The organism is Bacillus sp. TCT6 (assembly GCF_056033845.1).
This window is the reverse complement of sequence record NZ_JBVYHX010000001.1, coordinates 3,649,430-3,706,234: the sequence shown is the minus strand read 5'-3', so window position 1 is coordinate 3,706,234 and position 56,805 is coordinate 3,649,430. Positions and strand designations below refer to the sequence as shown.

General features: G+C 34.8%; 64 protein-coding genes and 1 riboswitch (2 of these 65 only partly in view). Of the genes, 42 read left to right on the top strand and 22 right to left on the bottom strand.

What is annotated here, in order from left to right:
* A protein-coding gene (locus tag AC0ONG_RS18745; protein WP_000434586.1) for an aminotransferase A crosses the window boundary here: on the bottom strand, positions 1-275 show its beginning. Its footprint begins 889 nt before the window's first position; the window shows 275 of its 1,164 coding nt (coding positions 1-275); the start codon lies at positions 273-275; its stop codon lies beyond the left edge, outside the window.
* 121 nt (positions 276-396) lie between these two features.
* Entirely contained in the window at positions 397-597 is a 201-nt protein-coding gene (locus tag AC0ONG_RS18740; RefSeq protein WP_000929277.1) for a hypothetical protein, read from the bottom strand.
* 310 nt (positions 598-907) lie between these two features.
* Here AC0ONG_RS18740 and kinB point away from each other — a divergent pair, with 310 nt between their 5' ends.
* A complete protein-coding gene (kinB, locus tag AC0ONG_RS18735) occupies positions 908-2,182 on the top strand; it encodes a sporulation sensor histidine kinase KinB (protein WP_000420371.1) in 1,275 nt (424 codons plus the stop codon).
* Positions 2,183-2,220: 38 nt separating this feature from the next.
* Here kinB and AC0ONG_RS18730 read toward each other — a convergent pair whose 3' ends face one another.
* Positions 2,221-2,970 carry a DUF3967 domain-containing protein gene (locus tag AC0ONG_RS18730; protein WP_000388468.1) on the bottom strand — a complete coding sequence of 250 codons (750 nt, stop codon included), beginning with the start codon at positions 2,968-2,970 and terminating at the stop codon, positions 2,221-2,223.
* A 228-nt stretch (positions 2,971-3,198) separates the two neighbouring features.
* Here AC0ONG_RS18730 and nucA point away from each other — a divergent pair, with 228 nt between their 5' ends.
* A complete protein-coding gene (nucA, locus tag AC0ONG_RS18725) occupies positions 3,199-3,633 on the top strand; it encodes a DNA-entry nuclease (protein ID WP_000811494.1) in 435 nt (144 codons plus the stop codon).
* A 36-nt stretch (positions 3,634-3,669) separates the two neighbouring features.
* Positions 3,670-4,059 (top strand): competence protein ComJ, encoded by a 390-nt coding sequence (locus AC0ONG_RS18720; RefSeq protein WP_000424022.1) that lies wholly within the window; start codon positions 3,670-3,672, stop codon positions 4,057-4,059.
* A gap of 37 nt (positions 4,060-4,096) precedes the next feature.
* On the opposite strand, the gene metE is transcribed toward AC0ONG_RS18720, so the two are convergent.
* The 3 genes from metE to AC0ONG_RS18705 form a co-directional block, all read right to left on the bottom strand.
* A complete protein-coding gene (gene metE, locus AC0ONG_RS18715; RefSeq protein WP_001007602.1) occupies positions 4,097-6,385 on the bottom strand; it encodes a 5-methyltetrahydropteroyltriglutamate--homocysteine S-methyltransferase in 2,289 nt (762 codons plus the stop codon).
* 128 nt (positions 6,386-6,513) lie between these two features.
* A riboswitch (cobalamin riboswitch) is annotated at positions 6,514-6,701 on the bottom strand.
* Between the two features lie 196 nt (positions 6,702-6,897).
* Complete coding sequence (locus tag AC0ONG_RS18710) at positions 6,898-7,455, bottom strand: PadR family transcriptional regulator (protein WP_000062064.1); 558 nt, start codon at positions 7,453-7,455, stop codon at positions 6,898-6,900.
* 240 nt (positions 7,456-7,695) lie between these two features.
* Positions 7,696-9,237, bottom strand: a complete 1,542-nt coding sequence (locus AC0ONG_RS18705; RefSeq protein WP_000449901.1) for an MDR family MFS transporter — start codon at positions 9,235-9,237, stop codon at positions 7,696-7,698.
* A gap of 403 nt (positions 9,238-9,640) precedes the next feature.
* Here AC0ONG_RS18705 and AC0ONG_RS18700 point away from each other — a divergent pair, with 403 nt between their 5' ends.
* Positions 9,641-10,141, top strand: coding sequence for a hypothetical protein (locus AC0ONG_RS18700; protein ID WP_000708116.1), 501 nt, complete (start codon positions 9,641-9,643; stop codon positions 10,139-10,141).
* Positions 10,142-10,173: 32 nt separating this feature from the next.
* Here the strand turns inward: AC0ONG_RS18700 and AC0ONG_RS18695 are convergent, their stop codons facing one another.
* Positions 10,174-10,407, bottom strand: a complete 234-nt coding sequence (locus tag AC0ONG_RS18695; protein WP_000939448.1) for an SPP1 phage holin family protein — start codon at positions 10,405-10,407, stop codon at positions 10,174-10,176.
* Positions 10,408-10,570: 163 nt separating this feature from the next.
* Between AC0ONG_RS18695 and AC0ONG_RS18690 the strand changes: the two genes are divergently transcribed.
* Both AC0ONG_RS18690 and AC0ONG_RS18685 read left to right on the top strand, forming a co-directional pair.
* A complete protein-coding gene (locus AC0ONG_RS18690) occupies positions 10,571-11,224 on the top strand; it encodes a diguanylate cyclase domain-containing protein (RefSeq protein ID WP_000680815.1) in 654 nt (217 codons plus the stop codon).
* Positions 11,225-11,838: 614 nt separating this feature from the next.
* Complete coding sequence (locus tag AC0ONG_RS18685) at positions 11,839-12,501, top strand: YkyA family protein (RefSeq protein ID WP_000922472.1); 663 nt, start codon at positions 11,839-11,841, stop codon at positions 12,499-12,501.
* Between the two features lie 31 nt (positions 12,502-12,532).
* Here AC0ONG_RS18685 and AC0ONG_RS18680 read toward each other — a convergent pair whose 3' ends face one another.
* A complete protein-coding gene (locus AC0ONG_RS18680; RefSeq protein ID WP_000804864.1) occupies positions 12,533-12,991 on the bottom strand; it encodes a YkyB family protein in 459 nt (152 codons plus the stop codon).
* 141 nt (positions 12,992-13,132) lie between these two features.
* Between AC0ONG_RS18680 and AC0ONG_RS18675 the strand changes: the two genes are divergently transcribed.
* Together AC0ONG_RS18675 and AC0ONG_RS18670 are read left to right on the top strand one after the other, a co-directional pair.
* The gene (locus tag AC0ONG_RS18675; protein ID WP_003279790.1) at positions 13,133-14,707 is read left to right on the top strand and encodes a Ppx/GppA family phosphatase; all 1,575 of its coding nucleotides are present in this window, start codon (positions 13,133-13,135) and stop codon (positions 14,705-14,707) included.
* A 108-nt stretch (positions 14,708-14,815) separates the two neighbouring features.
* Positions 14,816-16,924 (top strand): polyphosphate kinase, encoded by a 2,109-nt coding sequence (locus tag AC0ONG_RS18670; RefSeq protein WP_000423553.1) that lies wholly within the window; start codon positions 14,816-14,818, stop codon positions 16,922-16,924.
* Positions 16,925-17,084: 160 nt separating this feature from the next.
* On the opposite strand, the gene AC0ONG_RS18665 is transcribed toward AC0ONG_RS18670, so the two are convergent.
* Both AC0ONG_RS18665 and AC0ONG_RS18660 read right to left on the bottom strand, forming a co-directional pair.
* Positions 17,085-17,321 (bottom strand): hypothetical protein, encoded by a 237-nt coding sequence (locus tag AC0ONG_RS18665; RefSeq protein WP_000283738.1) that lies wholly within the window; start codon positions 17,319-17,321, stop codon positions 17,085-17,087.
* Positions 17,322-17,418: 97 nt separating this feature from the next.
* Positions 17,419-18,276, bottom strand: coding sequence for a metallophosphoesterase (locus AC0ONG_RS18660; RefSeq protein ID WP_000680639.1), 858 nt, complete (start codon positions 18,274-18,276; stop codon positions 17,419-17,421).
* 229 nt (positions 18,277-18,505) lie between these two features.
* Between AC0ONG_RS18660 and fadH the strand changes: the two genes are divergently transcribed.
* The 3 genes from fadH to AC0ONG_RS18645 all read left to right on the top strand — a co-directional run bounded on the left by fadH (position 18,506) and on the right by AC0ONG_RS18645 (position 21,414).
* Positions 18,506-19,270 (top strand): 2,4-dienoyl-CoA reductase, encoded by a 765-nt coding sequence (fadH, locus tag AC0ONG_RS18655; protein WP_000660913.1) that lies wholly within the window; start codon positions 18,506-18,508, stop codon positions 19,268-19,270.
* Between the two features lie 255 nt (positions 19,271-19,525).
* Entirely contained in the window at positions 19,526-20,743 is a 1,218-nt protein-coding gene (locus tag AC0ONG_RS18650; RefSeq protein ID WP_000564306.1) for an EAL domain-containing protein, read from the top strand.
* Between the two features lie 182 nt (positions 20,744-20,925).
* The gene (locus AC0ONG_RS18645; protein ID WP_001233816.1) at positions 20,926-21,414 is read left to right on the top strand and encodes a DUF3993 domain-containing protein; all 489 of its coding nucleotides are present in this window, start codon (positions 20,926-20,928) and stop codon (positions 21,412-21,414) included.
* 124 nt (positions 21,415-21,538) lie between these two features.
* On the opposite strand, the gene AC0ONG_RS18640 is transcribed toward AC0ONG_RS18645, so the two are convergent.
* The gene (locus AC0ONG_RS18640) at positions 21,539-21,775 is read right to left on the bottom strand and encodes a glutaredoxin family protein (RefSeq protein ID WP_000717872.1); all 237 of its coding nucleotides are present in this window, start codon (positions 21,773-21,775) and stop codon (positions 21,539-21,541) included.
* Between the two features lie 233 nt (positions 21,776-22,008).
* Between AC0ONG_RS18640 and AC0ONG_RS18635 the strand changes: the two genes are divergently transcribed.
* From AC0ONG_RS18635 to AC0ONG_RS18590, 10 genes are all read left to right on the top strand, one after another.
* The gene (locus AC0ONG_RS18635; protein ID WP_000055151.1) at positions 22,009-22,245 is read left to right on the top strand and encodes a YkuJ family protein; all 237 of its coding nucleotides are present in this window, start codon (positions 22,009-22,011) and stop codon (positions 22,243-22,245) included.
* 241 nt (positions 22,246-22,486) lie between these two features.
* On the top strand, positions 22,487-22,636 hold the full coding sequence (locus AC0ONG_RS18630; protein WP_000400650.1) for a hypothetical protein: 150 nt from the start codon (positions 22,487-22,489) through the stop codon (positions 22,634-22,636).
* Between the two features lie 74 nt (positions 22,637-22,710).
* Positions 22,711-23,229: a ribonuclease H-like YkuK family protein gene (locus tag AC0ONG_RS18625; protein ID WP_000348492.1), complete on the top strand. Its 519-nt coding sequence runs from the start codon at positions 22,711-22,713 to the stop codon at positions 23,227-23,229.
* Between the two features lie 119 nt (positions 23,230-23,348).
* Positions 23,349-23,540 (top strand): antirepressor AbbA, encoded by a 192-nt coding sequence (abbA, locus tag AC0ONG_RS18620; protein WP_001188692.1) that lies wholly within the window; start codon positions 23,349-23,351, stop codon positions 23,538-23,540.
* A 168-nt stretch (positions 23,541-23,708) separates the two neighbouring features.
* Entirely contained in the window at positions 23,709-24,152 is a 444-nt protein-coding gene (gene cbpB, locus AC0ONG_RS18615; protein ID WP_000623573.1) for a cyclic-di-AMP-binding protein CbpB, read from the top strand.
* 152 nt (positions 24,153-24,304) lie between these two features.
* Positions 24,305-25,189 (top strand): LysR family transcriptional regulator, encoded by an 885-nt coding sequence (locus AC0ONG_RS18610; protein WP_003261853.1) that lies wholly within the window; start codon positions 24,305-24,307, stop codon positions 25,187-25,189.
* Positions 25,190-25,260: 71 nt separating this feature from the next.
* The gene (gene dapD / locus AC0ONG_RS18605; RefSeq protein ID WP_000783240.1) at positions 25,261-25,983 is read left to right on the top strand and encodes a 2,3,4,5-tetrahydropyridine-2,6-dicarboxylate N-acetyltransferase; all 723 of its coding nucleotides are present in this window, start codon (positions 25,261-25,263) and stop codon (positions 25,981-25,983) included.
* A 63-nt stretch (positions 25,984-26,046) separates the two neighbouring features.
* Positions 26,047-27,177 (top strand): N-acetyldiaminopimelate deacetylase, encoded by a 1,131-nt coding sequence (locus tag AC0ONG_RS18600; RefSeq protein ID WP_000218671.1) that lies wholly within the window; start codon positions 26,047-26,049, stop codon positions 27,175-27,177.
* Between the two features lie 247 nt (positions 27,178-27,424).
* On the top strand, positions 27,425-28,291 hold the full coding sequence (locus AC0ONG_RS18595) for a hypothetical protein (protein ID WP_001167320.1): 867 nt from the start codon (positions 27,425-27,427) through the stop codon (positions 28,289-28,291).
* 82 nt (positions 28,292-28,373) lie between these two features.
* The gene (locus AC0ONG_RS18590; RefSeq protein ID WP_000504032.1) at positions 28,374-29,039 is read left to right on the top strand and encodes a potassium channel family protein; all 666 of its coding nucleotides are present in this window, start codon (positions 28,374-28,376) and stop codon (positions 29,037-29,039) included.
* A gap of 38 nt (positions 29,040-29,077) precedes the next feature.
* Here the strand turns inward: AC0ONG_RS18590 and rnjA are convergent, their stop codons facing one another.
* Both rnjA and AC0ONG_RS18580 read right to left on the bottom strand, forming a co-directional pair.
* A complete protein-coding gene (gene rnjA, locus AC0ONG_RS18585; RefSeq protein ID WP_000670375.1) occupies positions 29,078-30,745 on the bottom strand; it encodes a ribonuclease J1 in 1,668 nt (555 codons plus the stop codon).
* 4 nt (positions 30,746-30,749) lie between these two features.
* A complete protein-coding gene (locus AC0ONG_RS18580; protein ID WP_000576435.1) occupies positions 30,750-30,962 on the bottom strand; it encodes a DNA-dependent RNA polymerase subunit epsilon in 213 nt (70 codons plus the stop codon).
* 547 nt (positions 30,963-31,509) lie between these two features.
* Here AC0ONG_RS18580 and AC0ONG_RS18575 point away from each other — a divergent pair.
* Positions 31,510-32,283 (top strand): Cof-type HAD-IIB family hydrolase, encoded by a 774-nt coding sequence (locus tag AC0ONG_RS18575; RefSeq protein WP_000998269.1) that lies wholly within the window; start codon positions 31,510-31,512, stop codon positions 32,281-32,283.
* Positions 32,284-32,487: 204 nt separating this feature from the next.
* Here the strand turns inward: AC0ONG_RS18575 and def are convergent, their stop codons facing one another.
* Complete coding sequence (def, locus tag AC0ONG_RS18570; RefSeq protein ID WP_000957043.1) at positions 32,488-33,042, bottom strand: peptide deformylase; 555 nt, start codon at positions 33,040-33,042, stop codon at positions 32,488-32,490.
* A gap of 168 nt (positions 33,043-33,210) precedes the next feature.
* Positions 33,211-33,357 (bottom strand): YjcZ family sporulation protein, encoded by a 147-nt coding sequence (locus AC0ONG_RS18565; protein ID WP_000274562.1) that lies wholly within the window; start codon positions 33,355-33,357, stop codon positions 33,211-33,213.
* Between the two features lie 514 nt (positions 33,358-33,871).
* Between AC0ONG_RS18565 and pdhA the strand changes: the two genes are divergently transcribed.
* The 5 genes from pdhA to AC0ONG_RS18540 all read left to right on the top strand — a co-directional run bounded on the left by pdhA (position 33,872) and on the right by AC0ONG_RS18540 (position 39,229).
* The gene (pdhA, locus tag AC0ONG_RS18560; RefSeq protein WP_000536895.1) at positions 33,872-34,987 is read left to right on the top strand and encodes a pyruvate dehydrogenase E1 component subunit alpha; all 1,116 of its coding nucleotides are present in this window, start codon (positions 33,872-33,874) and stop codon (positions 34,985-34,987) included.
* Between the two features lie 3 nt (positions 34,988-34,990).
* Positions 34,991-35,968: a pyruvate dehydrogenase complex E1 component subunit beta gene (gene pdhB, locus AC0ONG_RS18555; protein ID WP_000068163.1), complete on the top strand. Its 978-nt coding sequence runs from the start codon at positions 34,991-34,993 to the stop codon at positions 35,966-35,968.
* Positions 35,969-36,061: 93 nt separating this feature from the next.
* Positions 36,062-37,351 (top strand): pyruvate dehydrogenase complex dihydrolipoyllysine-residue acetyltransferase, encoded by a 1,290-nt coding sequence (gene pdhC, locus AC0ONG_RS18550; protein WP_000863420.1) that lies wholly within the window; start codon positions 36,062-36,064, stop codon positions 37,349-37,351.
* Positions 37,352-37,356: 5 nt separating this feature from the next.
* Entirely contained in the window at positions 37,357-38,769 is a 1,413-nt protein-coding gene (lpdA, locus tag AC0ONG_RS18545) for a dihydrolipoyl dehydrogenase (RefSeq protein ID WP_000260104.1), read from the top strand.
* A 232-nt stretch (positions 38,770-39,001) separates the two neighbouring features.
* Positions 39,002-39,229 (top strand): hypothetical protein, encoded by a 228-nt coding sequence (locus AC0ONG_RS18540; protein WP_000697472.1) that lies wholly within the window; start codon positions 39,002-39,004, stop codon positions 39,227-39,229.
* Between the two features lies 1 nt (position 39,230).
* On the opposite strand, the gene AC0ONG_RS18535 is transcribed toward AC0ONG_RS18540, so the two are convergent.
* Positions 39,231-39,623, bottom strand: coding sequence for a DUF1885 family protein (locus AC0ONG_RS18535; protein WP_001163296.1), 393 nt, complete (start codon positions 39,621-39,623; stop codon positions 39,231-39,233).
* A gap of 130 nt (positions 39,624-39,753) precedes the next feature.
* On the opposite strand from AC0ONG_RS18535, the gene AC0ONG_RS18530 reads away from it, so the two are divergent.
* From AC0ONG_RS18530 to AC0ONG_RS18515, 4 genes are all read left to right on the top strand, one after another.
* On the top strand, positions 39,754-40,050 hold the full coding sequence (locus AC0ONG_RS18530; RefSeq protein ID WP_000462038.1) for a DUF3055 domain-containing protein: 297 nt from the start codon (positions 39,754-39,756) through the stop codon (positions 40,048-40,050).
* A 195-nt stretch (positions 40,051-40,245) separates the two neighbouring features.
* The gene (locus tag AC0ONG_RS18525; protein WP_000536778.1) at positions 40,246-40,374 is read left to right on the top strand and encodes a GapA-binding peptide SR1P; all 129 of its coding nucleotides are present in this window, start codon (positions 40,246-40,248) and stop codon (positions 40,372-40,374) included.
* A gap of 59 nt (positions 40,375-40,433) precedes the next feature.
* Positions 40,434-40,562, top strand: coding sequence for a GapA-binding peptide SR1P (locus AC0ONG_RS18520; protein ID WP_000536807.1), 129 nt, complete (start codon positions 40,434-40,436; stop codon positions 40,560-40,562).
* Positions 40,563-40,606: 44 nt separating this feature from the next.
* The gene (locus tag AC0ONG_RS18515; RefSeq protein WP_000536796.1) at positions 40,607-40,735 is read left to right on the top strand and encodes a GapA-binding peptide SR1P; all 129 of its coding nucleotides are present in this window, start codon (positions 40,607-40,609) and stop codon (positions 40,733-40,735) included.
* Between the two features lie 36 nt (positions 40,736-40,771).
* On the opposite strand, the gene AC0ONG_RS18510 is transcribed toward AC0ONG_RS18515, so the two are convergent.
* The gene (locus tag AC0ONG_RS18510; RefSeq protein ID WP_000635353.1) at positions 40,772-41,602 is read right to left on the bottom strand and encodes a protein-glutamine gamma-glutamyltransferase; all 831 of its coding nucleotides are present in this window, start codon (positions 41,600-41,602) and stop codon (positions 40,772-40,774) included.
* Positions 41,603-41,677: 75 nt separating this feature from the next.
* The gene (speA, locus tag AC0ONG_RS18505; protein ID WP_000084895.1) at positions 41,678-43,150 is read right to left on the bottom strand and encodes an arginine decarboxylase; all 1,473 of its coding nucleotides are present in this window, start codon (positions 43,148-43,150) and stop codon (positions 41,678-41,680) included.
* Between the two features lie 368 nt (positions 43,151-43,518).
* Here speA and AC0ONG_RS18500 point away from each other — a divergent pair, with 368 nt between their 5' ends.
* A complete protein-coding gene (locus tag AC0ONG_RS18500; protein WP_000456553.1) occupies positions 43,519-43,788 on the top strand; it encodes a UPF0223 family protein in 270 nt (89 codons plus the stop codon).
* An 80-nt stretch (positions 43,789-43,868) separates the two neighbouring features.
* On the opposite strand, the gene AC0ONG_RS18495 is transcribed toward AC0ONG_RS18500, so the two are convergent.
* Positions 43,869-44,495 (bottom strand): YktB family protein, encoded by a 627-nt coding sequence (locus AC0ONG_RS18495; RefSeq protein ID WP_000155315.1) that lies wholly within the window; start codon positions 44,493-44,495, stop codon positions 43,869-43,871.
* A 205-nt stretch (positions 44,496-44,700) separates the two neighbouring features.
* Between AC0ONG_RS18495 and AC0ONG_RS18490 the strand changes: the two genes are divergently transcribed.
* Positions 44,701-44,889 carry a hypothetical protein gene (locus tag AC0ONG_RS18490; protein WP_001250164.1) on the top strand — a complete coding sequence of 63 codons (189 nt, stop codon included), beginning with the start codon at positions 44,701-44,703 and terminating at the stop codon, positions 44,887-44,889.
* 88 nt (positions 44,890-44,977) lie between these two features.
* Positions 44,978-45,781 (top strand): inositol monophosphatase family protein, encoded by an 804-nt coding sequence (locus AC0ONG_RS18485; RefSeq protein ID WP_001158709.1) that lies wholly within the window; start codon positions 44,978-44,980, stop codon positions 45,779-45,781.
* A 32-nt stretch (positions 45,782-45,813) separates the two neighbouring features.
* Here AC0ONG_RS18485 and AC0ONG_RS18480 read toward each other — a convergent pair whose 3' ends face one another.
* Complete coding sequence (locus tag AC0ONG_RS18480; protein WP_000400123.1) at positions 45,814-45,993, bottom strand: DUF5325 family protein; 180 nt, start codon at positions 45,991-45,993, stop codon at positions 45,814-45,816.
* 140 nt (positions 45,994-46,133) lie between these two features.
* Here AC0ONG_RS18480 and typA point away from each other — a divergent pair, with 140 nt between their 5' ends.
* From typA to AC0ONG_RS18465, 3 genes are all read left to right on the top strand, one after another.
* Complete coding sequence (gene typA, locus AC0ONG_RS18475) at positions 46,134-47,978, top strand: translational GTPase TypA (protein WP_000914761.1); 1,845 nt, start codon at positions 46,134-46,136, stop codon at positions 47,976-47,978.
* A gap of 158 nt (positions 47,979-48,136) precedes the next feature.
* Positions 48,137-48,439, top strand: a complete 303-nt coding sequence (locus AC0ONG_RS18470; RefSeq protein WP_000893662.1) for a YlaH-like family protein — start codon at positions 48,137-48,139, stop codon at positions 48,437-48,439.
* A gap of 17 nt (positions 48,440-48,456) precedes the next feature.
* Entirely contained in the window at positions 48,457-48,732 is a 276-nt protein-coding gene (locus tag AC0ONG_RS18465; RefSeq protein ID WP_001258140.1) for a hypothetical protein, read from the top strand.
* A gap of 35 nt (positions 48,733-48,767) precedes the next feature.
* Here the strand turns inward: AC0ONG_RS18465 and AC0ONG_RS18460 are convergent, their stop codons facing one another.
* Positions 48,768-48,968, bottom strand: a complete 201-nt coding sequence (locus tag AC0ONG_RS18460; protein ID WP_002082250.1) for a YlaI family protein — start codon at positions 48,966-48,968, stop codon at positions 48,768-48,770.
* Between the two features lie 145 nt (positions 48,969-49,113).
* Here AC0ONG_RS18460 and AC0ONG_RS18455 point away from each other — a divergent pair, with 145 nt between their 5' ends.
* Positions 49,114-49,569, top strand: a complete 456-nt coding sequence (locus tag AC0ONG_RS18455; RefSeq protein ID WP_000024600.1) for a pyridoxamine 5'-phosphate oxidase family protein — start codon at positions 49,114-49,116, stop codon at positions 49,567-49,569.
* Between the two features lie 246 nt (positions 49,570-49,815).
* Positions 49,816-51,144 carry a PhoH family protein gene (locus AC0ONG_RS18450; protein WP_000358083.1) on the top strand — a complete coding sequence of 443 codons (1,329 nt, stop codon included), beginning with the start codon at positions 49,816-49,818 and terminating at the stop codon, positions 51,142-51,144.
* Positions 51,145-51,175: 31 nt separating this feature from the next.
* On the opposite strand, the gene AC0ONG_RS18445 is transcribed toward AC0ONG_RS18450, so the two are convergent.
* Positions 51,176-51,673: a hypothetical protein gene (locus AC0ONG_RS18445; RefSeq protein ID WP_001289805.1), complete on the bottom strand. Its 498-nt coding sequence runs from the start codon at positions 51,671-51,673 to the stop codon at positions 51,176-51,178.
* 155 nt (positions 51,674-51,828) lie between these two features.
* Here AC0ONG_RS18445 and AC0ONG_RS18440 point away from each other — a divergent pair, with 155 nt between their 5' ends.
* From AC0ONG_RS18440 to pyc, 3 genes are all read left to right on the top strand, one after another.
* Complete coding sequence (locus AC0ONG_RS18440) at positions 51,829-52,116, top strand: Fpa/YlaN family protein (RefSeq protein ID WP_000135694.1); 288 nt, start codon at positions 51,829-51,831, stop codon at positions 52,114-52,116.
* A gap of 125 nt (positions 52,117-52,241) precedes the next feature.
* Positions 52,242-53,420: an FtsW/RodA/SpoVE family cell cycle protein gene (locus AC0ONG_RS18435; RefSeq protein ID WP_000758416.1), complete on the top strand. Its 1,179-nt coding sequence runs from the start codon at positions 52,242-52,244 to the stop codon at positions 53,418-53,420.
* Positions 53,421-53,752: 332 nt separating this feature from the next.
* On the top strand, positions 53,753-56,805 hold the 5' portion of the coding sequence (gene pyc / locus AC0ONG_RS18430; protein ID WP_000164056.1) for a pyruvate carboxylase. Its footprint extends 394 nt past the window's final position; only the first 3,053 of its 3,447 coding nucleotides appear in the window; the start codon lies at positions 53,753-53,755; the stop codon falls past the right edge of the window.

Genomic DNA, 56,805 nt, shown 5'->3' with positions numbered 1-56,805 from the left:
GTTTCGTTTTCAGGTGAGTAGTGTAAATCGTAGTTATCTTTTACGAAGTTACAAGCTGCCTTGCGTAATTCTAGTAAACCAGCGTTATGTGTATAGCTTGTATAGTTTTCTGTAATAGCCCGTTTTGCAGCTTCTTTTACGAGAGAAGGTGTAGGGAAATCGGGTTGTCCGATTGTTAAAGAAATCAAATTATCATAGTTTTGAATCATGTTAGAGAATTGACGGATTCCAGAAATTTGGATGTCCTTCACTCTAGGGTTAATGAATTGTTCCATTGTATCTCCCTTTCTTCCGTTTGAAAATTAAGTTCATTTTATCATATTTTCTATGATCGCGCTTTGTATATGTAATTTAGAAAGAGAGAGAAAAGAGAAAAAAGCCGCTATAAGCGACTTTTTAATATCCGTATTCCCAATCTATTTCATCTTCATTCCAGAGTACAGAGGATACCTTGCCAAGGTGAACAACTGATTCGTTCACAGCACATGTGCAATTTTCATCTCCTGCTTTATGCTGTAATTCTTCATATACTGATTTTTCAACATTTTCTAGAACAACCAAATTTTCTTCTTTTAAAACAAGCGTAGTACCCGCCATATTTATCTTCCTCCTACTAAAGTAATGATCACTTATTTGTAAACATAGATAGTATGGATTATATGCTGTATTTTGCTATAGTTGTCCGTCTAAAAAAGTATTTTTATATTTTCTTTGTAATCCGTATTCATTGTATACTGCACGAAGGAAATTTGGTACAGGGTTTACAATCATTTCGAAAATCTGTAACAATTATGATGAGTTGTTAACAAAGAATTAACAAATATGTTAAGAAAAATCAAAATTTTAAAACAAATACACCTATAAAATGATATAATCATATCAAAATACATATAGGGGATGAGAGGTTATGGAGCTTATCCGTGATTTATTGATTCAAATTGCCATCATAATTTTGCCACTATTTTTATATGAAGCGATTCGTTTAAATCGCTATCAAGAAATGCCTCCGAAGCCAAATCGTTACTTTATTATGTTTTTATCTAGCGTTACGCTCGTTCTCTCCATGACATACTCTATTTGTTTTGGCAATGTGTGTGGGTATAACTTTCACCCCATTCCAATTGTCAGTGGTTTTTTATATGGTGGGATTGTTGGTTTAATCCCAGCGGTTATTTTTGTTGCATATGAATGGTTACTAAAGGGAATGAGCTTTCTTCCAGTTTTAGAAGTAATATTTCTATTGATAGTTCCGCTGTTTTTATCAAAGAAATGGTCTCTTTTTTCAAGGGATAAGAAATTAATTTTAGCATTTATGATTTCATCATTTTATGTGCTTGTTTCTTTAGTATTAGGCATGATTAATGTTCTTTTGGAAACAGGATTTACACCGTATATTTCGCAAATATATAGCGGATTTATATTTGCCTCGCTTATCATGGTCATGACAATGGTATTTCAGGTGTATTTAACTGAATATTTAAATGAAAATGCATTGCTACGTACAGAGATGCAAAAATCAGAAAAGCTTAATATTGTAAGTGAGTTAGCAGCAAGTGTGGCACATGAAGTTCGAAATCCACTTACTGTTGTTCGTGGATTTATCCAATTGTTAGAAAGTACGGAAGATGTGAAGAATAAGGATTATATGCGTCTCGTATTAGCTGAATTGGATCGGGCGGAACAAATTATTTCAGATTACTTGAATTTAGCAAGGCCGCAAATTGAGAAAAAAGAACACATTTGTTTATCAGCCCAATTAATAGAAATGACCACTCTCATGTCGTCATTTGCAGCGATGCAAGGTGTATATTTACAAGTTGAAATTTCAGAAAGTCTTTATACGATTGGTGATAAGACAAAGTTGAAGCAAGCTATTATGAATGTTGTTAAAAATGGTATTGAAGCAATTCAAGGAAATAAAGGATATTTAAAAGTAACAGCTATTCAAAAAGGCGAAACAATCATAATAAGAGTTAAAGATAGTGGTGTTGGTATGACGAAAGAACAGTTAGCAAGGCTGGGGCAACCATATTATTCTTTAAAAGAAAAAGGGACAGGATTAGGGCTTATGGTAACATTTAGTATTTTACAAGCGCATAATGGTACATTGGAATATAAGAGTGAAAGTGGAAAAGGCACTGAAGCAATTATTATATTACCAGCTGTACAAAATAAGGAATAAAAGTTACCGATGGAAGGTAACTTTTTATTTTATATTGCTTATTCATTTGTTTTTTCTTGTTTTGCTCGGCTAAATAAACTTTTAAATGTTTGAAAGAAACTTTGCTCTTTTGAGGCAGCAACCATTCTTTTTGTTTCTTGAATTTCTCGAATAACTTGCATAAGCTGTGCATCACGATTACTGTCCTTGTTATAAATTTGACTAACAAGTTTATTCATTTTTTCTTCCTGTTTGGATTCTCGTTTATACATATGATTCATTAATAAGTCCATCTTTTCTTTTTGTAATGCATCTGTTTGAGCGGCGTGCTCGACTAACTCTTGAAGCATTTTTTCTTGAGAGCCTTCTTTTACATAAACTTGTTGCATCAATTCATCTAGTTTCTCATCCTTTAAACGATTTTGTGTAATTAGAGTAGAATTTTGATGAATAATTGCTTCATTTAATTGAGCTAGCATTTCAAGTTTCAACATGAATTCCTCAAAGTTACGTCCATCTTCCTTTTCTTTCGGTTGTATCTCTTGCTTATCTTGTATAACTGGTACAGGTGGGGCCTCTTTTTCTTTTAAAATAATCGGTATCGTTTCTGAAATATCTTCTTGTAATGTAGCAGCTCTTTCATGTATAGATTTCAATAGTTTTAAATCATCAAGTTTATAAATACGAGCATCAGCTGTTTTAGAAATCATATAGCCATGTTCCTCTAACAGTTGACTATATTTGCGGACTATATGTTTTGGGATGCCTGTTTTATTCGTGACATCTTTCGTTTTATAGGTAGCTTCCATGATATTTCCTCCCCAAAAAGTATCGTATATATCATTTCAATCTTTTATGAGGACTTCCTTTGAAAAAGAATGTCGGAAGGCTATTAGTTTTCTACAGCATTAGTGAAAAAATGAAAGTTTTTGGCGGAATGGCAAGGAATAACTAAAATAATGTCTGAAAACATATACAGGAGAAGTTTGTTATAATAACGGAGGAAAAAAGAAACTGGTAGAAACATGGAGGTATACATGAAGCAATTAAAAGGTATTATCATTTCAATTATCGCAATTCTGTCTATTTTAGTAGCAGTTTATGAAGTACTTGTGCCAGAGGAAACAAGTGTAAAGAAAACGAATACGTATGATCAAGTGTTAGAATTTCCGAAAGAACGTTATCCAGAGACAGGAAAACATATTACGGATGCTATAAAAGAAGGGCATTCAGAAGTTTGTACAATCGATCGTGGTGGTGCTGCAGATAGAAGGAAATTGTCGTTAGCACCATATCCTTCAAAAAAAGGGTATGATCGTGATGAATGGCCAATGGCGATGTGCAAGGAAGGCGGAAAAGGAGCACATATTGAATATATAAGTCCGGCGGATAACCGCGGAGCAGGCTCTTGGGTAGGGAATAAGTTAGATAAATATCCAGATGGTACGCGTGTGAAATTTGAAGTGAAGTAGTAGTTGTACATTTCATAATGAAGGAGAACGGGAACTATGGAGTTAACAATTTCTTATTCGCAATTAATGTTGATGAACTATGACGGTGAGCAGCCTTATGTAGACTGGACGGATGAAGATTTTGAAAGAGGTTATGCTGAGGCAGAGGGAACTGTTATTTTTGAAGCACTTTCTGATTATACTTGTGAAGTGAAAGTGACCCCAGGGAAACATATTGAAAAAGAAGAAGTGATTAGAACGATTACGGTTCCTTTTACAGTTGAAAATGAAAGTATCGTTATAACGAGTATTCTTTCAAATAAATTTCAAATACCTATTCCAAATGGTGAGTATACAGTGGTCTTACAAGCAATTCCTCTTGAAGAGCCAACGGATGATGAATTATATAAAATACAATACGAATTCTTTTTTGAAAGTAAAGAATAAAAAATGGGTTATCCTCAATAAGGATAACCCATTTTCGTTATGCGTTTGTTTTTAGCAGGGAGCGAGCATCTTTTGCTGCTTGCACCATGTGCTCTAAAGCTGGAATAACTTCTTCTGTTCTTCTCGTTTTTAAACCACAATCAGGATTAATCCAGAAATATTTAGGATCGCATACTTCTAAAGATTGTTCTACGATTTTATACATTTCATCTTTACTCGGTACACGTGGGCTATGAATATCATATACACCTAGACCGATGCCTTTTTCATATGTTGTATGTTTTAATGTATCAATAAATTCACCGTGACTTCTTGATGTTTCGATAGAAATCACATCTGCATCTAATGCGCGAATCGCATCAACAATATCTTCGAAGTTACTGTAACACATATGAGTATGAATTTGTGTTTCATTTGCTACAGAAGAAGTTGCTAAAAGGAAGGATTGAACTGCCCATGTAATATAAGCGTCCCAATCTTTTTCTTTTAGTGGCATTCCTTCACGAAGTGCTGGCTCATCGACTTGGATTACTCGAATTCCGGAAGATTCAAGTAGTTCAATTTCGTGACGAAGAGCTAATGCAATTTGATACGAAACTTCTTTTCTTGGAATGTCATTTCGAACGAAGGACCAATTTAAAATTGTAACAGGTCCAGTTAACATTCCTTTTACAACTTTCTCTGTTAAGCTTTGTGCATAAACAGTTTCCTTAATAGTCATTCCGTTAATAAAGGCTACATCACCATAAATAACAGGTGGTTTTACGCAGCGGGAACCGTATGATTGTACCCAACCGTTTTTAGTGAATGAGAAACCAGCAAGACGCTCACCGAAATATTCGACCATGTCAGTTCTTTCAAACTCACCATGTACAAGGACATCAAGACCAATTTCTTCTTGGTAACGAATCCATTTTTCTGTCTCTTTTTCAATAAATTTTTCATATTGTTCATTTGAAATAACACCGTTACGCCATTCTTTTCGCGTTTGACGAACTTCAGTTGTTTGCGGGAAGCTACCGATAGTTGTTGTTGGTAACAATGGTAACTCTAGGGCAACTTGTTGTAATTCGTATCGCTTTTCAAATGGAAGAGGACGTGAAAAATCTTCTTCTTTTAGTGCTGTTCGTGCTGCTTTGACATCTTCACGGTTACGTACAGCAGATGAACGAATTGTATGATGTACATTTCGATATGTTTCCAGCTCATTACTAATACTTTCTGTACCTTTAGTGAGAGCAGAATGAATAAGAACTAACTCTTCTAATTTTTGATTTGCAAATGCTAACGCATCAAATAGCTCAGTCGATAAGTGAGTTTCTTCTGTTTTATCGATTGGTGTATGCAATAAGCTACAAGAAGGCTGAACAATGAAGTCTTTCGTTTGGACTTGTTTTTGTAGCGTTGTAAATAACGTAAGAACTTCATCAAGGTCAGCTCTCCAAATGTTACGGCCATCTATACAACCGACAGCTAAAGTTTTATCAGCTGGGAATCCATATTTTGAAATAGCATGTAGATTACCTTCTTTACCATGAACGAAATCTAATCCAATACCGGATACAGGGAATGTAATAATTTCTTCATAGTTTTCTTCTACACTATCAAAATATGTTTGTAAAAGAAGGTTCGCATTTGGAACTTCTTTACGAATAGCTTCATAAATTTCTTTTGCTTGTTGAACTTCTTCTTTCGTTAAAGAAGCGAAAATCGGTTCATCAACTTGAATGACTTGTGCACCAGCTGCATGTAGTTCTGAAAGCAGTTGTACGTATGGTGCAACTAATTGTTTTAAAATCGTAGCGAATTGTTCTTGTGTATAACCTTTAGCTAATTTTAAGAAAGTATATGGTCCTAAAATAACAGGTTTTCCATCTACTCCTAATTCTTGTTTTGCCTCTTCGTATAAGCGAAGTGGACGATTATCTTTTAAAGAGATTTGTAACCCCTCTTCATATTCAGGAACGATATAATGATAGTTTGTGTTAAACCATTTTGTCATTTCAGAAGCTACGTGATCTTTAGAGCCACGCGCCATTGCGAAATATACATCAAGGTAAGATGTAAACTCAGAAAAACGTGATGGGATAAATCCTAGCATATAAGCAGTATCCAAAACGTGATCATAATATGTAAAGTCGCCAATTGGAATGAGTTCAATCCCTTTTTCTTGCTGTACTTTTACGTGTTGAAGGCGAATTTCTTTCATTGTTGTTAAAAATTGTTCTTCATCGATTTTATTGGACCAAAAAGCTTCCAATGTTTTTTTCCACTCTCGTTGTAGTCCGATACGTGGATAACCTAAGTTACTTGTTTGAATTGCCATTTTAAATTCCTCCCTAATTGAAAGTAAGCATTTCCGTTTACTAGGAAATACCTATAACAAAAAGTACAAAGACATAGAAAATAAGCCTTCCTTTTTGTTTTAACACCTCATCATCATCCGTGAATCTATCAGTGTTGTTAAAACAGGCAGGTCTCCTGACTTATGCTTCATATAATTTCTTTCACCTTCCCGTTTTCACAGTGGCACTAAAAAGAAATCTCAGCATTTACAGTGGCGGGACCGTGTTGGAGTTTCACCAAGCTTCCCTTTTAAACACGAAACGAAACTTTCGTGTACCTATTTTCCTTTTGAAAGGAATTTAACAAGCGATATGATATTGAAACAAATTCTAACACAATTTTTGGAATTTTGTCTACTGTTTTAAAATAAGAAAATTCCAAAGTTTTTATTTCTTATTATTCTGACTTTTGTATTCTGAAGTAACTAATAATATTACATTATAAAAAGAGAAATTGAGCTATGAAAGAAGTAGGGATGTCTTCTTTCATAGCTCAATTTTCATCTATAGCAACTTCTGAAAGCCGGCCTGCTATAGCATCTTTAAGGAGGGTGTTTAGCCATTGTAGTTCAACTGTAATATGCTCAATTACACTTTGTAAAATATATAGTTGTGCACGTGGAACTTTTCCTTTATTACAATCATATATCGTTTGCATAGTATATAAATATTGAAGAGTATCGTTTTTCTTTTTTTCTAAAATAGGAACTAATTCGTGATCATTGCTAAAGTGAGCGAAAGATAAGGCTGAATAAATAGGTTTATATATTTGGTTTTTTGCTTCGAATTGTTTTAATAGTAAAGTGTGGAATAGTTTTTTGCCTTCTTCTGTTATATGAAAAATCGTTTTGTCAGGTCGATTTGTGTCTCTAATTACATTTGTAATATGAATTGCGCCTTGCTTTTCTAATTGCTCGAAGGCGTAATAAAGTGATCCTTTAGCATATTTAATGTAACAATCCATTTGTCGTTCTTTCATAATATGCTGCACTTCATATGGATGTTTATCTCCTTCGAGTAGCAAGCCGAGAATGACTAATTTCATGCTCATGCTGTCTCAACTCCTGTATATAAAAACTTTATCCGGCATTAACGGGCAGTAAGACACCCATCCAAAAATTCAGCGGAACCAAAGAAGTTAGGTGGGGGCGGGCTGTCCGTAAAAGCCCGATTGGTTCAATTAATAATCAGTGGGGGATGAACAAAACCGCCACTGATTAAAGATTAACTTTATACATATTATAAACGGCATATCCTTTTTCATAAAGGGATATGCCGCTTCTTTTTTATATTAACTGACTTGCTTTTGTTTTTCTTTCTTTTTAGGGCCTGTAAAGAGGCGTTCATTTCCCATAAGTAAAATACAAATAATACTTAGTACAGCCGGAATAAGTGCCCAGAAGAATGTGTTCGCAATAGATGTAGCGAGAGCTTCTTTAATACCCGCTAATATTTCAGCAGGAATTTTTGCGGTAGCGCCTGGCGATAATAAGAAACTTGTGTCTCCACCTTTTGGAGCTAATTTTGCTAGTTCAGGGGGGAACACAGAGTTTAGTTTATCTGTAAAAATATGATTTTGAATTGTACCGAAAATCGTTACACCAAGAGTCATACCGAGTGATCGGAAGAATGAGTTTGTTGATGTTGCCGAACCACGGTCTCGCATTTCTAATTTGTGAATAGAAGACATACTTAATACTGAGAATGAGAAGCCAACACCAAGCCCAGCGAGAATCATAAATAGTGTTACGAGTAAACGAGGTGTATCCATTGTTAAAGTACTTAATAAATAAATACCAAGAACGAAGAAGACGCCAGATACCATCATAATGTTACGATAGCTTGTTCGAGAAGCTAATTGTCCTCCTGTTTGACTTCCAATTACAGAACCAACCATCATTGGTGTTAAAATTAATCCGGCATTAGAGGCGGAACCTCCAAGAACGCCTTGAATGAAGATTGGAATATAAACTGTACAGATAATAAAAGCGGCACCATAGAAAAAGGCAACTCCTTGACTAGCTGCGAATAAAGGTTTTTTAAATAGATGGAACGAAATAATAGGCTCGGTTGCTTTTCGTTCTACAAAGAAGAAAATAATAAGCGTAATAACTACTGTTGTAAATAAGCCAATAATTACAGTGGAATTCCAGGCATATTCCTTACCACCAAGTTCTAATGCGAACATTAAGCAAACGATACTTATGACAAGTGTAATAGCACCAGCCCAATCAATTTTTTGTTTTCTAAATTCTAGAGACTCACTGTAGTATTTAGTAATGAAGAAAAAGGAGATAAGTCCTAATGGAATATTGATATAGAAGACCCAATGCCAACTTATATAGTCTGTAATATAAGCGCCTAATAAAGGACCGAATACACTAGAGGTCCCGAAAACAGCACCGAATAGTCCTGTCATCTTCCCACGTTTTTCTGGTGGGAAGATATCGTACATAATTGTGAAGGCGATAGGCATAAGGGCACCACCACCGATACCTTGAATAGCTCTATAAATACTTAATTGCTCAATACTTGAAGCTGTTCCGCAGAGCGCAGAACCGAATAAGAAAAGAATGAGGCCACCAATATAAAAACGTTTCCGCCCGTACATATCAGAAAGTTTCCCGAAGATAGGCATCCCTGCCATTGTTGCTACCATATAAGCTGATGTGACCCAAACAAACTTATCAAATCCTCCTAAGTCTCCAACAATTGTTGCCATTGCGGTTGCAACGATTGTATTGTCCATTGCGGCCATTAATATACCAAGCAGTAAACCAGCAACAACAAATTTTGTCTTGTTGGCGTCTTTTTTTAATGGTTGAGTTTCCAAATATAACCCTCCTTTAGAAATAAGTAAACTATATTAAGTTTTGAGTGCAGTGGATAAAAAATTTAAATGTATAGGTGATTTTAATTTCTTTTCCATAAGTGCACTGATATGCCATAAAGAATATTATAGTCAAATTTGACTATAAGGCAAACTTTTTCTTCCGTCAAAATATTCTTTCGTATGAGTAGAGAACGAGTGAGCCATATTGAATATTGCCATAAAGTAAATTGTAAAAAAATTTCATTAAGAACACCTTCTGTTAATAGATGAAAAATGGTTTTTTCTTCATATTGTCGAATAGGATAAAAGGAAGAGAAATATTAAACATTGCTTGTAGTAAGCTTTAGTAATTTGGGGAATTCATTGTGTGTATGATACATCTGAAATGAGGTGAATATATATTATGAAAATATGGGGACGAATTTCGGATACAGGAAAGTATTCAATACCGCTACAACCAGTATTGTGGATTGACGGATCGAAAAAGGAAAATGAATTTCCTCAAGTAGCCGTTACATTAAAAATTGGTAGTATGTATACAGAACAATTTTCGTATGAATTGACCTACGATGTAAACGACATACTTATTATGAGAATTGAAGTGGAAAATAAAGGGGTAGAAATGATTTCGAGAGTTGTTGTAAGTCATATGATTCGAGATTACTTTGCTTATATTCCTAATTCTTTAAAAGTTGATAAGGGGATAAGTGAGTTTTTATTCCAGCTTGTAAGGTGGCGAATTGATGATTTGTTACCGAATGAAAAGGTGGAACTACGTTGTAAAATAAAAGCTAATAAAGATAAAGCTCTTAAACAAGCATTCTTTCAGGCTACATATACATTTCAAGATAAAGAGATATCATATGGTCCACTGCAAACAAATGAAGTTGTTGTGCGTCAATAATAAAAAGGAACCTGTACAAAAGGTTCCTTTTTTTAGTGAAGGTTGTGTTTTTTGAGTATTTTCTTTTGCTCCATTCCTTTTTTTCCTACATAGTTATTTTTGTAGCCAAAGTATAGAATAAATAAAAATGAAACAACATTAACAATAGCGTCAATTTGATCGTTTGTAATAAAGTGTATGCCGAAAGAGGTAAATAATAATTTTAATGATAATAGAAAACCAGCTAGTAACCGCATAGCATCTGATAGATTCTCTTTTTGTAGCATATAGATTACTCCTTTCTATAAAAGTTATATATTATATATATGAAATAGAGTAGAAAAGGTATACAAGCTTAAGCAGAAATGTACATTGGATATGTACATTTTTTATTTGGTAGAAAAACATTATTGATATAGAAACATATATTGGTATAAAAGGGGGAGAAGTATGAAACATAAAGGGAAAATTAGTGGATTATTACTTGGAAATACAGTGGCAGTTACAGAATGGATTGCACTTCAGGATGTAATTGCAAAACTGGATTCACGATCATTTTATACCGTCTTTATTATTTATATATTGCAAATGATACTAAGTTATTATTTTGGACATTGGTACGATAAAAGAGCGAACAAGCGTATGAATGAAGAAGTAGGAGGAATGGCAAGCAACGATTTTGTTGTTGATTTTTTTGGGAAAGTAGCCGCTTTATCTGAAAGAGCTTCCCGTAATATTACAGTTTACATTCTTTCTGTAAAAGAATGGGAAGGATTAAAAGACACGTTGCAAGAAAAAAAATTGGGAGTGTTAGTACAAAAATTAGAGAGTACCATTGTAAAGTCAATTCGGAAGGGAGATGTTGTTACAAAGTGGGATGAAAATAAGTATGTTATTGTAGCAATTGATAATGGTCATGAAACATCAACAATAACAAACAGATTAATGAAAAATATTGAAAGTGAAATAGAAGGTGATTTACTCAGTGTCACTCTTTTATTTGGAGCAGCTAGCTATCCAGTAGAAGGAAAAACGTTTGAAGAACTGTTGAGAAAGTCGCAAAATCAATTGTACCAGTATAGAAATTTGCAAGAAAATGAGTGAAGCTTTGATTTGAAGATATTTGATAGGAAGAAGTTTTATTTGTAACATTTTTTTGACTTTTATTACAAAAAAACGCTGCGTTTGTAATAAAAGTCTTTAAAAATATATGAAATAAGCATATAATTATGATGGTAGTGTCAATGCAATTTGCACAATGTGTTTTATTTTAAAAGTGTAGAGGAAAGCAAGCTCTACACTTTTCCTTTTTAGGAAATGAAAAGAATATTTGTAAGTTGTTGCGAGATATCGATTGTACTGTGTAAAATGAACAAAGAGATTATTTGATAGAAAGCTGGAAAGGGAATGATAGACGTGAGAGCGGAACGATCACCTTTTATCAGGTGAACTATTATAGTCTTATTAAGACTGAGGTGAAATTCTGTGGCCATTAAGGTAATACATAGTGTGAACAGATTTTAAAGAACACGAAGTACTATACTTAAAGATGGATATGGAACTGCTAAATACTTCAAAAAGAATAATGTAATATTAAGTAATAATTTGTACAAACAATATTAATGATCTTCGTAAAAAAGATGCGAGTGTATAGAACAATTACATATTTTATAACTTTTTTATATTACACGATGGTCGTTTATAAGTAGGAGGAAGAGATGTTGAAATATAGTAAATTAGCAATTATAACTGCATTATCAATGACTTTATTAGCCGGTTGTTTTGGACCGAAACCAGAAGAAGAATTATATGTAGCGTTTGAAAACGCTGCTAAACAAGAAAAAACAATGTTTGAAGATGCAAAAAAACTTGAGACTTTAGAGAAAGAAGGACAAGAATTATATAACCAGATTGTGCAAGAAGGAAAAGATAATAATCAAACTGTTAAAGAAAAACTGAATCAAGCAGCAAAGAATACAACTGAACGAGAAAAAGTACTTACAAAAGAAAAAGAGGCCTTAAATAAAGCGCAAGAAGAAGTGAAGTCAGCTGATAAGTATGTGAAGAAAATTGAAGATAATAAGTTGAAAAATCAAGCTGATAAAGTGAAAAGCATGTATGAGAAACGACACGATTCATTTAATAAAATGTATGACAGCTATAATAAATCTTTAAAACAAGAAAAAGAGTTATATACAATGTTACAAGATAAAGGTACTAAATTAAAAGATATTAGTGAAAAAGTAAAAGTAGTAAATCAATCTTATAAGGATATTGAGTCAGAAAAAGATAAATTTAATGAATTCACAAAGTCTTATAATACAGAAAAAGTAGCTTTTTATAAACAAGCAAATATTAAAATTAAAGAAGAGAAAAAATAAAACAGTTTGGCCTACACTTGGCCAAACTGTTTTATTTTTTTGTATAAGTACGACTATACCATGGAACCGGTTCACTTAATTTTTTTTCTTGTTTCAATGCTTCAGGCCCAATATAATCTTGAAGTGTTTTTTTTGCTACTGTTAAAGATAAGGTTGTTTTCGGATTTCGATAGGAGGATTCAAGATGACCAAGATGCGGTAGAATTCGAAAATCTTCTTTCGTAGGAGGGATGTGGAAAAAATAATCGCCTAAACGTATAAGGACATCAGATTGTTGTTGGCTAAAACGTGGGTTTCTAGAAAAATGTAATCCTTCTTTAATTGCTTTTTTTTCAGCAATCAAACGCTCTAAAGCTGTCTTTTTTAACCAGTATAAATATTTAGGATTAGTAGCTGCTTTAGCATGACGATTCACAACGAAAATAGATTGAGCTAGTCGATTAATAGAATGTTGGTTTTGTAATTGAGATTGTGGTTGTGAAGGTTTCATATTGAATCTCCTTTCAATTTTTCATTATTATAGCATAAATAAAATAGGTTTTTATTATATGCAAAAAGTGATTGTATATATTTTCAATATTAAAGCAATATTGTTACAAAAAACAACTATTTTGTATAATAGTAATAGAATATGTTTTTGAAATTTGATAATGAAAGAGTGAGAAGTTTGAAAGAAATATTAAAACAACAGTATGCCATTATAGATATTGGATCTAATACAATGCGTTTAGTTATTTATGAAAAGCAAAATGGAGGTTTTTATAAAGAGATTGAAAATACGAAAGTGGTTGCTAGGTTAAGGAATTACTTAATTGATGGTGTGTTGAATGAAGAGGGAATAGAAGTATTATTACAGACATTATTTCAATTTCAAGAAAGTACAAGGTTCCATCAGTTGCATCATGTACTTTGTGTTGCAACAGCAACAATTAGACAGTCTGAGAATCAAGAGGAAATTAAAAAGCTTATTGAAGGACAAACGGACTTTACTCTTAGAGTATTATCAGAATATGAGGAAGCGCGTTACGGATACTTGGCGGTTATGAATTCTACATCGTTTTCAGAAGGAATAACGGTAGATATTGGTGGGGGAAGTACGGAAGTTACATACTTTAGAAATAGAGAGATTTTAGAGTACCATAGTTTTCCTTTTGGGGCACTTTCTTTAAAGCAACAATTTATTAAAGGTGACATTCCTACTAAAGATGAGTTAGAGGGAATGCAACATTATTTAGAATTTCAATTTCAAACGTTACCATGGTTCATCAATAAGAAATTGCCTCTTATTGCAATTGGTGGTAGTGCGAGGAACTTAGTAAAAATCCATCAAAATTTAATATGTTATCCTATAGCAGGATTACATTTATACAAGATGAAAGAAGAAGATATTGAAAATGTAAAAGATGAGTTGGAAAAATTGTCGTTCATAGAACTTCAGAAATTGGAAGGATTGGCAAAAGATCGAGCGGATACGATTATTCCAGCGGTTGAAGTATTTCATACACTTGTTAATGTTATAGAGGCACCGGCATTTGTATTAAGTAGAAAAGGATTAAGAGAAGGTGTTTTCTATGAAGAGTTGACAAAAGATTTGGGGATTTCATATTATCCGAACGTAGTTGAAGAAAGTTTGCATTTACTATCACATGAATACGAAATGGACATGGAATTTGTTATTCAACTTATTAAACATGGAAGACTAATTTGCAAACAACTTGAGGAAATAGGGCTTATTTCTATGTCAGTAAAAGACTGGGAAGTATTCCATCAAGCAGCGAAAGTATTTAATATAGGCAAATATATAGACGAAGAAGCGAGCCGTTTACATACGTTTTATTTATTGGCGAATAAGACAATTGATGGCATGATGCATAAAGATAGAGTGAGGTTAGCGCTTATTGCATCTTATAAATCAAAAATGCTATTTAAACAACATTTATCTCCATTTGAAGGTTGGTTTGATAAAAGTGAACAAAAAAAAATCCGTCTATTAGGAGCTGTTTTACAATTTTCAGCTGCTTTAAATGCAAGGCAACGATCGCTTGTTGAAACCATATCTATAACAGAAAGCAAAGAGGCATTAACGTTTAAAGTTTTATGTGAACAGTCTGCATTAGCAGAAAAAGTGCAAGCTGAAAAACAAAAAAAACAGTTAGAAAGAGTATTAAAAACGAATATTAACTTGTTATTTGAACTAAAACATTAGGTCGTACGGATGTCTTTACGAAAAATTTACACTTTGTAATATTGTAATTTGATAAAATAAAATTAACTAAATTATAGTAAAAAAGTTTCAAGGGGAAGTGTGAAGAGAATGGAATTATCGAAGGGGAATGCAGTAAATTTAAATGATACAGCTTATTACAATAATCGAGAGTTAAGCTGGCTAGCATTTAATGAACGTGTACTACAAGAAGCGCAAGATGGAAAAAATCCACTTTTGGAAAGATTGAAATTTATTAGTATTTTTAGTTCGAATTTAGATGAATTCTTTATGGTACGTGTAGCGGGATTAAAGGATCAAGTGAGTGCTGGATTTAATCAGCCAGAAAATAAAGCTGGCTTAACACCAAAAAAGCAACTAAATAAAATTGCGATAAAAGCCCATGAACTAATGACAGTACAATATGATACATTTAAAAATTATGTATTGCCAGCGCTTGAGTTAGAGGGAATTGAACGTTTAACATTCCATGATTTGACGAAAGAGCAGCGAGAATTTATAGAAGAGTATTTTGATGAGCAAATTTTTCCGGTGTTAACCCCTGTAGCTATTGATGCATATCGCCCATTTCCAATGTTATTAAATAAAAGTTTGAATTTAGCTACTCTTTTATATGATGAGAAGCAAGCGGAGGAAGAGAATCGGACGAAGCTAGGAATTGTACAAGTTCCTTCATTACTTGAGCGCTTCATATTTTTACCGAGCGAAGGGCAAAAGCATAAATTTATTTTATTAGAAGACGTAATTAGTAGCTTTACTCATAAATTATTTACGGGATATACAGTATCATCTGTTACTCGTTTCCGTATTACACGCAATGCAGATTTAACGATTCATGAAGAAGGTGCGAGAGATTTATTAAAGGTAATTGAAAAAGAATTAAAAAAACGTAAGTGGGGGGGGGCTGTACGTTTAGAAGTTGGGAAAGAACACATTGATGAAAGAGTATTAGCGTTATTATATGAGGTTCTGGAAGTAAAAGATGAAGATGTATATATAATGGATGGGCCATTAGATTTAACATGTTTGTTTTCTTTATATAAAAAACTAGCTCCTTTATATGAACATCTTGTATATCCGGCTCTTATTCCGCAACCGCCTCAAGATTTAGGTGATGAAGAAGATGTATTTGAAAAAGCAATTGAGCATGATATTTTATTACATCATCCTTTTGAATCATTTCAGCCGGTAGTTGATTTTGTCCGTGATGCGGCAGACGATCCAAATGTACTTGCGATTAAACAAACGTTATATCGAGTAAGTGGTGATTCACCAATTATTCAGGCGTTAAAGATAGCGGCTGAAAAGGGAAAACAAGTGACGGTATTAGTTGAATTAAAGGCAAGATTTGATGAAGAAAACAATGTTCATTGGGCTAAAGAATTGGAACAGGCAGGATGTCATGTTATTTACGGTGTAAGTCACTTGAAAACACATAGTAAAATTACGTTAGTTGTAAGAAGAAAAAACGGAAAAATCGAAAGGTTCGTACATCTTGGAACTGGAAACTATAATGATGCAACAGCGAAGTTATATACTGATTTTGGATATATTACATCAAGAAAAGACTTTGGGGTTGATGCAACCAATTTCTTTAATTATTTAAGTGGTTATACAACAAAGCCACATTTTCATCATTTATCTGTTGCTCCATTTGATATAAGAGAACAATTTATGGATTTAATAGATGAAGAAATCCGTTATCATAGGCAATATGGAAATGGATATATTATCGCTAAGATGAATTCATTAACAGATAAACCATTAATTAAAAAAATGTACGAAGCATCACAAGCTGGAGTAAAGGTAGAGCTCATTGTTCGAGGAACATGTTGCCTACGACCTGGTATTCCAAATGTAAGTGAAAATATTCGTGTAGTTAGTGTTGTTGGAAGATATTTAGAACATAGCCGTATTTATTATTTCCATCATAATGGGGAGGAGAAAATATATTTATCTTCAGCTGATTGGATGACGCGAAATATGGAGAAGCGAGTGGAAATATCTTTCCCGATATTAGATATTGAAATGAAGGCACGAATTAAGGCGATTTTACAGCTTACATTAGCTGATAATGTGAAAACACGTGAACAAAATAAAGATGGTGATTACTATTATGTTATTAATGGTAGTACAGAAGAAATTGATAGCCAAGTGAAGTTGTTTAAGATGGCGTATCAAAATACAGATGCTGAATAATGAAAAAAGTAAAAACCTCTTATGTCTATAAGAGGTTTTTACTTTTTTCTACTCATATGCTCCCAAAATGGGAGGATGAGTAGAAACAATAGTTTTATTATAAGCGTGTAATAAGGTGGCTCGTTGAGAGAATAACATTTGAAATAATCGTTATTTTAACTTAGTAATAGTATGGTTGTTGACATGGTCCACCGTAACAAGGATAAGGTGCTGGCGGCGGGAAAGGTGGTGGATAAGGTGGGTAAAATGGTCGAGGGCCGAAAGCTAATGCTCCGCCGAGTAATCCACCAGCAATTCCAGCTAGAAAGGGAACGCCAAAAAACGGGAAGAAGCGTGAGTCGCCTACTGGACCAATAGGTGCTGAACGGACTGGGATTGGTTGATAATATGGATACATGAACATACCTCCTTTATTGGACTCACTTTCATCATATGGTAAATGAAACGTGGATGAGCGCGTACAAGAAAGGATATGCAAGAAAATAGGCGAATTATTACGAATGTTGGAGTGTAAAAAGTGTAATTTCAGGTTTTGACATAAAACGGAATGGAACACGCGTTCTCCCTAGGCCTCGATTAACATAGAGAGTTAAATCTTGAATTGTATAGAAGCCTTCAATATAGTCTTTGGCGAGTGATGGTGTAATAATAGCTCCTAAAAAAGGAATTTGTACTTGTCCGCCGTGGCTATGACCAGAAAGTTGCAAGTTGATTGGATATCTGGAAACTTGGGGCGCGATATCTGGTTCGTGAACAAGAACAATGTTATAAGTATTTTGTCGTGCATGCTCTAATGTTTTCTCTATTTTGGGTTTGCCTAGTAGTATATCATCGAGACCGAAAATAGAAATCTCACTATTATCCATTAGACGAATTCTTTTTTCATTATTTAGCAATAGTTCAAATCCAGATTCACGCATGATGTGTTCATAGTATTTAGTTCCATATCCACCGTGATCATGGTTACCATAAATAGCGAATTTACCGAAGGGGGCTTGTATATTTTTTAAAATGGATGCAACGAAAGGAGTGTCAGTATACGTTTGGTAATTATCAATGAGATCTCCAGTAAAAAGGACAATATCTGGATTTACAGCATTAATTTTAGAAACAACTTGAGATAAATGTTGAAGCGAGAAATAGTATCCAAGATGTAAATCGCTGAATTGAAGAATTTTCATACCATGAAAACTTTTTGGGATGAGTTGTGATTTTAATGTGTGCTGTGTAAAAGAAATGAAATGGGGTTCTATATATTTAGCATAGTAGTATCCGATGCCACTGGTTATAAATGAATAGAGACAAGTGCGCATACCAATTTTTAAAAAATTTCTTCTTGTAATGTGCTTCATAAAAATATGAGTATCCTCAATGTTTTTATTCCATTTATAGGCTACTCTAATCTCCTTTCAGTTTATTTAAAATATACTTTACATAATAAAAAATTAGTATAGATTACGAAAAAAATGAATGAAAAGAAAATTCTTTACAATAAAATATCAGAAAAGTTTAAAAATATAAAGATTTCTATTAAATAAAGTGATAAAATGAATGTGTATTCATTTTTTGGAGGGGATGTATGTGAAAGAGAAGGTAGTTATTATAACAGGTGGATCGAGTGGAATGGGAAAAGGAATGGCGACTCGTTTTGCAAAAGAAGGGGCACGAGTTGTTATTACAGGACGTACAAAGGAAAAACTAGAGGAAACAAAGTTGGAAATTGAACAATTTCCGGGGCAAGTATTACCTGTACAAATGGATGTAAGAAATACGGATGACATTCAGAAAATGATTGAACAGATTGATGAGAAGTTTGGTCGAATTGATGTTTTAATAAATAATGCAGCTGGAAACTTTATTTGTCCAGCAGAAGATTTATCTGTGAATGGTTGGAATTCAGTCATTAATATTGTGTTAAACGGTACATTTTACTGTAGCCATGCTGTCGGAAAATATTGGATTGAAAAAGGTATAAAAGGGAATATCATTAACATGGTAGCAACATATGCATGGGATGCAGGTCCAGGAGTTATTCATTCGGCTGCAGCGAAGGCAGGGGTATTAGCGATGACGAAGACGCTCGCTGTTGAGTGGGGACGTAAATATGGAATACGAGTTAACGCTATCGCGCCAGGACCAATTGAACGTACGGGCGGTGCTGATAAATTATGGATTTCAGAAGAAATGGCTAAGCGTACGATACAAAGTGTTCCGCTTGGAAGGCTGGGTACGCCAGAAGAAATCGCTGGTCTAGCTTATTATTTATGCTCAGATGAAGCTGCGTACATAAATGGAACTTGCATGACAATGGATGGAGGACAACATTTACATCAATATCCATTTTAAAAGGGATAAAAAAATGAATGTTTGATTCATTTTTTTATGGTTAAATGTGACGGAATTGTGACATATGAAAGAAAAGTGTTTACAAGAGGTCATATATACGTTATATTTAAGACCTCTTTTTTCTTCATAGTAGAATTGCTAATTCCCCTTAGCATTTTACCCCTCTAATCCCTTCAGGAAAACTGAAGGGATTTTTTATTATTTTTCCGTAAATATCATGTTATAATTTTTGAAAAGTAAAGGGAGGGAAGCACGTTGATAGATGCATTAGATGTAATGAGTAACTTGGATAAAGTCCTTCCTTATTATCAAGCTATTTTTAGTGCTGATGAGCATACTGTAATTGGATATGAAGTAGTAGGACGTATTCAAACAGAAGAGGGCATACAAAGTTTAGCTTCTTTCTTTCACGATGATTCGATTCCAAGTGAATTTCAACTGGAAGCGGATAATATTATAGTAGAAAAAGCTTTAAATCGTTATTTAGAAAGCGATCAAAAATTATTATTATTTATACATCGGAATGCTAATGTATTAATGAATGATGATGATGAAAGCTTGCTTCAACTTTTATTGAGGTATGAAGAACAAGGTTTAAATTTAAAACAAATTGTTTTAGAGATTACAGAACATGAATGTAAAGAAGATATAGAGCAATTTAATCATTTGCTTATGTATTATCGTACATATGGTATTCAAATTTCGATTAATAAAGTCGGAACGGGCACAAGTAATTTAGAGCGTATTAGCGTGTTAGCACCTGATATTTTAAAAGTAGATTTAACGAATTTAAGGCAAACAGCACTTTTACAATCTTATCAAGATATTTTATATTCTTTATCATTACTTGCTAGAAGAATTGGTGCAACTTTGTTATATGAAGAAATAGATGCTTTTTATCAACTGCAATATGCTTGGAAGAACGGCGGAAGATATTATCAAGGTAATTATTTGAAAGAATGTTTACCTGATTTTATTGAAACGAATGTTTTGAAAGAGCGACTTGGTAATGAATGTCATCAGTTTATTCAGCATGAAAAGAAGAAGTTACAAAAAATTTATAATTTGACAGAGATGTTACGCGATCGCATTGGCGATGTTTTATCAAAACAAAAAAAGAATGAAGATATAAATGATTGGTTATTACAATTTAGTCAAAGTGTATCACAGTGTAGTTTTCGTATATTTATTTGTAATGAAGATGGTTTCCAACAATCAGGAAATGTTATGAAAAAAGATGGAGAATGGATTGTGATGCCGGATTATTATATGAAGAACTGGAGTTGGCGCCCGTATTTTCTCGAGAATATCATGAAAATGCGTTTTGAGAATAAGGCAAGGCTTTCAGATTTATATGCAGATATCGAAACGGGCGAAATGGTACGAACATTTTCTTTCCCAATAGATGATGACAACTTTTTATTTATAGATTTATCTTATGAATATTTATATGAAGAAGATGTTTTATTTTAATGCACGAAGAGATTCGTGCATTTTTTGTTTGTTTTTATCATAAATTGGTAATAGTGAAAATGGTGATGAAAATGCTGTCTATCGTTGTAAAGATTTTACGAACGAAATCTGTCCTTTCTTTGCATAATCATTGTTACAATGAATACTACAAAGACAAGTTCTTTTAAAAGGAAGGTGAAAAAATGAGGAAATATGGAATATGGCTTGTTCTATTTGTATGTGTTGCCTTTCTAGTTGGTTATAGTGTTACGACTGTTTTAGGGAAAGAGGAAGTGAAAGTTGATCGGAAAGAAGTATTTACAACGATACAAAAAGGCTATGAAACCCAGTTTTCAATTCGTGGGAAGCATTTGCCGATGAATAAGATGATAGAGACGTTATCACCGTATTTTACAGATAATTTCCTTCAAGTGTTTACAGATGAAAATAGCAGAAGTGATAAACAAAGTGGTGAATATTTACTTCCGGCAAAAGAAGCACCGTTTTCTTTTAATTCAGAAACGAAAATATCGTATGATGAAGAACATAAAAATTTATATGTATATGAGCGGACAAAAAGTGGACAATATCAAATTGTAACATTGAAAAGGGATCAAGATAAATGGAAGTTAGCAGGATATCATGAAAGTCAGGAACTCTTAACTGAAATAAAAAGGTTGCAACAATTATAAAGTGAAACTTTTAATCAGTGGGAGGGATTACTAGCCCATCTAACTCCTTTGCTTTAGCTAAATTTTTGGGGTTTTACTACCTACAAATAGCGGGATAAGAATAGGAATAGGTATTTACCTATTCCTATTCTATATTGAGTAGTTTTTGTAACTTTTCAATTTGAAAACCTGCAACTACTTCGCCATCAATTACGACTGTTGGAGTTGAATAAGAATCATAGTCGTTTAAAAGACGATTGCGAGCAGCAGCGTCTTTTTTTACGTCAAATTCTTCATATGCAACGTTATTATGCTTCAAAAATTCTTTAACAATAACACATGGCGGACAATCAGGTTGTGTATAAACCTCAATTTTTTTCATTGTAATTCCTCCTTTTTTCTGTTTTTTATTATATTCTTCCAGTATAAAAACCGCAATAAAGAAGGGGAAATATGTTCTTTCTGTTTTTTCCTTCGCATTTCGATAAATTTTTAGTTGAGTTTCTGGCCAATAACCTTTATCCTAGAGTGTGGAACATTTTTTCTGTTATGACGGATAGAATGAGTATAGCTGTAAAACCTATTGGTAGGAAGATCAGAGAAAGGAGAGATTTCATGTCTCTACTCCAAGGAATTTTAACTCGACTTGTTAGTCTACAAGAACAAGCTGAAAGCGGTGAAGTAGCACAACGCTATTTTGAAGTGAACGGTGAGCGCAAATGTAGCGTGAAATTTTTCGATAAAAGTGAAATGTATGAGTTAGAAGTGTATCAACAAGGTGAAAAACCTCAAGTGTACCAATTCGATAATATCGACATGGTTGCAATTGAGATTTACGATATCATTTCTTGATACATATAAAAAAGGTACTGCCATATGGCAGTACCTTTTTTAGTTCTATTACTTTCCAGCGTAATGTATAGAATTTTTTTATTTTTCCTACAATGGTATTAAAATGAAAATTTAATCTGTGTAAGTTTGCCTATCCATGTGGATAAGTAGTCCCGCCAACCAGATGAATATGTGAAGCTAAACTTCTCACAATTGCTGGGTTCTGCAAATAGTGGGAGAAATATAACTAGGAGGTTATCGTATGGAACATTTACCAGTTGTGATTTGTCCTAATTGTCAAAGCTCTGCTGAGATTACTCATGTATTAACGGCTCAATCTAATCAAAATGTAATTTATACGTGCCAAGTTTGTCACTTTGTAATTCGAAATATTGAAACGAATAAAGGATAGGAAGTTATAATTTTAGTTTTTGTCCCATACAATGAGAATACGAAAAGTCTGTCTAATTGAAAGGACGTGACTCTGTGGACGGTGCACATAAATTTTACAATGTTTCAGAGAGACATTTAAATTTTGATATGGTCTTTAGCCGTATTTGTAGTTTCATTGAAAAGGATCCACGAAATTTATATCGATTATCCATTGGGACAGACTCGCAAGCACATCAAAAGGATACGAGGTTTATTACAGCAATCCATATTCATCGTGTTGGAAAAGGTGCCTGGGGTTGTTTACACCATAGATCAGTAAAAGATAAGCCAGCAACCTTACGTGAGAAAATATATTTAGAAACGCAGTTTAGTCAAGAAATCGCATGTCTATTTACACCTACTCATATACAAACAATATGGGAGTTATTGCATCCTTATGCTCAAGATGGGGCTGGATTCATAATGGAAATTCATTTAGACATTGGGAATGATGGTTTAACAAAGGAATTTATTTTAGATATGACAGAAAAAATTCGAGCGATGGGATTAACTGCAAAAATTAAGCCGGATGCTTATGCGGCGTTTAGCTATGCAAATCGATATACGAAATGACTTTTTGTATGTTTACAATTGCTACATATCTTTTGGTAAAAACTGAATATTACATCTATTAAATAGGTTAAATTTTTTATATAATAAGAGTAACGATGCGATTGTAAGGAGAGGGGTATATGCAAAGGGAAGTTGTTTTAACGAAGGAAGAAGAAAGTTTACTACTAGATATTTTATTTCAGCAAAATTATGCAAGTGAAATTTTAGCTGTGGAACTTACAGATATTGAGAATGGTTTGAAACAGACGGATGTGATGCAATATAAAAAAATCACAAGGTTATTTTACAGATTAAAAAATAAAGGGTATTAAGCGCTACCGGAATGGTAGTCTTTTTTTTGTGCTGTATGCTAAAATAGCTGTGTGATTGTATTTTTATTGAAATAAATTTAGGACAAAATAATAATATGAAAACGCTGTCATAAAATGTGAATAGAGTTATGAACATAAGCAGGAAAAAGGGAAAATGGGGGATGTAATATGATTAGTATTCCGAAAGACGAATTTCAACAAATTCTTGTGAAGGATTTAATGATTTCATCGGAAAAAGTAGCTCATGTCCAAATTGGAAATGGTTTAGAACATGCTTTACTCGTTCTTGTGAAATCTGGATATTCGGCGATACCTGTCTTAGATCCAATGTATAAATTACATGGTTTGATTAGTACTGCCATGATATTAGATGGTATGTTAGGATTAGAGCGTATTGAGTTTGAAAGACTTGATGATATGAAAGTAGAGCAGGTGATGAAGGAAGATATACCTTTTCTTAAATTAGAAGATTCATTTGCAAAAGCTTTAGAAATGACAATTGATCATCCTTTTATTTGTGCTGTTAATGAAGAAGGCTATTTTGAGGGGATTTTAACACGTCGTGCTATTTTAAAATTGTTGAATAAGAAAGTAAGGCAACATAATCGATAACGTGAGAAAAGTGACTTCATAGAAACGAAGAAGTCACTTTTTTTCGTGCATATCACTTGTGTATGTATTATATTTAAAAAGACATAAAACATAAGGAAAGTTTGCGCTGGAAAATTGTATTTTCTGAATGAAAGCTTGTTGAAATAAGGTGTATGGAAGCTAAGGAAAGAGGGAGAAAGTTGCAAATTGATGATTTTCAAATGATGGTTGTGTTAGCTCAGGAATCAAATATGAGAAAAGCGGCGGAACGTTTATTTGTTTCCCAACCTGCGCTGAGTCAACGATTACAATCTATGGAGAAACAATGGGGAATGAAGTTTTTTATTCGCTCACAAAAAGGATTGACAATTACACCTGAAGGGGAAAAAGTTGCAAATTATGCCAAAGAAATGTTGCAAAAGGAAGAGGATATAAAAAGTGAGCTAGCTGTTTTTAGAACGGAAACTCATGGAACGTTAAAAATAGCTGTTGCATCAGTTATTGGTCAATATTGGCTTCCTCCTGTTTTGAAAAAGTTTGTGCATAAATATCCTTCTGTAAAGATATCGCTGTTTACTGGATGGAGTAGTGAAGTGCAAAAGCAGTTTTATGAAGGAGACGTTCATGTTGCTATACTGAGGGGAACACAAGAATATAAAGGTCAAAAGCAAAAATTATTTGAAGATGAACTGTATTTAGTTGATAAAGAAATAAAAGATATTTCGATGCTAAAAGAAACAAATAGGCCGTTCATTCAATTTAAAAGTGACTCGACTTATTATGGACAAATACAAAATTGGTGGTATGGTTTATTTTCTAATCCGCCTAAGCGAACGATTGTAGTTGACCAAATTGAAACATGCAAACAACTTGTTTTAAATGGTATAGGTTATGCCCTTTTACCTTCTACTGTTTTAAAGGAAGTACAGGAAAATATGTATAAAACACCTGTTCAATTGACGAGAGAAACATGGTTGTTAACAAGTGACTCAGCAAGGCAGTTGAAGCAAGTACAAGCATTTTTAGAAATTATAGAAGAAATTCAAAGGGAAAAATAAGATTATTATCTTGCTACTCGCTCTTTCGTTTGGTAGAGTAACATTATAAATGGATTTAGGAGGCAACAAGAATGAAAATGATGGACGCTAACGAAATTATTTCGTTTATTCAAAAAAGTGAAAAGAAAACTCCTGTAAAGGTATACATAAAAGGGGATTTAAAAGAAGTAACATTCCCTGAAACAGTACAAGCATTTGTGAATAAAAAATCAGGTGTATTATTCGGAGAATGGTCTGAAATTAAGATAATTCTTGATGAGAATAATAAGCACATCGTTGACTACGTTGTAGAAAACGATCGTCGTAATTCTGCAATCCCAATGCTTGATTTAAAAGGTATTAAAGCTCGCATCGAGCCCGGTGCTATTATTCGTGACCATGTTGAAATTGGTGACAACGCTGTAATTATGATGAATGCAACAATTAACATTGGTGCTGTAATTGGTGAAGGTTCTATGATCGACATGAACGCAGTACTTGGTGGACGTGCAACAGTCGGTAAAAACTGTCACGTAGGTGCAGGTGCTGTACTTGCAGGTGTTATTGAGCCACCTTCTGCAAAACCAGTTATCGTTGAAGATGATGTAGTAATCGGTGCAAACGTAGTTGTTTTAGAGGGTGTTACAGTAGGTAAAGGTGCAGTTGTAGCAGCGGGAGCTGTTGTAACAGAAGATGTGCCTCCATACACAGTTGTTGCAGGTACTCCAGCACGTGTAATTAAAGAAATTGATGAGAAGACAAAAGCAAAAACAGAAATTAAACAAGAGCTTCGTCAATTAAACCCAGAGAAATAAAAAGAAAAAAAAGCGTAAGAGCGTAAATGGGCTCTTACGCTTTTTATAGATAGAGGTGCAAAAATGACAGTAAGCAAATTTGTCCAAATTCGTAGAGATCTACATAGAATTCCAGAAATCGGATTTAAGGAATGGAAAACACAACAGTATATTTTAGATTATATAGGAACGCTTTCTCATGAATTTGTGGAAGTGAAGACATGGAAAACGGGTGTAATCGTTAAAGTAAATGGAAAAAATCCAGAAAAAATAATAGGTTATCGTGCAGATATAGACGGTTTACCAATTACAGAGGAAACTGGATATGAGTTTGCTTCTATTCATGAAGGAATGATGCATGCATGTGGCCATGATGTACATACAACAATCGGTTTAGGCCTTCTAACGAAAGCTGTGAGCGAAAGAATAGATGATGACCTTGTATTTCTATTCCAGCCAGCAGAAGAAGGACCAGGCGGTGCTCTTCCTATGTTAGAAAGTGAAGAGTTAAAAGAATGGAAACCAAATATAATTCTTGGTCTTCATATTGCACCAGAATACGCTGTAGGGACAATTGCAACGAAAGAAGGACTGTTATTTGCCAATACTTCAGAATTATATATCGATTTAAAAGGGAAAGGTGGCCATGCTGCCTATCCGCATACTGCAAATGATATGATTGTTGCAGCGAGTCATCTTGTTACACAGCTTCAATCCGTTATTAGTCGCAATGTAAATCCTCTTGATAGTGCAGTAATTACAATCGGAAAAATTACAGGTGGTACGGTTCAAAATATTATTGCAGAAAAATCTCGTTTAGAAGGAACGATTCGAACATTATCAGTAGAATCAATGAAGCGTGTGAAAAGCAGAATTGAGGCAATTGTTGCAGGTATCGAAGCTTCTTTCCAGTGTGAGGCGATTATAGATTACGGAGCAATGTATCATCAAGTATATAACCATGAAGAGTTAACGAGAGAGTTTATGCAATTTGTACATAAACAAACAGATATGAATGTTATTACATGTACTGAGGCAATGACAGGTGAAGATTTTGGTTATATGCTTCGAGAAATCCCTGGATTTATGTTTTGGCTTGGAGTAAATTCAGAATATGGTTTACATCATGCGAAATTAAAGCCAGACGAAGAAGTGATTGAAAAGGCAATTACATTTTTAAGCCAATATGTAAAGTGGAAAGGGAATAGAAAATAAAACTTCCGCTTTCTTGAAGTTTCCAAAAAAAATTTTGTTCTGAGGTGTAAGTAACGTTCGTATAGATTGGTTTTAGGCGTTTACATACAAATGAAAGAATAAAGTTAATTGGACTGTTTTAATAATGAGCAGGGGGTTTTTAGCCACTGCTCATTATTAATTATTTGACTAACTTATATATGTTTACTTTTAGTATGAAAAGTGTGTAAAATCAATGTGAAACATAGAAAAAAGGGTGGGGAATTACGTGCAAATTAGCAGTGCGATTTTATGTTTCGTCTTATATGCGTATGTTATTATTGCGGCGGTTTATTTTGGGATAAGTTTTTATGCCTATCGTCTAGTAGATAATAATGAATATGACGAAACATACAAATGGGTGAAGAGATATTTATCACCTGTACTAGAAATTATGAATGGGTTTGTGCTCTTTTTATTTATTGGATTAATTGCTTTCTCAACGAGTTTAGTAGGGAATAAAACTACGTTATTTGTATTGGGTATCATTATTTTTATGCTGTTAGGAATAAGGATTGGTAATACGGTCTTTTGGAATGAAAGAAAAGTAGATGGTTGGACGGGAATGTTAATTCCGTGTATGTTAGCTGCAATCGTGACAAATATAGAACATGAATATTATCAATTACATTTTTGGCTCATTATCGTTTTAACAATTCTTTCTGTTTTGTATATAAGCACAGTAGTACTAACATATATTGCACATGAAAAAGGAGATGTTAAAGGCACTCGTTTCTTTAGAGGACGGGCATTATTTTGGAGTGTGCCGACGATGGCAGTTATCGCGCTTATTGCGATATTAGTAAATGGATATCAATTTTCTAATTGGCAACTATTTTTAGAAAATTGGTGGATCTTTATCTTTTCGTTTATTGCTTTTTTAGGTGCAACGCATTATTTATTTCATCAACATCATTACATATGGGCGTTGTTATTTGCATTCATACAGCTGCTATTTGCCTTTTTTGGTCAAGAAACATTATTATTCGTTTTTGAAACATTTAGTTCGTTTGGAAATATATTTGTATTTGCTATGTTACTTGTTGGTATCGCTTTTTACTTGCAACAATATTTTTATATACAAAAACAAAAATAAGAGCTAATTACAGTTTTTGTGACGCATATAAAGTGTGTTACACTGAAAATAAATAGTACTTGAAGTTATTGGAGGAATTCCTGTGGGTGAGAAAGAAAAAGAGTTTGCTGTCATTGGACTTGGTCGCTTTGGTGGAAGTATTTGCCGAGAACTAGCTCAATTAGGTATGGAAGTAATGGCAATCGATTCAGATGAGGATAAAATTAATGAATTTGCAAATATAGCTTCGCATGCTGTAATTGCAGATTCAACAGATGAGATGGTATTAAAAAGCCTTGGTATTCGAAATTTTGATCACGTAGTCGTTGCTATTGGAGATAATTTAAATTCAAGTATTTTAACGACTTTGATTTTGAAAGAGTTGGGTGTAAAAAATATTACTGTAAAAGCTCAAAATGATTATCATGAAAAAGTGTTAAGTAAAATAGGTGCAGATCATATTGTGCATCCAGAACGTGATATGGGAAAAAGGATTGCTAATAATATTGCATCAAGCAATGTGTTAGATTACCTTGAGCTTTCAGATGAGCATAGTATTGTAGAGATTATTGCGAATAAAAAAATTGATGGGCACTCTTTAATTGAATTAGATATTCGTGCGAAGTTTGGATTGAATATTGTAGCAATTAAACGAGGTAAAGAAGTTATCGTATCCCCTCGGGCTACGGAGAATATTCAAGCAGGAGATATATTAATTGTCATTGGTCATGACGATGAAGTGGATCGATTTAAACACTTTTTAAGATAAGAGAAAAGGACAATGCCTTCATAGCATTGTCCTTTTTCTTATATTTCCATAATGATTGGTAAAATCATTGGACGGCGTTTCGTTTTCTCATATAGGAATGGAGCTAATGTGTCTGTAATTTCATTTTTAATTTCAGACCATTGTGTTGTTTTACGCTCCATTACTTTTTCTAAATGAGTTGTAATTAATGTTTGTGCATCATTGATTAAATCACTGCTTTCACGCATGTAAACGAAACCGCGTGAGATGATATCAGGTCCTGCTGCAACTTTAAATTCTTTCATATCAATGCTTACAACTACAATTACAAGTCCTTCTTCAGAAAGGATACGACGATCTCGTAATACGATATTGCCGATATCTCCAATACCGTTTCCATCAATGTAGACCGAACCAGATGGGATTTTTCCAGCTACGCTAGCTTCATCCGAACGTAAAGCAAGAACATCGCCATTATCCATAATGAAGCAATTTTCTTCAGGGATACCACAATCATTTGCTATGTTCATGTGCATACGCTGCATACGATATTCACCATGAATTGGCATGAAGTACTTCGGTTTAATTAGACGTAACATTAACTTTTGTTCTTCTTGCCCACCGTGTCCACTTGTATGGATATTTGAAAGTTTCCCGTGAATTACATCAGCGCCAGCGCGGTACAACATGTTAATTGTACGACTTACGCTAATTGTATTTCCTGGAATTGGTGAAGAAGAGAAAACAACTGTATCTCCAGGAATAATTTGAATTTGGCGGTGTGTACCGTTTGCAATACGTGAAAGTGCTGCCATCGGTTCACCTTGACTACCTGTACATAAAATAACAACTTTATTAGCTGGTAAGCGGTTTAGTTGAGATGCATCTATGAATGTATCTTTCGGGCAACGAATATAACCAAGGTTTTGTCCGATTTCAATCGCTGCTTCCATACTTCGACCAAACACAGCTACTTTACGGTTGTTTTCAACAGCAGCTTCAATAACTTGTTGTAAGCGGTGAATATTTGATGCAAAGGTTGCGAATATAATCCGTCCGTCTACTTTACGGAAAATGTCTTGAATGCTATCACCAACGCGACGCTCAGACATAGTAAAGTTTGGAACTTCACTGTTCGTACTATCAGATAATAGACATAGCACGCCATCTTTACCGATTTCAGCCATTTTTGTTAAATCAGCTGGTTCACCAACTGGTGTGAAATCAAATTTGAAATCACCTGTATGAACAACTTGACCTTGAGGTGTTTTCACAACAACGCCGTACGAATCTGGAATACTGTGAGTTGTACGGAAGAAGGATACAGACGTTTTTTTGAATTTAATAACGTCATCTTCTTGAATTTCGTAAAGTTTTGCTTTACGAAGTAAGCCGTGTTCTTCTAATTTATTTTTGATGAGTGCAATTGCTAATTTTCCGCCGTAAATCGGAATGTTCACTTGACGTAATAGATAAGGAATTCCGCCGATATGATCTTCGTGACCATGTGTAATGAATAACCCTTTAATTTTATCTTCGTTTCGCACAAAATAAGTGTAGTCTGGTATTACATAATCGATTCCGAGGAGTTCGTCCTCTGGAAATTTAATTCCAGCATCAATTATAATAATTTCATCTTGAAATTGAACAGCGTATGTATTTTTACCGATTTCACCAAGCCCACCGAGAGCAAATACAGCAACTTGGTCGTTTTTTAGAAATTTCATATCGCTATACGATTTCCGCTAATGTTAAATCAGCGTTTTCTTTTTCATATTCAAGATGAGCGCCAGTAACAGACTGAACAAACTCGATATTATATGCGAACTTATTTAATTTTGTACGAACATCTTTTTCAGACGTAGCCTCTAAATATAAAACTTTTGTATTTTCACGTACTGGAACCTCAGTTAATTTTTCTTGATAAAATACTTTAAAAATCATTTGGAAAACCTCTCCTTGTCTATGTTTTGCATTATCTGTTACTTATTATAAAGCAAACAGTCCCGATTTTCATGTTTTTTCGAATGAGAATGAAGAAAAAGCCCGAAATGGGCACAATTTAAGCGATTGTCTTTTTACGGACTAGACCGTTTAAATAACGCTTGAGCTTTTTCTTCAGCTTCTTCAGCATGATTACTCCTTCCTTTCCTTATTTTAAACATGCATATTAATAGTGAAAATTCTATCTCTGATATAAGAGATAGGACAAAAGTGAATGGTGAGTCTTGTCCTCTCCCATACAGTGAAAGTTATTCTATAGTAACGATTAGTAGCCGTTAGTTATAGGTATAGTATGAGGAAGAATGGAAAAGAAAATTCATCCGAACAAGTATCCACATGTTTTACTAATATATATATGCAAAGTTTGTAAATAAGGTCAGAAAGGGAACGCTTTCTTCACAGATGTTTAATATGTTATACTTTTTTTTAGAATTTGAAAAGTGATATTCAAAATAGGAATATAGAGTGCCAGAAAGGATTTTGACAAATGAATGATAAAATTGTTTTTTTTGATATTGATGGAACATTATTAGATCATGATAAAAAAATTCCGCAATCTACACGAGATGCAGTAAAACAGTTACAAGAAAAAGGTGTACATGTAGCAATTGCGACAGGGCGCGCGCCATTTATGTTCGAAGATATTCGCAAGGAACTTGATATACATAATTATGTTAGTTTTAATGGACAATATGTTGTCTTTGAAGATGAGGTAATATTTAATAATCCGTTACATCCAGATGCTTTACATAAGTTTACTCAGTTTGCAAAACAAGAAGGATATCCACTTGTATATCTTGACCATCAAGATATGAGAGCATCAGTGGAATATCATGATTATGTGAAAGAAGGCTTTGGAAGCTTAAACTTTGAGCATCCAGCATATGAGCCTAATTTTTATGAGGAACGTAATATTTATCAAACACTACTTTTTTGTGAAGTAAATGAAGAGGAAAAGTTTATTAATCATTATCCAGATTTTCATTTTATTCGTTGGCATGCATATTCAATGGATATCATTCCGAATGGTGGTTCTAAGGCAAAAGGAATTGAGAAATATATTGAAAAGTTAGGTTTTAATCGTGATCAAGTATATGCATTTGGAGATGGCTTAAATGATTTAGAAATGATCGAAGCCGTTGGCACAGGTATTGTGATGGGAAATGGCCATGAAGACTTGAAAAAACTTGCAAATCATGTGACAAAGGACGTTAGTGAAGACGGTATATATCATGGACTAAAGTGGGCTGGATTGCTGTAAGTGAATATGGAACCCATTTCATAATAAAAAGGCGGAAGATTAACTTCCGCCTTTTTATCACGCTATTTGCCGGGTAGTAAGACCCCCACCTCAAAATTCAGCAAAAGCAAAGAAGTTAGGTGGGGGCCTGCTGCCCGATTGGTGAGGGCTAATAATCAGTGGGGGATGAACAAAACCCCCACTGATTAAAGTTTCACTTTATTATTATCGCTCTAGAGGTTTGGAATCATCAGGAGCGGCAAATGGATTTTCTTTATTAATATGGTCATAGAACATAACGCCATTTAAATGGTCAATCTCGTGCTGGAATACGATTGCTGGTAAACCTTTTAAACGTAATTTTACTTCTTCCCCGTTAATAGAAGTTGCTTTTACTGTAATTCTTGTATAACGAGGAACATAACCAGGTACTTCGCGGTCTACAGATAGACAGCCTTCACCGCCCTGTAAATATGTACGTTCAACAGAATGGCTAATGATTTTTGGATTGAATAATGCATGGCTATATAATGTACCGTCCGCATCGGTTACATGAACTGCAATCATTTTTTTTGAAACACCGATTTGCGGAGCCGCTAATCCGATTCCAGGGCGTAAACTATATTTTTCAGCCATTTCAGGATCTTGGCTATTTATTACAAATTCAATCATTTCTTTTAGGGTAGTTGTATCTTTTTCGCTTGCCGGTAATGAAACATCTTCTGCAACGTTGCGCAAAATAGGATCTCCTTCGCGAATAACATCTTTCATTGTAAGCATATGTAATCTCTCCTTTCCTCTTTAGTCTACCAAAGGAGATGGAAAAAGTCATCGGCAAGAAAGGGAAGGTATTTTGGAAATCGTTCTATTATAGAGTGTTTATGTATGTGATAAACAGAAAAAGACGGCAAAGCCGTCTTTTTCTTTCCATAGTTGTTTCGTTTTACATTAGCGAATGCAAGCAGCACCAACGATAATTAAAAGAATAAACAACACAACGATTAAGGCGAAGCCGCGTCCAGACCCGCCACAAGAACCGCCATAACCGTAGGAAGGATATGAACAAGTTGGATAGCAATATGAGTATCCGTACATGAGATGACCTCCTTTATCATTTCCCGCTAATACTGCGGTTACTATAATGTATGGAAGAGAGGGTAGAAATGTATAGGTATTTACCTAAAAAAGGAAGGATAGTTTGTATATTTTTGTTACGAAGAGAGAAAAACTAAAGAGAATTAAATCGTTTACATATTATTCTAAGAGAAAAAATAAGTGAAAAAGGGAATAATATAACAGTAGGTCAATGCTTACTAATACAGATGTAAAAAATAAAAACACGTTTGTGTAGTAGAAACCTGCATATTATTTATAAAAAAACGTATTCAAAGTAATTGACATCGTAATTAGAATAGTTGTAAACTAAAAAACGTGATCAAGATTGTATTAATATGTTTCTGAAAAAACATTAGTACAGATTGTTAGGTACACAAAATTATTCTCAACCGACAGATAAACATGTTGGTTTACATCGTTGCGCTTTTTAAACTGGAAAATAGCCAGTGAAAGCGTTTCAGAATATGGTTCAAGAGAGGAAGAGGTGAACGGAATGGGTACTAAAACAAAAAAGACCCTATTTAATGTTGATGAGCAAATGAAAGCTATCGCAGCTCAATTTGAAACATTACAAATTTTAAATGAAAACGGTGAAGTTGTGAATGAAGCAGCTATGCCTGAATTATCTGATGATCAATTAAAAGAATTAATGCGTCGTATGGTGTATACTCGCGTATTAGATCAACGTTCTATTTCTTTAAACCGTCAAGGACGTTTAGGTTTCTACGCACCTACAGCTGGACAAGAAGCTTCTCAATTAGCGAGTCATTTCGCACTTGAAGCAGAAGACTTCATCTTACCAGGATACCGTGATGTACCACAATTAGTATGGCACGGACTTCCATTATATCAAGCATTCTTATTCTCTCGTGGACACTTCATGGGTAACCAAATGCCTGAGAATGTAAATGCATTAGCTCCACAAATCATTATCGGTGCGCAAATCATCCAAACTGCTGGTGTTGCGTTAGGTATGAAACTACGTGGTAAAAAATCTGTTGCAATTACTTACACTGGTGACGGTGGTGCTTCACAAGGTGACTTCTACGAAGGTATGAACTTTGCAGGTGCATTCAAAGCTCCAGCAATCTTCGTTGTTCAAAACAACCGTTATGCAATCTCTACTCCAGTAGAAAAGCAATCTGCAGCTAAAACTGTAGCACAAAAAGCAGTAGCAGCAGGTATTTACGGAATTCAAGTAGACGGTATGGATCCATTAGCTGTATACGCAGCAACTGCTTTCGCTCGTGAGCGCGCAGTAAATGGCGAAGGTCCTACTTTAATCGAGACTTTAACATTCCGTTACGGTCCACATACAATGGCTGGTGATGACCCAACTCGTTACCGTACAAAAGATATCGAAAACGAATGGGAACAAAAAGACCCAATCGTACGCTTCCGTAAGTTCTTAGAAGCTAAAGGCCTATGGTCTCAAGAAGTTGAAGAGACAGTAATCGAAGAAGCAAAAGAAGATATCAAACAAGCAATTGCTAAGGCTGACCAAGCTCCAAAACAAAAAGTAACTGATTTAATGGAAATCATGTACGAAAAAATGCCTTACAACTTAGCTGAACAATATGAAATCTACAAAGAAAAGGAGTCGAAGTAAGCCATGGCTCAAATGACAATGATTCAAGCAATCACTGATGCTTTACGCGTTGAAATGAAAAATGATCCTAACGTACTTGTATTTGGTGAAGACGTTGGTGTAAACGGCGGTGTATTCCGTGCTACTGAAGGTTTACAAGCTGAATTTGGTGAAGATCGTGTAATGGATACTCCACTTGCAGAGTCTGGTATTGGTGGACTTGCAGTTGGTCTTGCACTTGAAGGATTCCGTCCAGTTCCAGAAATCCAATTCTTCGGTTTCGTTTTTGAAGTAATGGATTCAATTTCTGGTCAATTGGCTCGTATGCGTTACCGTTCTGGTGGACGTTGGACTGCTCCAGTAACAGTTCGTTCTCCATTCGGTGGTGGTGTTCATACTCCTGAACTACATGCTGATAGCTTAGAAGGATTAGTGGCTCAACAACCTGGTCTAAAAGTTGTTATTCCATCTACTCCATACGATGCTAAAGGTCTTTTAATCTCTGCGATTCGTGACAACGATCCAGTTATCTACTTAGAGCATATGAAATTGTATCGTTCATTCCGCCAAGATGTACCAGAAGGCGAATACACAATTGATTTAGGCAAAGCTGATATCAAACGTGAAGGTACAGATGTATCTGTTATCGCTTACGGTGCTATGGTTCACGCTGCATTAAAAGCTGCTGAAGAACTTGAAAAAGAAGGTATCTCTTTAGAGGTTGTTGACTTACGTACAGTTCAACCATTAGATATCGAAACAATCATCGCTTCTGTTGAAAAAACAGGTCGCGTAGTTGTAGTTCAAGAAGCTCAAAAACAAGCTGGTATTGCAGCTAACGTTGTAGCGGAAATTAACGACCGTGCAATCTTAAACTTAGAAGCTCCAGTTGTACGTGTTGCAGCTGCTGATACAGTATTCCCATTCTCTCAAGCAGAGAGCGTATGGTTACCAAACCACAAGGATATTGTTGAAGCTGTAAACAAAGTAATGAACTTCTAATTTTTAGTTTTTCATGTGCAAAAGAAATCAGCACATGCTGGTTTCTTTTGTACATATTCCATAATAATGAAATGAATCAGGGGGCTGAATTCCGTGGCATTTGAATTTAAACTACCAGATATCGGTGAAGGTATCCACGAAGGTGAAATCGTAAAATGGTTTATTAAACCAGGCGATGAAGTAAATGAAGACGATGTACTTCTTGAAGTACAAAATGATAAAGCAGTAGTAGAAATCCCTTCTCCTGTTAAAGGTAAAGTACTTGAAGTACTTGTAGAAGAAGGAACAGTTGCAATCGTAGGAGATACATTAATTAAATTTGATGCTCCTGGATACGAAAACCTTAAATTTAAAGGTGACGATCATGATGAAGCTCCAAAAGCTGAAGAAGCAGCAGTAGAAGCTCCAGCAGCGGAAGCTACTCCAGCAGCAACTGCAGAAGTAGTAAATGAGCGCGTAATCGCTATGCCATCTGTTCGTAAATACGCTCGTGAAAAAGGTGTAGACATTCATAAAGTAGCTGGTACTGGTAAGAATGGCCGTATCGTAAAAGCTGACATCGATGCATTTGCAAATGGTGGACAAACTGTAGCAGCAACTGAGGCTCCAGCAGCAGTAGAAGCTACTCCAGCAGCAGCGAAAGAAGAAGCACCAAAAGCACAACCAATTCCAGCTGGAGAATATCCAGAAACTCGTGAGAAAATGAGTGGTATCCGTAAAGCGATTGCGAAAGCAATGGTTAACTCTAAGCATACAGCTCCTCACGTAACATTAATGGATGAAGTTGATGTAACTGAGCTTGTTGCTCACCGTAAGAAGTTCAAAGCAGTAGCAGCTGACAAAGGTATTAAATTAACTTACCTTCCGTACGTTGTTAAAGCTTTAACATCTGCATTACGTGAATACCCAATGTTAAACACTTCTTTAGACGATGCATCTCAAGAAGTAGTTCATAAACATTACTTCAACATCGGTATCGCAGCTGATACAGACAAAGGTCTATTAGTACCAGTTGTTAAAGATACAGATCGTAAGTCTATCTTCACTATTTCTAACGAGATCAACGATCTTGCTGGTAAAGCACGTGAAGGTCGTCTAGCTCCAACTGAAATGAAAGGTGCTTCTTGCACAATTACAAACATTGGTTCTGCAGGTGGACAATGGTTCACTCCAGTTATCAATCACCCAGAAGTAGCAATCCTTGGTATCGGCCGTATCGCTGAAAAACCAGTTGTGAAAAATGGCGAGATCGTTGCAGCTCCAGTATTAGCATTATCTCTAAGCTTTGACCATCGTTTAATTGACGGCGCAACAGCTCAAAAAGCGTTAAACCAAATTAAACGTCTATTGAATGACCCACAATTATTAGTAATGGAGGCGTAATAACAATGGTAGTAGGAGATTTCCCAATTGAATTAGATACAGTCGTTGTTGGTGCAGGTCCTGGTGGATACGTTGCGGCAATTCGTGCAGCACAATTAGGTCAAAAGGTAGCAATTATTGAAAAAGCTAACCTTGGTGGCGTATGCTTAAACGTTGGATGTATTCCTTCAAAAGCGTTAATCAATGCAGGTCATCGTTATGAGAATGCAATGCATTCTGATGACATGGGTATCACTGCAGAGAACGTAAAAGTTGACTTTACAAAAGTTCAAGAATGGAAAAACGGCGTAGTTAAGAAATTAACTGGCGGTGTTGAAGGCCTTCTTAAAGGTAACAAAGTTGAAATCATTCGCGGTGAAGCTTACTTCGTAGATGCTAACACATTACGCGTTATGACTGAAGATGCAGCTCAAACTTATACGTTTAAAAATGCTGTTCTTGCAACTGGTTCTACACCAATCGAAATTCCAGGATTCAAATACTCTAAACGTGTTATCAACTCTACAGGTGCTTTAAGCTTACCTGAAATTCCTAAAAAACTTGTTGTAATCGGCGGCGGTTACATCGGTATGGAATTAGGTACTGCATATGCTAACTTCGGTACAGAAGTTACTGTAGTAGAAGCTGGCGACGAAATCTTAGCTGGTTTCGAAAAAGCTATGAGCTCTGTTGTTAAACGTGCTCTACAGAAAAAAGGTAACGTAAATATCCATACAAAAGCTATGGCTAAAGGCGTTGAAGAAACAGAAACTGGCGTAAAAGTTAGCTTTGAAGTTAAAGGTGAAATCCAAACTGTAGAAGCAGATTACGTATTAGTAACTGTAGGTCGTCGTCCAAACACTCAAGAAATCGGTCTTGAGCAAGTTGGAGTTAAAATGACTGACCGCGGCATCATCGAAATCGATGAGCAATGTCGTACAAATGTACCGAACATCTATGCAATCGGTGATATCGTTCCTGGACCACCATTAGCTCACAAAGCTTCTTACGAAGGTAAAGTAGCTGTAGAAGCAATTAGTGGCCATGCATCAGCTATCGATTACATCGGAATTCCTGCAGTATGCTTCACTGATCCAGAATTAGCATCTGTTGGTTACACTAAAAAACAAGCTGAAGAAGCTGGAATGACTGTAACTGTATCTAAGTTCCCATTCGCTGCTAACGGTCGTGCATTATCATTAAACAGCACTGACGGTTTCCTACAACTTGTAACACGTAAAGAAGATGGTCTTCTTGTAGGTGCTCAAGTTGCAGGTGCAGGTGCTTCTGATATTATCTCTGAGATTGGTTTAGCTATCGAAGCTGGAATGACAGCTGAAGATATCGCTCAAACAATCCATGCTCACCCAACATTAGGTGAAATCACAATGGAAGCAGCTGAAGTTGCTCTTGGAATGCCAATTCACATTGTAAAATAATTTAAGTAATGTAAATAGCCCCTCTCTTATTGTAAGAGAGGGGCTATTTTTATTTTCATCAAATGACTTGCAAGGTCTTTAAACGTACTTGTCGAATGAATATATAATACTTTAACAAATGATTTAGGCGTAACTTACTTCAAAGGTAATATATATCATCCTATAATATGTAATTGATTCAAACTTAACCCCATATATTAATAAAATAGAGCATGTCAAAGGAGAAGGTTCCATGAAAATATTACATGTTATATTTTATCATTTACTACTATGGAGTGGCTTTTCCACTGTATTAACATTATCGAATGGTGATAAGTTTCATTATAAAGTTATTCTTTTTTTCGTATTCCTGTATTTAGCCTATGTAATAGCATATTTTGTATTACACGTAAGAAAGCAAGCTTTATTTCTTACATGTTCGAATTGTATACTAGTTTTAATCATATTATCTATTTTTTAAATTAACGTTTATAAAAATACATTGTTCTTCCATTAAATAATTGTAACTCTCCTTCTAATTTCTTCGCTAAAAAACGGCAAAATTCATTCGCTTTCCCTTTGTCACCATATGTTGCATTAGGTGGTAAAGAAACTTGGATGAAAGATTGTTTATTTTCTATACCAACACCAATATAAATTGAGTCATACCGGTCGTGATTGGATTGAAGTTTTAATGTTGTTGTAGATGTATCTAAAATTTCATAAGGAAAAGCGGTATTTGTATACGGGTAATTAATTTGGGCCCCAGTTTTAGAAGTAACTGTTTTATAATAATGAAAAAGTTGTTTTATATCATCTATTGAAACAGATTGTTGATTGGATTTAGGTACAAGCGTAATAAAGGCATGTTGCATATAAGTTCCCCCTAACTTAGTAGAATACTATTATTCTACATCCTACTGAATTTTTTGACAATTAAAAGGAGTATTACATGTTTTGTTTAATATACTAGTAATGAAACGTGATGTAGAAAGGTGGAAACCAATGTTTGAAAAATTGTATGATGAGCATGAAAGTGTGAAGGTACGATTTTTAGGGTTTATGACACATGATACACGTTATGATTTTGGTGTTATTTATACAAATATGTTTTTTGGAAAACCGCTCATTGTTTGTATGCAAACAGGAAGGTCTACTTTACTCGGACGAGATGATGTAGAGAATGTTCAATATATACAGGAGATTTTTAAATTAGGATCAGAAGAGGAAGCGAAGGAGTTAGCTCAGTTTTTCAAATTTCTAGTTCCGTCAACTTCTTTACATGCGGAATATGAAGAATAATTAATGTGAAACAGTCGTACTTATAAATATGGCTGTTTTTTATTTGAATATCGCATACTAATTAAAATTTAAAATATTTAATGTGTTATACTAAAAACCTATTGACGTAAAAAGTATAACATATTAAAATAAAGACAGAAAGTTAAGCGGTTACAAAAAAGTTTTTGGGATTATAAACTTAGGGGGAAATGAAAAATGGGAACAATCGTATGTCAAGATTGTGAAGGTACAATTGCACACTTCGAAGATGAGAAAGTAACGGTACTTTACGGGAAATGTGGATCTTGCGGATGTGATCACACAGAGCATACAAAAGCCCAATAATTGATAGGAAATGGACAGCTAAAAGTTTTTAGGACCATAAACTTAGGGGGAAATGAAAAATGGGAACAATCGTATGCCAAGTATGTGAAGGAACAATCGGACATTTTGAAGATGAGAAAACGACAGTACTTTACGGAAAATGTGGAACAAATTGTGACTGTGTTAGAAAAGATAATGCGAAAGCTTAATGATAAATAAATAGATTACTATTAAAACTCAGGGGGAAATGAAAATGGGAACAATCGTATGCCAAGTATGTGAAGGAACAATTGGACATTTTGAAGATGAAAAATCAACAGTACTATACGGGAAATGTGGATCTCATTGCGAATGTGACCATAAAGAACATACAAAAGCTTAATAATAAGAAAAAGCGCCTACATGTGTAGGCGCTTTTTTAATAAATTGTAGTTGTATGACCAACTGTTGCAACGATTGCATCATCTCTAATTGGAATAAAGCTTATGGATGTCTGTGGTGTACTAGAAGAAGCGTATTGGCTCATTATACGGCTATCGATACGGGTAATAGTATCGGTCAAGAAAGCTGAAATAAAAGCGTAAGGGACTCGTCGTTCATTTAATGAATAAATAATTTCTTCTTTTGTTTTTACACCTACGCCATGTCCGTAAAAAAAGAAATTTCCTAAATAGATTGTGTTTTCTCCTTGCCACTCAATCGTAGATGGATTCACTTGTGGGTTTTTAAAGTAAACGAGGTCACCTGGAACAAGGTCGCCACCGGTTTTTGTTATGAGCCTTAGATCTTGATCGTAGTCCCATGTATAAAGTAAAAGGTTTGCAAATAGACGATTGAAAGTTTCTTCCTCATACAATGATAATAAAGCTTTATAAAAAATAATGATCATAGCGGTTGCGCATTCAGTTCCATATAGTTTTCCGTTTTTGAAAATATCTTGTATGGCAATAGAAGGTGGTATGTTTGGAAGAAGCTCGAATCCTCCAAGGGATGTTCTTTTCCAATACTGGGGGTTGCAAAAAGATTGTTGAAATGTGCGAAATTGAAATCCACTTTGAAAAAGTTCTAGTGCAGAGATAATAATATTAACTCGTAAATTGAGATCAAAGCTGAGTTCATCAGCTGTTCGGAAGGAATAAACTTCTTGATTTCCTGCCATTATTGATAAAATTTGTTGTTTCTCTGCTACAAATGGCTCATATTCATTTGTAATATAAGGATGTACAATAGAACGGCCTATTACAATCATAATAGTATCCCCACCTATACGTTACATTCTTTAGTATCGTATGAAGAATAGGAAAAAAGGTGAAAAAAAAGCCTATCAACTGATAGGCTTGTACTCTTTAATAACACGTAATGTTTGTAATGTCATATCTTCAGGACCTTGTACAGGTAAACCTGCTTCTAAGTTTTTACGAATATACTCTAAGTTTTCTTGTGTAATAATTTCCCCCGGAGTAAAGATTGGAATCCCTGGCGGATAAACCATAACAAAATCAGCTATAATACGACCCGCTGCATTTTCAAATGGAATGACTTCTGTTTCCGAATAAAAAGCATCTCGAGGAGAAAGTGCTAGCACTGGAATTTCTGGAATCTCTACTTGTACTTGAACACCTTTATCTGCCCTATTTCTAAATGTTGCTGCTAAATCTTGTAATGCTGCAATAAGTGTATTTGTATCACTTTCTGTATCTCCCAAAGTGATAAGACATAGTATGTTGTATAGATCTGAGAGTTCTACTTCAATGTTATATTTCTCTCTAAGCCATACTTCAGCTTGGTGGCCGGTAATACCTAAATCTTTTACAGATACAATTATCTTTGTAGGATCATAGTTAAAGGTAGCATCTGTACCTAACATTTCTTTTCCAGGACAGTAAAGATGCTCAATAGAATTTATAGCATCACGAACATGTTCAGCTAATTGTATTGTTTGTTCTATGAGTGCTGTTCCTTCTGTAGCAAGACGTTTTCTCGCAACATCAAGTGATGCTAACAAGATGTAAGAAGTTGATGTAGTTGTAAGCATGCTAATAATAGATTGGACATGTTTTACATTCACCAAGCCTTCTTTCACATTAAGAATAGAACTTTGAGTTAAAGAGCCTCCTAATTTGTGAACACTTGTTGCTGCCATGTCTGCACCAGCTTGCATCGCTGACATCGGCAATTCATCGTGAAAATGAATATGAACACCATGAGCCTCGTCGACTAGTACAGGGATGTCATAAGAATGTGCTAATTGTACAATCTGTTCTAAGTCTGCAGCAAACCCAAAGTACGTTGGATTAATAACAAGTAAGCCCTTTGCATCTGAGTGCTCTTCAAGTGCTTTTTTGACAGATTGAATTGTGATTCCATGAGAAATACCGAGCTTCGGATCGATTTCAGGATGCATGAAAATCGGTTTTGCACCTGAGAAAATAATAGCTGACATTACTGATTTATGCACGTTTCGTGGTACTAGGATTTTGTCACCAGGACCGCAAACGCTCATCACCATTGTCATAATAGCGCCACTTGTACCTTGAATAGAAAAGAAAGTATGATCTGCACCGAATGCAGCGGCTGCTAAATCCTGTGCTTCTTTAATCATACCTTTTGGATGATGTAAATCATCGAGTGGCGCAATATTAATTAAGTCAATTGCTAATGCATTATGCCCAATAAATTCGCGAAATGTAGGATCCATGCCCTGTCCTTTTTTATGACCAGGAATATGGAATTGAATTGGATTTCGCTTACTGTGCTCAACTAAAGCGGTAAACAATGGTGTTTCGTATTGGGACAATCTATACACCCCTTCTTCTTCATAATATTTAGTATAATTTGTTTTATATAATCCTGCTCTAAAAAAGGTAAGTCTTTTTTTAGAATGAGGCTTGTTTTTCTGCCATTCAAAAAATCGTTTTTGAGATGGTAGCTTCACTTTATTTTCTATAAAACAAAAGCATTATATCACCAATAATTATAGATGTATAGAAAAAAATGTTTTTAAGGTGAGTATGTTTAATAGTTAGCCTCAACTAATGAATAGAGGAAGACAATTCCATTAAAATGAATAAATAGTGTATAATGCAGAGTGGCTATAATGAATAATAAAATATTCTCTTTAAGATAGCATAATGAAACAAGAAGAAATGATAAATGAGGTGCGAAATGGAATATCAATATCCGTTAGATTATGATTGGTCAAATGAGGAAATGGTTACAATTGTGAAGTTTTATGAAGCGATTGAGAAAGCTTATGAAAAAGGAATTATAAGAGAAGAATTAATGGGTTTATATCGTCGTTTTAAAGAGATTGTTCCATCGAAAGCAGAAGAAAAGAAAATTGATAAAGAGTTTCAAGAAGTAAGTGGATACTCTATATATCGTGCTATTCAAAGGGCAAAGGAAGTTGAAGAACAAAAGGTTGTAAAAATATAAAAATATTTTGAAAAATAAAAACTGAAGTGATATAATGTGATAACAACTAAAAACGGACAATATAAATTGTCCGTTTTCTACTATCGATTACAAAGTGCATATAAAGGAAGGAGTGGTTGCATCGTAGATTCAATCTTAGCAAGGAATTGTTCGTTGGTCATTGCTGAAAACTCCTCTGGTGATATATGAATACCAACTAATAATTCTGCTTTTTTTACAGTAGCTAGTCGTTCAATTATCTTTTGTAAGTCTTCGGTTTCAAGTGTTTTATGTAATTTCACACTTGGTTTAGTATGGTCAATGGACCAAACGAAGTCATTTGGAATATTTGTTTTTAAATCATTTAAATGTTCTAAGAAGGCATGAGCCGTCTCAACTTTTTGTGGACACTCATAGATTAAACCAAAGTATATGAAGGCATGAGTACCCCATAAGCCGATTTGGAAATGCGGTAGCATTTTATATCCTCGTTTATTTGTTGAAAAAGCAACCCAAGTATCGTTTGGTGGATTGACTTTCCGTCGTGCGTGTTTTGCAACATGATAAAAAAAGTTCTCATCAGTGTGTTTGGATAAGTATTCTGCAAATTGTTCCCCTAAAGCTTCTAGCTTAGGATGAATGTTCGTTTTAATTGCACTCATTCGTTCTTCGAGACCATCAACTGTAAAGACATCAAAATCAGTTGACTTGAATGTTTGTATTGTCATGATTGTTCCTCCAACTCCTATTTTGCTTTTATTTTAGCATAGCTTGTACTATTCATAAAAAAAACAGCACAAAAAAATTAAAATAAAAAATATAATTTTGTTGCATAGATGATTTATCCAACATAGTATAGTATAAAACAAAAAATCAGAAAATTGAATTAATTCTAGTCCGAGGGCAGACGAATATTGGGAGGAGGCAAATAATATGAGACAGGTGATTAATGCGTTAAAGAGAACAGATGCCGAAAAGAGAATACCGGTGCTACGTTTGGAGCTAGATTATGAATTAGCAACTTTATATGATGCGATGATGGAAGATGATAAACAGAAAAAAGAAGAGTGTGTACAAAAGTTAGAAGTGTTAAGACTTGAAATGATTCGTTTAGAAGCGTAATAATAGTATATGTATAAAAAATTAGTTGGTGCGAACCTTATAAAGGGTTCGTTTTTTCTGTGAACAGTATAGATCGGAGTGTTTAAACATGCAAGAAGTATGGAAAGACATCGATGCACACGCCAAACGGTGGATTCGGGATGCAGGAGAGCATTTGATGGCATCAATGAAAAAAGCACTTATTATAGAAACAAAATCAAATGCAGCTGACTTAGTTACAAATATGGACCGAGAGATAGAACGGTTTTTAATTGGGAAAATTAAAGAAACATTCCCGAATCATAATATTTTAGGAGAAGAGGGTTATGGAGACGAGATAACGTCTTCTGGCGGGGTTGTTTGGTTAATTGATCCAATTGACGGTACGATGAACTTTGTTCATCAAAAAAGAAATTTTGCGATTTCAATTGGTATTTATGAGAACGGTATCGGAAAGATTGGACTTATTTATGATCCAGTGCACGATGAACTATATCATGCAGTCAAGGGATCCGGAGCTTTTTGTAATGATATATCAATTCCTCCATTGGAAAAAGGAACTGTAGAGCAAGGTATTGTAGCTTTAAATGCGATATGGCTTACAGATAATCCATTGCTTAATATGGAAAGTATGATGGCACTTGTTAAGAAAGCAAGGGGCACGAGATCATATGGCTGTGCAGCACTAGAGATGATATACGTTGCAACAGGAAGAATAGATGCATATGTAACGCCGAGATTATCACCATGGGATTTTGGCGGAGGACAGATAATTGTAGAAGAAGTTGGAGGTAAGGTGACGACATTCTCTGGAGCGCCACTTTCTATCATAGAGAAGAGCAGTGTGTTAGTTGCAAAACCAGGAGTGTATGAAGAAGTGTTATCGTTTATATTAGAGCAACAAAAAAAGTAAGAGGCTGTGTATAAGCTTCTTACTTTTTAGCGTTATTGTGATTTGCGCATTTTTCTTTTTGTTACAAAACCGTACCCAACTGCAACAAATGTGCCGATAATGCAAATAATAATACCGATTGGACTATTTTCAGCAATCATAATGCCGATACCGATTAAGAAAATAACACCGATAATTGCGGTTAATAAAAAGCGATATTGAATGTGTTCCATTTCTTCACCCTCCAATCTCATTTTACTTTCACAAAAGTAAGAATACAACTATATTTTCATTCTTGCTTTTATTTTAATTGCTATTGTATCCCCTTCGCTCTTATAATAGAGAAGGATTAAAAAGACATTAGGAGTTGGACATGTTGAAAAAACGACAAGATTTACGTAATATAGCAATTATTGCCCACGTTGACCATGGTAAAACAACACTTGTTGACCAGTTATTACGTCAAGCGGGGACTTTCCGTGCGAACGAACACGTTGAAGAACGCGCAATGGATTCAAATGATCTAGAAAGAGAACGCGGTATTACAATTTTAGCGAAAAATACAGCGATTCACTATGAAGATAAAAGAATTAACATTTTAGATACACCAGGTCACGCTGACTTCGGTGGAGAAGTAGAACGTATCATGAAAATGGTTGATGGTGTTTTACTTGTTGTTGATGCATATGAAGGTTGTATGCCACAAACACGATTTGTTTTAAAGAAAGCTCTTGAGCAAAACTTAACTCCAATCGTAGTTGTAAACAAAATTGACCGTGACTTCGCTCGTCCTGATGAAGTAGTTGATGAAGTAATCGACTTATTCATTGAGCTTGGTGCAAACGAAGATCAATTAGAGTTCCCAGTTGTATTTGCATCAGCAATGAACGGAACAGCAAGCTTAGATTCAAACCCAGCAAATCAAGAAGAGAATATGAAATCATTATTCGATACAATTATCGAACATATTCCAGCACCGATTGATAACAGTGAAGAGCCACTTCAATTCCAAGTAGCACTTCTTGATTACAACGACTATGTTGGACGTATTGGAGTTGGACGCGTATTCCGCGGTACAATGAAGGTTGGACAACAAGTTGCTTTAATGAAAGTTGACGGAAGTGTAAAACAATTCCGCGTAACGAAATTATTCGGTTACATTGGATTAAAACGTCAAGAAATCGAAGAAGCAAAAGCTGGGGATTTAGTAGCCGTTTCTGGTATGGAAGACATTAACGTTGGTGAAACGGTATGTCCGGTTGAGCATGAAGATGCGTTACCATTACTACGTATTGATGAGCCAACACTACAAATGACGTTCCTTGTAAATAACAGCCCATTTGCAGGTCGTGAAGGTAAATACATTACATCTCGTAAAATTGAAGAGCGTCTTCGTTCACAATTAGAAACAGATGTAAGTTTACGTGTAGATAATACAGAGTCTCCTGATGCGTGGATCGTATCTGGACGTGGGGAACTACATTTATCTATCTTAATCGAAAACATGCGTCGTGAAGGTTATGAATTACAAGTATCTAAGCCAGAGGTAATCATTAAAGAAGTTGATGGCGTAAGATGTGAACCTGTAGAGCGCGTACAAATCGATGTACCTGAAGAATACACTGGTTCTATTATGGAATCTATGGGTGCACGTAAAGGTGAAATGTTAGATATGGTGAATAACGGAAACGGTCAAGTGCGCCTTACTTTCATGGTTCCAGCACGTGGTTTAATTGGTTACACAACAGAATTCTTAACATTAACTCGTGGTTACGGTATTTTAAACCATACATTCGATTGCTACCAACCAGTACACGCTGGACAAGTTGGTGGACGTCGCCAAGGTGTTCTAGTTTCACTTGAAACAGGAAAAGCATCACAATACGGTATTATGCAAGTTGAAGACCGTGGTGTAATCTTCGTTGAACCAGGTACAGAAGTATATGCTGGTATGATTGTTGGAGAACACACTCGTGAGAACGACTTAACAGTTAACGTTGTGAAAATGAAACAACAAACTAACATTCGTTCTGCGACGAAAGATCAAACTTCAACAATGAAGAAACCACGCCTAATGACTTTAGAAGAATCATTAGAGTACTTAAACGATGATGAGTTCTGTGAAGTAACTCCAGAATCAATTCGTCTGCGTAAAAAGATTCTTGATAAGAGTGAGCGCGAAAGAGCTGCTAAGAAAAAGAAATCTGTTGAAGCGTAAAAACAAAAAAACAACGACCTTTATAAAAGGTCGTTGTTTTTTATTTTGTTTATTTTTTAGAATATTTACTCTTTTTTTGTGGACAGTATTTTTTTTGCGAGTTACTCTTGTATTAAGTGTATAAAGAAAATTGTATTTTACTGCTAGGGGGGAAGAGTGTGTTAGAAAGGATGTCTTTTTTTGCAAAATTGTGTAAGGTAGATGAAAATCCAGAGTTAGGAATGTGGTTACTTTATGGGACGATTATTATATTAAGTGCTCTCGTCTATAATTTAGGGTTTGCTAGAAAGTTGTCTGTACTTAAAAATATTGTGATATACATATCATTAGCAATTGGATGTACAGTATTAACCTTTTTTGCTGTATTTTTACCCGTTGGAGAAGGACTTGTTGTAGCAGCGATTGTACTTGGGATTTATAGATTACGTTTGCGTCAAGCGAAACAACAAAAAGCAGGATGAGGAAGGGGGGAGTTTTTATGCGTTCAGTACAAGATGCACTATATAATTGGTTAACAATTAAAACAGTTGCTGAAGCACGTCCAGATGATAGTGCTGCAAAAGAAACGTATTTGTTATTTCAAAATATGATATATGAAGAACATAAATTAAAAAATGTGGAAGTCGAAAAGAACGAGGAGATGTATTTAATTACATACGAAATGAATGGGGAAAGGAAATCTGCAAGGTTTCCGCTAGAAGCCATTGATTGTTTTTTGGATCAGATGAATCGTGAACCAGAAAAATATAAATAAGTCCTTATCTATATGAGTAAGGACTTATTTACATTTTACCAATCGTCTTCGATTTTTTTATCACGATATAATCGGAAATTACCACTTGCATGACGTTCCATTGTACGCTCTGCAATTCGTTCCGAACATTCCATGCACATATATGTATGAATAGGGCGATTACGCAGTTTTTTTGCCATAGGATTTTCATCATCTAACATATCTTTTTTATCACAAATCATACATTTGACTCTCATTTCGTCACCTCAATACGAATTCTATCAGTATAAGTATATCATGGAAGTATAATGTTTTTGAATAATAGTGGGAAAAAATAATATTTTCGCAATTCAAAAAATAAGTTATGATAAGGATATACCAAGTATGTTTGGAGGTGAAAATATGGCGAATGTAGTAGAGCCTACCTTAACAGAGGGTTTAGTACAAACGTTGCGTAAAGAGTGTATTGTTATGATAGCAACGACAGATTTCGAAAAACAAGTTCCTAACGTAAGTGCTATTTCTTGGGTGTATGCAGTGAGTAAAACTAGTATTCGATTTGCAGTAGATCAACGTTCACGTATTGTGGAAAATATACGGCATAATACAGGTGTGGTATTGACTATAATGGCGAATGAATCCGTATTTTCCATAAGTGGTGCAGGTGAAATTTTGACAGATAGAATGGAAGGCATTTCTTTAAAATTAACTGTAATAGAAGTAAATGTGCAAGAAGTGCGTGATGTTATGTTTTATGGAGCGAAACTTGCAATTGAACCAACATATGAAAAAACATATGATCTTCGGGCAGCGAAAAAGCTGGATAACGAAGTGCTAGTAGGGATAAGAGAATTATAAAGATGCTAAATAAGAAATTCGTTTATTCACTTTTGTAATCGGTTATTGTGATTTAACGTTAATAATTATAATAAAAGGTAATATATTGAATAGAAATGAATAAAGAATAAATAAAAGGTTTAATGACTATGATTTTCGATTCTACCTCGTTTACACGGTACATATAATTATAACAATGGTTCGTCCATATTTTATGGATGAAACCCTTGTTCTACAAATTTAAAAGTGGAGTCAGGGGGTAACAGGTTGGATAAAATTTATGTGTTAGATACGAATGTACTTTTGCAGGATCCTTTATCTATTTTTTCATTTGAAACCAATGAAGTAGTGATTCCAGCAGTTGTATTAGAAGAGGTTGATTCGAAAAAACGTTATATGGATGAAGTAGGACGAAACGCTCGTTATGTATCTAAGTTAATAGATAAATTTCGTGAAATAGGAAAGCTGCATGAAAGTATCCCGCTAGAAAACGGCGGAACATTTCGTATTGAATTGAACCATCGTTCATTTGTGCAACTACAAGATATTTTTGTAGAAAAAACAAATGATAATCGAATTTTAGCTGTAGCAAAAAATCTATCTTTAGAAGAACAGGAAAAAGAGGACGGGAAGTCTGTTATTTTAGTAAGTAAAGATGTACTCGTAAGGGTAAAAGCTGATGCAATTGGTTTGAAGGCTGAAGATTATTTAAGTGATCGCGTAATTGAAGTAGAAAATATATATTCTGGCTTTTTAGAAGGATATATATCAAAAGAACAATTGGATTATTTTTATGAGAAAGGTGAATTGCCTCTATCTGAAATTGCGAATCATCCTTTTTATCCAAATCAATTTGTAGTAATGAAAGATGCATTGGGGGGCTCTAGTTCTGCGCTTGGCATCGTGGATCACTTAGGTAAGAAGGTAAAGAAACTTATTTTTCACAATGAACAAGTGTGGGGGATACGACCACGAAACGTGCAGCAAATCATGGGATTAGAATTGTTGCTTCGTGAAGATATTCCGCTTGTAACGTTAACAGGGAAAGCCGGCACAGGAAAAACGTTACTTGCATTAGCTTCGGGACTTATGCAAACAGAAGACTTAGGGTTATATAAAAAATTACTCGTTGCAAGACCAATTGTCCCAGTCGGAAAAGATATCGGTTATTTACCAGGAGAAAAAGAAGAAAAGTTAAGACCATGGATGCAGCCAATTTTTGATAACCTAGAGTATTTATTTAATACGAAAAAGCCAGGAGAGTTAGATGCTATTTTAGCTGGAATGGGTTCAATTGAAGTAGAAGCCCTTACTTATATACGCGGGAGAAGTATTCCAGATCAGTTCATTATCATTGACGAAGCACAAAATTTAACAAAGCATGAAGTGAAAACGATACTAACTAGGGTAGGGGAAAAGAGTAAGATTGTATTGATGGGAGATCCTCAGCAAATTGATCACCCATACTTAGATGAATATAATAATGGCTTAACGTATGTTGTAGAGAAGTTTAAAGAACAGCGCATTAGTGGTCATGTGAAGTTTGTTAAAGGGGAGCGATCTAATTTAGCTCAACTAGCAGCAGATTTATTGTAAAAAGGAGTGAGCTTAAGCTCACTCCTTTTCTTTAAATAATTGTAAATTTACGGATGTTCCGGATTGGATTTTGTCGATTAGATCCATCATTGAAATAGAGATGAACAGGTCCGTCTTCTTTTAATGGTTTTCCTTCTTTTGAAAAGCCTAGTATAGCATTTTTGACAGTTTCTAATGGAAGTGTCATTGTATGATCTACCGTTTCAATTTCAACTTGCGTAGCGCCCTCTAAAATTTCAGCGTTAGCAAGGAATGGATGAAATAGTATACCAAATGTTCCAGTAATCAGCTGTTCTTTTTTATATTTCTTCACACTTTGTTGTATTGGAGGAAAAGCGGCACCATCACGGATTTCGCGATCCCAATGTTCTGAAGTGTTTTTTAAATAAGTTTCTAGTTCAGACGTGTTTTCTCTAGTTTCATCAAAGTAAGTTGTCAAATCTACTTTTCGATCATCAAAGATCCAAACAGTTGGATCAATAGTGATTGGAAAACGTACTTTTCCGTTAATAAATAAAATTTCGCTCATTGTTCTTCCCCCATTTGTGTTATACTCCCACTTTTCAGTATAATAGTATTAAACACTGTTGTCACAAAAAATGTTTCTATTGCAATTTATGAAAACTATCGCTAATATTAATAGATAGGATAGAGGAGAGTAGGACGGAAACGGAGGGAATCAATTTGGCGTCTGAGACAGTAGCAAATCATCAGGAAAAGGCACTAGCCCTTCTACAAGCGGATGCAGAGAAGATTTTAAGACTTATTAAGGTGCAAATGGACCATCTTACAATGCCGCAATGTCCATTATATGAAGAAGTGTTAGACACACAAATGTTTGGACTATCCCGCGAGGTCGATTTTGCAGTTCGCCTTGGTCTTATTGCAGAAGAACAAGGGAAAGCAATGTTAGGTGAGCTCGAACGTGAGTTATCTGCACTTCATGAAGCGTTTACAAACAAACAACAATAACGGGTTCAAATAAGGGGGCTCAAACTAAATTAGTTTGAGCTTTTTATTTGTATAATAAAGCAGGAAGAATCAATGTACATATGGAATACAACAATAATTAAATTGAAACAGAAAGAGGAAATGAAATGAAAAAAGTATGGAAATCAATGGATTATTCATTGGTACTTCCTCTTGTTATCTTATGTGTGCTGGGAGTTATAATGGTATATAGTTCTAGTTCCATTGTTGCGATTTCGAGATTTGATAAACCAGCAAATTTCTTTTTTAAAAGACAATTAATTACTTTAGTTGTTGGGACAATAGTATTAATAATTATTGCTACTATCCCATATAAAGTTTGGAGAAAACGAATTTTTTTGTTGGGGAGTTACGGTGCTAGTGTTGCCTTATTAGCTGCAGCTGCTTTTTTCACTAAGAAAGTAAACGGTGCAAACGGGTGGATATTTGGAATACAGCCTGCAGAATTTGTTAAGATAACAGTTATTCTCGTCTTAGCTCATTTCTTTGCCAAAAGACAAGAAACGAATACACCTGTTTCCAAAGGGTCAGGTCCAGTACTTATTGGTGTTGGTATAATCATGTTTTTAATATTAAAGCAAAATGATTTAGGTACTGATTTGTTAATTGCAGGAACAGTAGGAATTATGTTTCTTTGTTCGGGAGTACAGGTTAACTTATGGATTAAACGAATTGCTTTAACTTCTATAGTATGGATTCCAGCACTATATCTGCTTGGTAATTATGCATTAAATCCATATCAAAAGGCACGTTTTTCTGTTTTCCTTGATCCGTTTAATGATCCTCAAAAGGATGGATTTCAATTAGTGAATTCATTTATTGGAATCGCTTCTGGAGGGCTTAATGGTAGAGGATTAGGGAATAGTGTACAAAAATATGGTTATTTACCAGAACCGCAAACGGATTTTATAATGGCAATTATATCTGAAGAACTTGGTTTTATAGGTGTAGCTATCATTTTAATCTGTTTATTACTAATTATTATTCGGTCATTTAGAGTTGCACAAAAGTGTACAGATCCATTTGGAAGTTTAATAGCTATCGGAATTGCAAGCTTGTTTGGAGTTCAAACGTTTATTAATGTTGGTGGTATGTCTGGGGTAATACCACTTACCGGAGTACCATTACCGTTTGTCAGTTACGGTGGTAGTTCTTTATTAGCTAATCTACTTGCGATGGGGATACTACTCAATATTGCTAGTCACGTGAAACGACAAGAGAAACAACAGAATGGATTAATGAAAGAAAAAGAACAAAATGGACCACATCTTGTAGTTGTAAAATAAAAACACATTGTGCTTTAGAGCATGATGTGTTTTTTATTTTTAAGTAGTTTTAAATGTGATGTATTAATATATCTTTCAGTTAAAAGATATATCACATTAAGTTGAATGTGATATACAATTAAGTTGTTAGAAAAGGAAGAGGTATGCTATACTATTTTTGTGAAACAAATTGCACAGAAAACTTATCATTTGTTAAAAAATAAGGTATGATGGATAAAAATAAAGTGAAGCTTTCTAAGTATAATATAATGTGGAAAGTGAAGAACTTCACGCTTTTTAAGGTGTGTATATATTTTATCTCTAGAGTGGTAGGAAAGTAGAGGGGGAAAATCATGACAAAGCTGCAACGTATTCAAAAAGTATTGGTAGCTAACCGTGGAGAGATTGCAATTCGTGTGTTTCGAGCTTGTTCGGAACTAGGATTAAAAACAGTTGCAATCTATTCTAAAGAGGATAGTGGTTCTTATCATCGCTATAAAGCCGATGAGTCCTATTTAGTTGGGGAAGGAAAAAAACCAATTGATGCTTATCTAGATATTGAAGGCATTATTGAGATTGCAAAAAGTAATCATGTAGATGCAATCCACCCTGGATATGGTTTCTTGTCAGAAAATATTCAATTCGCGAAACGTTGCGAAGAAGAAGGAATTATCTTTATCGGTCCGAAAAGTAAACATTTAGATATGTTTGGAGATAAAGTGAAAGCAAGAACACAAGCGCAGCTAGCACAAATTCCAGTTATACCTGGTAGTGATGGTCCAGTAGATTCATTAGAAGAAGTCGAAAAATTTGCTGAAAAGTATGATTACCCGATTATTATTAAAGCGTCCCTTGGTGGTGGCGGTCGTGGTATGCGTATTGTGCGTACTAGTGAGGAATTAGGAGAATCATATAATCGAGCGAAATCAGAAGCGAAAGCAGCCTTTGGTAATGATGAAGTTTACGTCGAAAAATTCGTTGAAAAACCTAAACATATAGAAGTACAAATTTTAGCAGATGAAGAAGGCAATGTTGTTCATTTATACGAGCGTGACTGTTCTGTACAACGTCGTCATCAAAAAGTTGTAGAAATAGCACCGAGTGTATCACTTTCAGATGATTTGCGTCAGCGTATTTGTGATGCTGCTGTGAAGTTAACGAAAAATGTAAACTATTTAAATGCAGGAACAGTAGAATTCCTTGTAAAAGATGATGAGTTTTACTTTATTGAAGTAAATCCACGTGTTCAAGTAGAACATACGATTACAGAAATGATTACAGGAGTAGATATCGTTCAATCACAAATTTTAATAGCTGATGGACATTCATTACATAGTAAAATAGTAGGTGTGCCGAAGCAAGAGGAAGTAGTTGTGCATGGATTTGCAATTCAATCTCGTGTAACAACTGAAGATCCGCTAAATAATTTTATGCCGGATACAGGAAAAATTATGGCGTATCGATCAGGCGGTGGTTTTGGTGTGCGTCTTGATACAGGAAATAGCTTCCAAGGTGCAGTTATTACACCGTACTACGATTCTTTACTTGTAAAAGTTACAACTTGGGCACTTACTTTTGAGCAAGCAGCTGCAAAAATGGAACGTAACTTAAAAGAATTCCGTATTCGTGGTATTAAAACAAATATTCCATTCCTAGAGAATGTAGTAAAACATAAAAACTTTTTATCAGGAGAATATGATACTTCATTTATTGATGTGTCACCTGAACTATTCTTGTTCCCGAAACGTAAAGACCGCGGAACGAAAATGTTAAATTATATTGGTTCAGTAACAGTAAATGGCTTCCCAGGAGTAGGGAAAAAAGAGAAACCAATTTTTCCAGATGCTCGTATACCGAATGTATTACACTCAGAGCCAATCCAAAATGGCACGAAACAAATTTTGGATGAGCGTGGAGCGGACGGATTAGTAAAGTGGGTACAGGATCAAAAACGTGTACTTTTGACGGATACAACATTCCGTGATGCACATCAGTCATTACTTGCAACTCGTATTCGTACAAAAGATTTACATCAAATTGCAGAGCCAACAGCGAGAATGTTACCGAACCTATTCTCAGCGGAAATGTGGGGCGGTGCAACGTTTGATGTTGCGTATCGTTTCTTAAAAGAAGATCCATGGGAACGATTACTAGATCTTCGTGAAAAAATGCCGAACGTGTTATTCCAAATGTTACTTCGTTCTTCAAACGCAGTTGGATACAAAAACTATCCAGATAATTTAATCCAAAAATTTGTAGAATGTTCTGCTCAAGCGGGCATTGATGTATTCCGTATTTTTGATAGTTTAAACTGGGTAGAAGGCATGAGAGTTGCAATTGATGCTGTACGAGATACTGGTAAAATTGCAGAAGCAACAATGTGCTACACAGGAGATATTCATGATCCATTACGTAGTAAATATGATTTGAATTATTATAAAAACTTAGCAAAAGAGTTGGAAGCATCGGGAGCTCACATTTTAGGTATTAAAGATATGGCTGGCTTACTAAAACCAAACGCAGCATATGATTTAGTTTCAGCATTAAAAGAGACGGTATCAATTCCGATTCACCTGCATACGCACGATACGAGTGGAAATGGTATATTAACGTATACGAAGGCAATTGAAGCAGGTGTTGATATTGTCGATGTAGCGGTGAGTTCTATGGCTGGTCAAACGTCACAACCGAGTGCGAACACATTATTCTATGCACTAGGTGGAAATGAAAGACAACCAGATGTTAATATCGATTCTTTAGAAAAGCTATCTCATTATTGGGAAGATGTACGCAAATACTATGCACCGTTTGAAAGTGGTATGAATGCACCTCACACAGAGGTATATATGCATGAAATGCCAGGTGGACAGTATAGTAATCTTCAGCAACAAGCGAAGGCGGTTGGTTTAGGAGATCGCTTTGATGAAGTGAAAGTAATGTACCGTCGTGTGAATGACATGTTTGGAGATATTGTAAAAGTAACACCGTCATCAAAAGTTGTTGGCGATATGGCATTATTTATGGTTCAAAACCACCTGACAGAACAAGATGTTTTAGAGCGTGGACATGCGTTGGACTTCCCGGGATCTGTTGTTGAAATGTTCTCTGGTGATTTAGGTCAACCGTACGGTGGTTTCCCGAAAGAATTGCAAAAGATTATTTTAAAAGGGAAAGAGCCGTTAACAGTAAGACCAGGTGAACTACTAGAGCCAGTAGATTTCGACGCGTTAAAAGAAGAATTATTCCATAAACTTGGACGCGAAGTAACAATTTTTGATGTAGTTGCATATGCATTATATCCAAAAGTATTTATGGACTATGAAAAAGTGGCTGAGCTTTATGGAAATGTATCTGTACTTGATACACCGACGTTCTTCTATGGTATGAGACTAGGTGAAGAAATTGA

Coding starts and splice junctions, on each gene's coding strand:
- AC0ONG_RS18740 (WP_000929277.1), bottom strand. CDS start 597: ATGGCGGGTACTACGCTTGTTTTAAAAGAAGAAAATTTGGTTGTTCTA.
- kinB (WP_000420371.1), top strand. CDS start 908: ATGGAGCTTATCCGTGATTTATTGATTCAAATTGCCATCATAATTTTG.
- AC0ONG_RS18730 (WP_000388468.1), bottom strand. CDS start 2,970: ATGGAAGCTACCTATAAAACGAAAGATGTCACGAATAAAACAGGCATC.
- nucA (WP_000811494.1), top strand. CDS start 3,199: ATGAAGCAATTAAAAGGTATTATCATTTCAATTATCGCAATTCTGTCT.
- AC0ONG_RS18720 (WP_000424022.1), top strand. CDS start 3,670: ATGGAGTTAACAATTTCTTATTCGCAATTAATGTTGATGAACTATGAC.
- metE (WP_001007602.1), bottom strand. CDS start 6,385: ATGGCAATTCAAACAAGTAACTTAGGTTATCCACGTATCGGACTACAA.
- AC0ONG_RS18710 (WP_000062064.1), bottom strand. CDS start 7,455: ATGAGCATGAAATTAGTCATTCTCGGCTTGCTACTCGAAGGAGATAAA.
- AC0ONG_RS18700 (WP_000708116.1), top strand. CDS start 9,641: ATGAAAATATGGGGACGAATTTCGGATACAGGAAAGTATTCAATACCG.
- AC0ONG_RS18695 (WP_000939448.1), bottom strand. CDS start 10,407: ATGCTACAAAAAGAGAATCTATCAGATGCTATGCGGTTACTAGCTGGT.
- AC0ONG_RS18690 (WP_000680815.1), top strand. CDS start 10,571: ATGAAACATAAAGGGAAAATTAGTGGATTATTACTTGGAAATACAGTG.
- AC0ONG_RS18685 (WP_000922472.1), top strand. CDS start 11,839: ATGTTGAAATATAGTAAATTAGCAATTATAACTGCATTATCAATGACT.
- AC0ONG_RS18680 (WP_000804864.1), bottom strand. CDS start 12,991: ATGAAACCTTCACAACCACAATCTCAATTACAAAACCAACATTCTATT.
- AC0ONG_RS18675 (WP_003279790.1), top strand. CDS start 13,133: ATGTTTTTGAAATTTGATAATGAAAGAGTGAGAAGTTTGAAAGAAATA.
- AC0ONG_RS18670 (WP_000423553.1), top strand. CDS start 14,816: ATGGAATTATCGAAGGGGAATGCAGTAAATTTAAATGATACAGCTTAT.
- AC0ONG_RS18665 (WP_000283738.1), bottom strand. CDS start 17,321: ATGTATCCATATTATCAACCAATCCCAGTCCGTTCAGCACCTATTGGT.
- AC0ONG_RS18660 (WP_000680639.1), bottom strand. CDS start 18,276: ATGAAGCACATTACAAGAAGAAATTTTTTAAAAATTGGTATGCGCACT.
- AC0ONG_RS18645 (WP_001233816.1), top strand. CDS start 20,926: ATGAGGAAATATGGAATATGGCTTGTTCTATTTGTATGTGTTGCCTTT.
- AC0ONG_RS18640 (WP_000717872.1), bottom strand. CDS start 21,775: ATGAAAAAAATTGAGGTTTATACACAACCTGATTGTCCGCCATGTGTT.
- AC0ONG_RS18635 (WP_000055151.1), top strand. CDS start 22,009: ATGTCTCTACTCCAAGGAATTTTAACTCGACTTGTTAGTCTACAAGAA.
- AC0ONG_RS18630 (WP_000400650.1), top strand. CDS start 22,487: ATGGAACATTTACCAGTTGTGATTTGTCCTAATTGTCAAAGCTCTGCT.
- abbA (WP_001188692.1), top strand. CDS start 23,349: ATGCAAAGGGAAGTTGTTTTAACGAAGGAAGAAGAAAGTTTACTACTA.
- cbpB (WP_000623573.1), top strand. CDS start 23,709: ATGATTAGTATTCCGAAAGACGAATTTCAACAAATTCTTGTGAAGGAT.
- AC0ONG_RS18610 (WP_003261853.1), top strand. CDS start 24,305: ATGGAAGCTAAGGAAAGAGGGAGAAAGTTGCAAATTGATGATTTTCAA.
- dapD (WP_000783240.1), top strand. CDS start 25,261: ATGAAAATGATGGACGCTAACGAAATTATTTCGTTTATTCAAAAAAGT.
- AC0ONG_RS18600 (WP_000218671.1), top strand. CDS start 26,047: ATGACAGTAAGCAAATTTGTCCAAATTCGTAGAGATCTACATAGAATT.
- rnjA (WP_000670375.1), bottom strand. CDS start 30,745: ATGAAATTTCTAAAAAACGACCAAGTTGCTGTATTTGCTCTCGGTGGG.
- AC0ONG_RS18580 (WP_000576435.1), bottom strand. CDS start 30,962: ATGATTTTTAAAGTATTTTATCAAGAAAAATTAACTGAGGTTCCAGTA.
- AC0ONG_RS18575 (WP_000998269.1), top strand. CDS start 31,510: ATGAATGATAAAATTGTTTTTTTTGATATTGATGGAACATTATTAGAT.
- def (WP_000957043.1), bottom strand. CDS start 33,042: ATGCTTACAATGAAAGATGTTATTCGCGAAGGAGATCCTATTTTGCGC.
- AC0ONG_RS18565 (WP_000274562.1), bottom strand. CDS start 33,357: ATGTACGGATACTCATATTGCTATCCAACTTGTTCATATCCTTCCTAC.
- pdhA (WP_000536895.1), top strand. CDS start 33,872: ATGGGTACTAAAACAAAAAAGACCCTATTTAATGTTGATGAGCAAATG.
- pdhB (WP_000068163.1), top strand. CDS start 34,991: ATGGCTCAAATGACAATGATTCAAGCAATCACTGATGCTTTACGCGTT.
- lpdA (WP_000260104.1), top strand. CDS start 37,357: ATGGTAGTAGGAGATTTCCCAATTGAATTAGATACAGTCGTTGTTGGT.
- AC0ONG_RS18540 (WP_000697472.1), top strand. CDS start 39,002: ATGAAAATATTACATGTTATATTTTATCATTTACTACTATGGAGTGGC.
- AC0ONG_RS18535 (WP_001163296.1), bottom strand. CDS start 39,623: ATGCAACATGCCTTTATTACGCTTGTACCTAAATCCAATCAACAATCT.
- AC0ONG_RS18530 (WP_000462038.1), top strand. CDS start 39,754: ATGTTTGAAAAATTGTATGATGAGCATGAAAGTGTGAAGGTACGATTT.
- AC0ONG_RS18525 (WP_000536778.1), top strand. CDS start 40,246: ATGGGAACAATCGTATGTCAAGATTGTGAAGGTACAATTGCACACTTC.
- AC0ONG_RS18520 (WP_000536807.1), top strand. CDS start 40,434: ATGGGAACAATCGTATGCCAAGTATGTGAAGGAACAATCGGACATTTT.
- AC0ONG_RS18515 (WP_000536796.1), top strand. CDS start 40,607: ATGGGAACAATCGTATGCCAAGTATGTGAAGGAACAATTGGACATTTT.
- AC0ONG_RS18510 (WP_000635353.1), bottom strand. CDS start 41,602: ATGATTGTAATAGGCCGTTCTATTGTACATCCTTATATTACAAATGAA.
- AC0ONG_RS18500 (WP_000456553.1), top strand. CDS start 43,519: ATGGAATATCAATATCCGTTAGATTATGATTGGTCAAATGAGGAAATG.
- AC0ONG_RS18495 (WP_000155315.1), bottom strand. CDS start 44,495: ATGACAATACAAACATTCAAGTCAACTGATTTTGATGTCTTTACAGTT.
- AC0ONG_RS18490 (WP_001250164.1), top strand. CDS start 44,701: ATGAGACAGGTGATTAATGCGTTAAAGAGAACAGATGCCGAAAAGAGA.
- AC0ONG_RS18485 (WP_001158709.1), top strand. CDS start 44,978: ATGCAAGAAGTATGGAAAGACATCGATGCACACGCCAAACGGTGGATT.
- AC0ONG_RS18480 (WP_000400123.1), bottom strand. CDS start 45,993: ATGGAACACATTCAATATCGCTTTTTATTAACCGCAATTATCGGTGTT.
- typA (WP_000914761.1), top strand. CDS start 46,134: ATGTTGAAAAAACGACAAGATTTACGTAATATAGCAATTATTGCCCAC.
- AC0ONG_RS18465 (WP_001258140.1), top strand. CDS start 48,457: ATGCGTTCAGTACAAGATGCACTATATAATTGGTTAACAATTAAAACA.
- AC0ONG_RS18460 (WP_002082250.1), bottom strand. CDS start 48,968: ATGAGAGTCAAATGTATGATTTGTGATAAAAAAGATATGTTAGATGAT.
- AC0ONG_RS18455 (WP_000024600.1), top strand. CDS start 49,114: ATGGCGAATGTAGTAGAGCCTACCTTAACAGAGGGTTTAGTACAAACG.
- AC0ONG_RS18445 (WP_001289805.1), bottom strand. CDS start 51,673: ATGAGCGAAATTTTATTTATTAACGGAAAAGTACGTTTTCCAATCACT.
- AC0ONG_RS18435 (WP_000758416.1), top strand. CDS start 52,242: ATGAAAAAAGTATGGAAATCAATGGATTATTCATTGGTACTTCCTCTT.